Here is a 56113-nt window from a genome sequence, read left to right as displayed (position 1 = left end):
TCGCGCAGGAACAGCATCCGGAACTGTCCGAATCCGTCAGCCTGCTTCCCGGAGACGATCTGGGACACCTGTTCATTGGCGATGCGGAGCAGTTGGCCCCGCCAGTGCACAATCTGGACGGCCTGCGTCTGGCACAGACCGAGGCAACCTCGGCTGCCGCAGTGGAGGGCCAGGTTTCCGATCAAGCGGACGGTGACTGGGTCGAGATCGAGGAGGAAGTCTTCGAGCAGGTGCCGGTGCCCGATGCGCTGGCGGCAAACACCAGCTTCAATATCAACGCGGAGGGTATCGACGACGATATTCGCGAGATCTTCCTGGAAGAAATGCAGGAAGAGATCGACAACCTGCGCAGTTCGGAAAAAGTCTGGTTGGCCGATCCGGCGCAGACCCCTGCACTGGTCAGCATCCGCCGCTCGTTCCACACCTTGAAGGGTTCGGGTCGACTGGTGGGGGCCGGTGTGCTGGGCGAGTTTGCATGGAAAGTGGAGGACATGCTCAACCGCGTGCTCGACAACACCATCGAGCCGAATCAGAGCGTGCAGGCGCTGGTACGGCACGCCATCGACGCGTTGCCACCATTGCTCGGCGCCTTGAAGGGCGAAGGCGTGCCGAACGTGCCGCTCAGCGCGATCATGCATACCGCCGAACAGCTGTCGGCGGGGAACGAGGCGCGGCTGGAAGATCAGATGCCGCGCGCCATGGAAACGGTTCGCCGCGTCGTGACCCGGCGCGTCCCGCGCGAGAACATCGCGGCACAAGCGATACCGCAAGCTGGCGTGACCGATGCCGGCAGCGCGGCAGCCGCACAAGCGCCGGTCGAGCATGACCACGTGATCGCGATGCCGGTGATGCCGCCGGTGGATCCGGTGTTGCTGGAAATCCTGCGCAGCGAAGTCGCGCAATATCTGCAGACCATTCGCACGGCCATCCAGCGCAGCGACAACGAACTGCCGATCGGCGAGGAATTGCTGCGCGCCGTGCATACGTTGCACGGTGCCATTGCGATGGTCGACATTCCGTTGCTGACGCAACTGCTGTCGCCACTGGAAGGCTTGTTCAAGCGTCTGCGCGCGTCCAGCCTGCCGTTGTCATCCGCGGGCGTGGGCCTGCTCGGCGAATCGATCGATGTGGTCGACCATGTGATGCGCCAGTTCGATGTTGCCGAGCCGGAACTGCCGAATGTGGACGCACTCACCGCTCAGATCATCGAGATGCGCGATCACTACCCCGAGTCGCAGGTGGCGCATGTCGTGTATGAGCGGCAGGTCGGCGAACTGGAGTTGCAGGATACAGAGGACGCGCAGGGCGACGCCGATGACGCTGCTGCGGCGGCCTCGTCCGAAGCCGGTGGCTTCGAGGCGGCTGGCGCCGAGGCAGAAGAGTTTCCGTCTGACGCAGGTCGGACGCTCGACGTGCATCCAGACGATGCTCACCATGATCAGGTGGCGGCCGAGCTGGTCGCTGCGCTGGGTGCGTTTGACCTCGGGGACGCCGGTGCCGAGCAAGCGGCTGCAGAACAGGCAGCCGCAGAACAGGCGGCGCGGGATGCCGCGGCCGAGAAGATCGCCGCTGAGAAGTTGGCTGCAGAACAAGCTGCAGCCGAGCAAGCCGCAGCCGAGCAAGCTGCAGCCGAGCAAGCCGCAGCCGAGCAAGCCGCAGCCGAGCAAGCCGCAGCCGAGCAAGCCGCAATCGAGCAAGCCGCAATCGAGCAAGCCGCAGCCGAGCAAGCCGCGATCGAGCAGGCCGCGATCGAGCAGGCCGAGGCCGAACAGGCTGCCGCCGAGAAGGTTGCAGATGCCGAGGCCGAGGCCGAGGCGACGCCGAAGCCGGCCTATGCATTGGCTGGATCCGGCGAGATCGATGCCGATCTGCTGGAGGTGTTCATTGACGAGGCGCGCGAGATTCTTGATCACGCCGATGGCGTGCTGGCGCAGTGGCATGCCGAGCCGGCCGAGCTTAGCCATGTGGCCGAGTTGCAACGCGATCTGCATACCCTCAAGGGTGGTGCGCGAATCGCCGGGCTGGTTGCGGTGGGCGATCTGACCCACGCGATCGAGACCCTGCTCGAAAAGCCGATCCGGGATGCCGGCAAGACCGGTACCCTGATAGCGGCACTCGAAGCGAGCTTCGATCAGTTGCATGCCCTGGTGCAGCAGGTCTCGCAAGGACAGGCATCCGAGTATCCGAAGGGGATGATCGATCACCTTCTGGGCATGGCTGGCGAGACCGTTCTGACCGACGATGCGGAGCCGGCGGAGATGCCGATGCCGACGGCCATGCCGAAGGTTTCGCGGTCGCAGGCGCCGAAGGTAGTCAACGAACTCGACCTGCCCGAGTTGATGCCGGAGATGGAGGAGGAGGTGCATTCCTCCCAGGAGCAGATCCGCGTTCGTGCCGATCTGCTCGACAGCCTGGTCAATCATGCCGGCGAAGTCGCGATCTATCGTTCGCGACTGGAACAGCAGGTTGCCGGCTACCGCTTCAACCTGGTCGAGCTGGAACAGACCGTCGCGCGCCTGCGCAGCCAGCTGCGCATGCTCGAAATCGAGACCGAGGCGCAGATCATCGCGCGCTTCCAGCGCGAGCATCGCGAGGCCGGCCTGACCGTGTTCGATCCGCTCGAACTCGATCGCTACTCGCAGCTGCAGCAGTATTCCCGTGCGCTGGCCGAGTCGGTGTCCGATCTGGTCTCGATCCAGAACATGCTGGACGAGTTGACCCGCCAGGCCGAGACGTTGCTGATCCAGCAGTCGCGAGTCAGCACCGAGCTGCAGGACGGTTTGCTGCGCACGCGCATGCTGCCGTTCGACACGATGGTGCCGAATCTTCGCCGAACCCTGCGGCAGGCAGCGCAGGAACAGAACAAGAACGCCCAGCTTTACGTGGCCGGTGCGCACGGCGAAATGGATCGCAACCTGCTCGACCGCATCAAGGCGCCATTCGAGCACATGCTGCGCAACGCGATTGCTCACGGCATCGAGACCCCGGCCGAACGCCGCAAGGTGGGCAAGCCGGCCGAAGGCTCGGTGCATATCCAGGTGGCACGCGAAGCCACCGAGGTCGTGATCCGGGTCAGCGACGACGGTCGTGGCCTGAACCGCGAGGCGATCCGCAAGCGCGGCATCGAGCGCGGACTGTTGCGTGCCGACACCCGGCCCACCGACAACCAGCTGCTCTCGCTGATCACCCAGCCCGGCTTCTCCACCGCCAGCAAGATCACCCAGTTGGCGGGTCGCGGCGTCGGCATGGATGTGGTGGCGAATGAGATCAAGCAGCTCGGTGGTTCGCTGTCGATCGAATCGGACGAGGGCAAGGGCACCACCTTCATCCTGCGCCTGCCGTTCACGCTCGCCGTCACCCAGGCCATCCTGGTCCGCATTGGCGAGGCCACGTTCGCCATTCCGATGACCTCGGTCCAGGGTGTGGCCAGGGTCAACCCGGATGATCTCACCGAACTGCTGAAGGCGGACGAGCCGACATTCCAGTCCGGCAACGAGGGTTATGGCATTCATGACCTGGCCGAGTTGCTGGGGCTTCCACCCGGTCTGCCGGCCGAGGGCGAGCAGCAGCCGCTGCTGCTGACCCGCGCGGGCGATCTGCGTGCGGCGATCCGCATCGACGCAGTGCTCGGCTCACGCGAGATCGTGGTCAAGTCGGTCGGTCCACAGATCAGTTCGGTGCCGGGTCTGCTAGGCGCCACGATCATGGGCGATGGTTCGGTGCTGATCATTCTGGATCTGGCGCCGCTGGTTCGTCACGGCATCATCCGCCGCGAGCAGCGTCTGGCCGAAGGTCTCAGTGCCGTCCAGGCACCGATCATCGAGGAAGTGAAGGAGCGGCCGCTGGTGATGGTGGTGGACGACTCGATCACCATGCGCAAGGTCACCGGTCGCGTGCTGGAGCGCCACGAATACGAAGTCAGCACGGCGAAGGACGGTATCGATGCGATCGAGAAGCTGCATGAGCGGGTTCCCGATCTCATGTTGCTGGATATCGAAATGCCGCGCATGGACGGTTATGAGCTGGCGACCCACATGAAGGCCGACCCGCGCCTGCGGGATGTGCCGATCATCATGATCACCTCCCGCAGTGGCGACAAGCATCGCCAGCGCGCGTTCGATATCGGGGTGGATCGCTATCTCGGCAAGCCGTATCAGGAAGCCGACCTTCTGGTGCAGATCAGCGAGGTGCTGGAGCAGCGCGCGCTGGAGCGGGTCAATGACTGATCTGGCTCCGGCGGTTGCCCTGCTCTTCGACGATACCGAGCTGGGTGGCCACCTGCGCGACGCGTTGAGCGAGCGCGGTGCACGGATCGTTCACGAGGGCGAAGTGTCCAGCCTGAGTCGCGAGTTGCTGCAGGATGCTGGCGTCGATGTGCTGGTGGTCAACCTGGACGACAGTGCCGACGACGCACTCGATCACCTGTACGAGTTGATCGAAGGCGACCGCCCGCGACTGGTCTTCAACGATGCGCAGGCCAGCCGTACGCTGCTCGGCTGGGATCGCGCGCGTTGGGCGCGGCATCTGGCGGCCAAGGTCCTGGCGATCGCCGATGTCGATCCGCCACGACCCGAAGAGGCCCGTGTGGTCGAATTGCCTTCCACCCCACCGGTGCAGACCGCTGCGCCCAAGGCGGATGAGCCGGTTGCGGCATTCGCCGATCCCGACGTGGAACCGGCGCTCGCGGAAATGCCGCAGGACCCGGTTCCGGTAGCGGTACAAGAGCCGGAGCCGGACGCGGGGTCGGAATCGGATTTCCCGATGCCCGATGCCACCGACGGCCAGCACGAACAGGATGCGGCGGCCGAATCGGAAAACCTGGCGAGCGAACTGGAGGCCCTGCTGGCTTCCGGCGAACTGCAGATGGATGATGAAGACACGACCGGTCCCGGTCTGCGTTACCTCGACGAAGATGAGTTGCCGCCCCTGCATGACGGCAACTTTGGCGCGCCGGCGACATCGCCCGACCCGGAACAGTCATCGGATTCGACGGGCCAGCACCGCCCATTGCCGGACGAATCCAGCGAGACATCGTCAGGAGCGACACCGCCAGCGTTCCAGCTGGATCATCTGCAATTGTCGACGATGACCGATCCGTCGATCACCACGACGCCCGCCGCGGCAGCCGAGCCGGTCATTCCCGCGAACCCCCCGTCGGTGCGTGCGCCGGATGGCTGGGCGCTGCTGGATGACGAGGCACCTTCGGCTGCGTCCAACGCCACCGGAGAGCCCGACGCCACGGCGTTCGGCATCGTGAAAATGACGGCGGCCGATTTTCTTGCGCCGGATGTCGAGCCGAGCGCACCCGAGTTCGAGCCGAAGATGAGCCTCGAACTGATGTCGATAGAGGAAGCGATCGCGCCACAGCCCTATGTGCATGAACACGAGATGGTGCTCGACGAACTGGGTTCGGCGCTGAGCCGCGTCGTGCTGCTCGGTGCGGCGGTCGATGGCGTCGAATCGGTCTGTGCCTTCCTTGGCGCACTGCCATCGACCGCGAGATTGACCTTCCTGCACACCCAGCATCTGGGTCAGCAGTCGGATGTGGCGCTGGTGGAGCGGTTCGCCGCACACTGCGCCTTGCCGGTTCAGCTGGCTCGGCAAGGCAGTCGCGCCAGGGTTGGCGAGGTGCTGGTCGTTCCCGCAGGGCAGCAAGTGCGCTTGCGTCGCGATGGCATCGTCGAGCTGCAGCCCATCGGGCAGGAGGCGACGGGGGATCCCTCGATCGACACCAGCTTCACGATGGCGGCGAGTGCGTTCGGTCGTGACGCGTTGGCGATCGTGTTCGCCGGGCGCGGCAATGATGCGGTTGCCGGCGCGCAGGCGATCCATGATCGCGGCGGCGAGGTATGGGTAGAGTCGTCGTCCGGAGAACATTTTGCCGACATGGTCAGCGGAATATTTGCCGAACGACTGGTCAGTTTTTCCGGTACGCCGCCCGAACTGGTGGCGCACCTGCTCGAGGTGTTTCCATGAATGATCCGCTGCCGCGTGAAATCCGTTGCGTTCTGGTGCCCGTCGGCAACCTGCGTCTGCTGCTGCCCAATGCCACCATCGCCGAGGTGATCACCCAGAGCACACCCGAGCCGGTGGCCGGGGCGCCGGAGTGGCTGGTGGGTCGCATTGCCTGGCGTGGCTGGCGTGTGCCGCTGGTGTCGTTTACCCGCCTGACCGGGACCGAGGAAGGGGACGCCGAGCTGAGCGTTCGCGTGGCCGTGCTGAAGGCGCTCGGCGGCAACCCGAAACTGCCGTTCATCGCGGTGTTGACCCAGGGTTTTCCGCGACTGACCACGTTGAATGCCGAATTGATCATTCCGACCCACGACGGCAGCGCATTGCCGCCGGGCGTGCGTGCGCACGTGCTGGTGCGCGATGACGTGGCGATGATCCCGGACCTGGAATGGATCGAAGCCGAATTGCTGGATCTGCTCGACGATACCGAGCTGACCGCATCCGTGGAGTCCGACGCGTCGTCGGAGTTGCCCGAGTCTTCCGACGCGGCGGATTGAGGCAGGACGCCGCCGGTCTAACCGTCGCCGTGCAATGCCTGCAAAGCTGCCAGCGCGGCCAGCCCCGCCGTCTCGGTACGCAGGATGCGCGGCCCCAGTCGCAGGCCATCGAAGCCGGCGGCCGTCAAGGCGCCCACATCACGTTCACCCAGGCCACCTTCCGGGCCGACCACCAGCAGGCCGCCAGCGGCAGGGAATCGCAACTCGCGGGACGAGCGGGAGGCTTCGGGCAGCAGCGCCAGGCGCAGCGCACCGTCTTCGGCCAGGCTGCCCAGCCAGACCGGCAACGGCGTCGCCGGAGTGATCTCGGGCACGCACGCACGGCCACTCTGCTCGCAGGCACTGGCTGCCACGGCGCGCCAGTGCGCCAGGCGCTTTTCGGCGCGGGCGGCATCCAGTTTCACTTCCGAGCGCTCGGTCAGCAGCGGCACGATGCGGACGACACCCAGCTCGGTCGCCTTCTGCACGATCAGATCCATCTTTTCGCCGCGCGCCACGCCCTGGGCCAGGGTCAGCGGCAAGGGCGACTCGTTGTGCAGGAGCAGTCTGGATTCGACCCTCACCGTGACCTCGCGTTTGCCGGTCACGAGGATGCTGGACGGGTAATCGCAGCCATCGCCATTGAACAGGGTCAGCGGGTCGCCGGCGACCAGGCGGAGCACGCGCGTGGCGTGTTCGCTCGCCTGCGCCGGCAACGGCAATTCGGCACCGACGGCAAGTGGCAGGGCAACATGGAGGCGGATGGTTCGCATGCAACGGCTCACCGATAAACCTCAAGCATAGCGGAGCTTTCGCCAGCCGAAAGAACCCCTGAAGCCGGGCAAAACTGAATGCCGGTGAGATGACCGGGTGGCAAGGATTGCCTGACGCCTTCGATGGGAGCAGCATGGGACTGGCTCTTGGCAACTCAACGAGGTCTTCGTCATGTTCAGGTTATCCATTGTCGCGTGCACCCTGATCGCTGGTCTCGGCATCGGCACCATCGCCGTCGCCCGGGATACGCCGCCGACGGCCACGGATCAGGCCAGCCATGCCAGCCAGAAGCCGGCAGTGGCCGACCACCGCCTGGTCAAGCCCGGCGATCGCGATTGCCTGCGCCATACCGGCAGTCTGATTCCACCGAAAAAGGGTGAGTGTCTGCCCGTCCACGGCCGCAGCTACAGCGGAGACGAATTGCGTCGTACCGGTGCGATCAACAATGCCCGCGCGCTGCAGATGCTCGATCCCAGCATCAGCGGTGGACACTGAGTTTTCCCGCCGGATGCCGCGCGACCGCTTTCGCGGCATGGACCAGGCTCAGTCCGTCACTGCGCGCGCGATGCCGCTGATCGCGGTGTCGACCAGCAGGTCGAGTTCCTGTTCGGTGACCACGTACGGCGGCATGAAATAGATCACATTGCCGAGCGGGCGCAACAGGACGCCCTGCCGCAGTCCATGCAGGTAGACGCGCAACCCGCGTCGTTCGGATGACGGAAACGGGCGCCGCGTGGCCTTGTCGGCCACCAGTTCGATTGCCGCGATCATGCCGGTCTGGCGCACGTCGGCCACATGAGGATGCCCGCGCAGCGGCTCCAGTCGCCTGGCCAGATGTGCGGCGAGTTGGCGATTGCGTTCGAGTACCGGTTCGTCGCGGAAGATCGCCAGCGTCTCCAGCGCGACCCGACAGGCCAGCGGGTTGCCGGTATAGCTGTGCGAGTGCAGGAACGCCTTGCCGGCGCTGTATTCCGCGTAGAACGCCTCATAGATGCGGGTAGTCGTGAGTACCGCCGACAGCGGCAGGAAACCCGCCGTCAGCCCCTTCGACAGGCACATGAAGTCGGGTGTCACCAGCGCCTGTTCGCAGGCGAACAAGGAGCCGGTGCGCCCGAAGCCTACCGCGATCTCGTCGGCGATGAAGTGCACCGCGAACTCGTCGCACAGGGCGCGCAGGCCGGTCAGGTAATCAGGGTGATACATGCGCATGCCGCCGGCGCACTGCACCAGCGGTTCGACGATCACCGCGCAGGTTTCATGCGCGTGACGTTCCAGCAACACGCGCAGGTCCTGCAGGCGGCGTGCCGCGACCTGCGCGGGGCTTTCGCCGGGCTCGCCTTCGTAACTGTCCGGTGAGGGCGCCAGGAAGGGTGTCAGCAGCAGCGGCGCGTAGGTCTTGCGGTACAGCGCCACGTCGCTCACCGACAGTGCCCCCAGCGTCTCGCCGTGATAGCTGCCGCTGAGTGCGATGAAGCGGGTCTTCTCGCCGTGTCCCTGGTTGAGCCAGTAATGGAAGCTCATCTTCAGCGCCACTTCGATTGCCGACGAGCCGTTGTCGGCGTAGAACACCCGCTCCAGTCCCGGCGGTGCGACGCGGACCAGTTCCTCGGCCAGCTCGATCGCCGGCTCGTGGGTGAAGCCGGCGAAGATCACGTGCTCGAGCGTGCTCGCCTGCGCGGCCAGTGCGGCGGCGATGCGCGGGTTGGCATGGCCGAACAGATTGGTCCACCACGAACTGATGCCATCCAGGTAGCGGCGGCCATCGGCATCGATGAGCCAGGCGCCGTCGCCGCGCACGATCGGCACCATCGGTACGCTTTCATGATCGTGCATCTGTGTGCATGGGTGCCACAGGTGTTTCAGGTCGCGCGCGGCAAGGGCGGCATTGCTGTTTTCGGGATTGCTCATCCGGCTATCATCGGTGCTGCACGATGGACGCTCAAGTCCGCGTACGGACATTCCCGGGAATCGACGCTTGAAGTCTTCGCGAAAATGGCTGCTCGGTCTCTCTGCAGTGGTGTCGGTCGCGGCCTTGCTGCTGTGGTTCCTGCCGGCGCGCTGGGCCATGCCCTGGATCGAATCGCGATTGCATGGACTGCATCTGAAGCAGGTGCAGGGCACGGTGTGGGACGGCCGCGCGGGCGAACTCATGGCCATCGACGGGCATCCGCTGGGCGAGTTGCGCTGGCAGTTGTCGCGGCGTGCCCTGTTCGGCCAGCTGCGGCTGCAGCTGGCGTTCGACGGGCCACAACTGGGTTTTTCCGCTCGCGTGCAACGACTGCCGGATGGCCGTATCGAAGCGCATGGGTTGCAGCTGCACGCCGAGCTGGCCACGCTGGCACCCTACGCGGCCGGGTCGCTGGGTCAGCCACGGGGCGAACTGGAACTGACGGTCGAGCATGCCCTGTTGCAGGGTGGCTGGCCCCTGCAATTGCAGGCGCAGGCGCACTGGCGGCACGCCGTCATCCGCACGCCGGAGGGCGACATTGCGCTTGGCGCGCTGGAGGCGCAGGCACAGGCGCAGGACGGAGTGATCCGCGCGCAACTGCGCGATGAGGGCAACGGGCCCCTGCAGGCCGATGGACATTTGCAGCTCAGCCCGCTCGGCTGGCGACTGGACGCGACGCTGCGCGCGCGACAGACTGACCCGCGGCTGCGCCGTTGGCTGGCCCGGCTGGGGCCGGCATCCAGCGACGGCAGCGTGCATATCCGACACCACGGTGGCCTGGCCGGCGGCATGCCGGTGCCATCGCCAGACAAGGACGCAAGACAAAAATGAATCCCGATATCGCCGCAGCGGCGCTGGCGGCCGCACGCGAGGCCGCTGCCGCGGCTGCCGAAGTGATCAAGCACTACTGGCGGCGTGGCGTCGAGGTGGAGTTGAAGGCCGACGCCACCCCGGTGACCATTGCCGACCGTGAGGCCGAGCGCGCGATCCGGCAGATCCTGCAGGCGGCATTGCCGCAGGCGTCGATCTACGGTGAGGAGTTCGGCCTCGAAGGCGAGCGTGAACGTTTGCTTTGGCTGGTCGATCCGCTCGACGGCACCAAGAGCTTCGTGCGTCGTACGCCGTTCTTCTCGACCCAGATCGCGCTGATGGATGGCGATGAGCTGGTACTCGGCGTGTCGAGTGCGCCGGTGTATGGCGAGACGATGTGGGCGAGCGTCGGTGCCGGTGCCTGGCTCGACGGTGCGCGGGTCCAGGTGGCCGACACCCACACGATCGGCGAGACGTCGATCTCCATCGGCAACGTGAGGACGCTTACCGCCGATGGACGCTGGGATGCCCTGGGCGCGCTGATCCACGACAGCAACCGGATCCGTGGCTACGGCGATTTCTGCCATTACCACCTGCTGGCGCGAGGCAGCCTGGATCTGGTGATCGAGTCGGATGTGAACATTCTCGACATTGCCGCCCTGGCGGTGATCGTGCGCGAAGCCGGCGGCGTGTTCACCGATCTGGACGGTGTGCCATTGACGCTGGACACCCGCAGCGTGCTGGCCGCGACGCCGTCCATTCATGCGCAGGCGCTGCAACGACTGCGCCCCGGCGGCGGCACGCGCTAGAATCCCGTGATGCGCAAACCACCGATCATCCATGCCACGCGGGACGTCAGCGACAGCCGCTTCCTGAAAGTCGAACAGATCGACCTGGAGTTCTCCAACGGCGTGCGGCGCACCTATGAACGGCTGAAAGGCAGCGGTCTGGGCGCGGTGATCATGGTGCCCATGATCGATGACGACACCGTGCTGCTGGTGCGCGAATACGGTGGCGGGGTGGGGCGTTACGAACTGGGCCTGCCGAAGGGCCGGCTGGACCAGGACGAAACGGCCGAACAGGGTGCCAACCGCGAGCTGAAGGAAGAGATCGGCTATGGCGCGCGCAAGCTGAAGATATTGCACAACCTGTCGCTGTCGCCAGCGTACATGACCCATATGGCGCACGTGGTACTGGCGCAGGACCTTTACCCCGAGCGCCTGGCGGGCGACGAACCGGAGGAGCTTGAAGTGGTGCCGTGGAAAATGTCCGAACTGCATACCCTGATCGGTCGCGATGACGTGACCGAGGGACGCTCGATTGCCGCGTTGTTCATGGCCCGCGAATACCTCGCCGGGCGCTTCCAGCGCTCATGAGTACGCCACCGGAACTTGCCCGCCAGGTCGGCGAGATTGCCCGTGCCGCCGGTGCGGCCATCCTTGAGATCTATTACAGCGACTTCGCGGTGCAGACCAAGGCGGACGAGTCGCCGTTGACCGCTGCCGATCTGGCTGCCCAGCAGGTCATCATGACCGGACTGGCACAGCTCGAACCGCACCTGCCGGTGCTGTCGGAAGAGGCCAAGTTGCTGGCCTGGTCGGAGCGCCGGCAATGGTCGCGTTACTGGCTGGTCGACCCGCTCGACGGCACCCGCGAGTTCATCAAGCGCAATGGCGAGTTCACCGTCAACATCGCCCTGATCGATCAGCACCGATCCGTGCTGGGCGTGGTGCTGGCGCCGGTCACCGGTGAGCTGTACATCGGTGCGCACGGACACGGTGCCTGGCTGCAGACGCCGGTGGATGGCGAATGGCAGCGCATCCGCACGCGTCCGCTGGGGACGCCGGCGCAAGTGGCCGGCAGCCGTTCGCATGGCGGCACGCAGGGTACCCTTCTGCAGCAGCTGATCGGAAGCGACTACGAACTCCTGCCGCTCGGTTCGTCATTGAAGTTCTGTCTCATCGCACGCGGCGCGGCGGACCTCTATCTACGCCTGGGTCTGACCAGCGAGTGGGATACCGCCGCAGCCCAATGCGTGCTGGACGAGGCCGGCGGTGCGGTACTGGACATGGCCGGTCGGCCGTTCCGTTACAACCGTGGTGAGTCGCTGCTTAATCCCGAGTTCGTCGCGGTCGGCGACAGCACGATCGACTGGGCGGCGCGCCTGCAGGCGGCGGTTGAGAAATAAGGGCAGAGGAGTGAGAAATGGGTGGGGAATGGCGAAGATACGTGAGCGGAATATGCTCCTCTTGCCCGGTCGTTGCGCGTCCATGAGCAAGTTCGGGCGGGGTCAATCATCGATGACTCTCATTTCTCACTCCTCTGCACTCGTTGCTCGTCCCCTGTCATGACCCGCCACACCCTCGACGACCTGCTGGCCATCATGGCGCGCCTGCGCGATCCGGAGCGGGGCTGCCCGTGGGACGTGCAGCAGGACTTCGCCTCGATCGCGCCCTATACCATCGAAGAGGCCTACGAAGTCGCCGATGCGATCGACCGCGGCGATTTCGACGACCTGCGCGATGAACTGGGCGATCTGCTGCTGCAAGTGGTATTCCATGCGCGCATGGCGCAGGAAGCCGGGCGATTCGAATTCTCCGATGTGGTGCATGCGATCAGCGAGAAGATGCGGCGGCGCCACCCGCATGTCTTCGGCGACGTGCGCTACGCCGACGCCGCGGCACAGAATCAGGCGTGGGAGGACATCAAGACGGTCGAACGCGCGGGCCGGGGCGACCCGGTCGACCACAGCGTGCTGGCTGGAGTCTCGGGCGGATTGCCGGAATGGAAGCGTGCCATGAAGCTGCAGCAACGCGCTGCCAGCGCAGGATTCAGCTGGCCCGATCCGCAGCCGGTGCTGGCCAAGCTGGCCGAGGAAATCGAAGAGGTACGCGCCGAGTTCGCCAACGGTGCCGATCCGGCGCGGCTGGAAGACGAGATCGGCGACGTGCTGTTCGTGACGGTGAATCTGGCGCGTCATGCCGGCGTCGATTTCTCGCGGGCGTTGCGGCATGCGAATGCGAAGTTCGAGCGGCGTTTTCGCGAGATGGAGCGGCTCGCAGCGGCCGAAGGTGGGGCGTTCGGTGAACGCAGCCTGGGCGAGCAGGAACAGCTGTGGCAACGCGCCAAGGCGACGGAACGCGGGAAGTGAGTTCGCGCCCCGGCGATGGCCGGGGCGCGAACAGCTGGCCTTGTGTGCCCGGGCCAGGCAGGGCGGGCTTACTCGCCGGCTGAAGGTGTCGCCACGCTGTCGCGGTGCTGCTTCCACGCCTCGCGCATCTTCTCCCGTTCGGCCCGCATCTTCGCCTCGTTGGCCAGGCTCTCATCGAGCCCCTTGCGCATCGTGGCGATGGCCTGGTCCACATTCGCCGGGCGCGCCTGCAGCCGGGCCAGATGCCGGTAGGCGTAGTCGCGCACACGCGGATCCTGTGACTTGGCCAGCACCTCGTTGTATACCGCGGCCATGTCCTTGCCGCGACCGGACATCATGTACAGGCGCTCGAGCCCGCGCAGGTCGCCGATCACGCCGCCGTGCTCGTCGTCGCGGCCGTGGCCGCGCATGCCGTGATCATGGCGATCGCCGTGGTGCCCGGGCATGCCATGGTCGGCCATGGGGCGAGTGGCGGCCGGTGGCGGCGGGGCGTCCTGGGCGATGACCAGGGCAGTCGAGCCGGCCATCAGGACGGCCAGTGCAGAAGCGAGCAGGGTCTTGCGATGCATGATCACTCTCCTTGGGTGAGTACACGGCAAAACGCCTTCGCGCGATCCGCGTTGACATGGCCGGTTACCCGGGCGTCAGCTTGCAACCCTTTCCGGCTCGGCTGCATCTCAGGACGGTCAACCACCACGGGAGTCCATCCATGTACCGCTTTCCCCTCGCCGTCCTGTTGCTCGCCCCGTTCGCCGCGTTCGCCACCCCCTGCAAGTTCGAGGCGCCGCGTAACCTCCAGCTCGACCTGACTGGCGTGCGGGCGGTGCAGATCGAGGTGCACAGCCAGGACCTGCACCTGATCGGCAGCGACAGCAGCAAGGGCCTCAGCCTCAACGGCCGTGCCTGTGCCTCGGACAAGGCGGCGCTGGACAACCTGCAGGTCACCCAGCGACGCGAAGGCGACCAGTTGCTGCTCGATATCGGCGGTGGCAATCATTTTTCGTTCGGGCTGTTCGGCAGTTCCTACGCGAACCTCGAAGTCGCCGTGCAACTGCCGGCCAGCCTGCCGGTAACCCTGAGCGTGGGTTCCGGCGATGCCGATGTCCGTGGCGTGCAGCAACTGCAAAGCCAGGTCGGATCGGGCGACTTGCATGTGCGGCAGATCGCCGGCAAGTTCGGCGCCAGCGTGGGTTCCGGCGACGTGGACGCGACCGATGTCGGCAGTCTGGACCTGGGCTCGGTCGGCTCCGGCGATTTCAAGGTCGAGGGCGTCAAGGGCGATGCAAGGATCGGCAGCATCGGCTCGGGCGACGTGGTATTGCGCAAGGTCGGTGGCAGTGTGCAGGCCGATACGCTCGGCTCCGGCGACCTCACGGTGAGCGACGTGACCGGCGACTTCAGCCTCGGCGCCAAGGGCAGCGGCGACGTCAGCCATTCCGCCATCGGCGGCAAGGTCAGCGTGCCGCACGACGACGATTGACCGGGCCGCGTGGCGGTTGGTCAGCCCAGCCAGCGCCACGCCAGCCAGGCCAGCGGTGCGCATGCCAGCAGGAACGGTATCGACACCAGGTGCAGCAGCCGCAGACCCTGCGGCTGCTTCGCCAGGCGCAGGGCGATCAGGTTGGCCAGCGAGCCGATCGCCAGGCCGAAGCCGCCTACGTTCACCGCGACCGCCAGCGCGATCGGATCGGGTGCGCGATCGAGCAGCAACACCGTCGCCGGCACATTGCTGATCAGCTGCGAGGCGACGATGCCGCCGGCATACAGCGTCAGCGGCTGGCCGAAGTCGAATCGATCCAGTGCGTGACGGACCAGCGGCAGTTCGGCAAGGTGGCCCAGGCCGAGAAAGATCGCGGCAAACGTGAGCAGCAGCAGCCAGTCCAGATCCGCCAGCGTGCGCCAGCTGATCAGGGCGAACGGCAGCAGCAGCATCAGTGCGCCGAGTTCGGCATGGCCGTGTTCCATCATCAGCACCATCGTCGCCAGCGCGATGGCGGACAGCAGGGCCAGCGAAACCGAGTTCCCCCGGCGGTCGATCTGCGACACATCCAGATCGACCCGGTCCCGCGGCAACCACAGCCAGGTCAGCGCGATCACCAGCAGCAACATCACGCTCGCTGCCGGCAGCATCGCGGCGACAAAATCGAGAAACCGGATGCGGGCGACCTGCCACAGCAGCAGGTTCTGCGGATTGCCGATCGGACTGAGCGTGGAGCCGGCGTTCACCGCCAGCGCCTCCAGCACCACCATGCGCATCACCGGGAGATTCGACATGCCGCCGATCGCCACGGTCAGCGGCACGATCAGGAACAGGCTCACGTCGTTGGTCAGCACCATCGACAGCAGCGCCGTGGCGGTCACCAGCAGCAGGCCCAGCTTGCGCACCGAATGCGTGCGCGCTGCCAATACGGCAGCGGCATGCTGCACCAGCCCGCTGTCGCGGATGCCCTGGATCGCGATCAGCAGGCCGAGCAGGCCGCTCAGTGTCGGTAGTTGCAGCCAGCGCTGGTAGCTGGCCAGCGGTTGCGGGTCGAGCAGCGCCAGCGCGATCGCCACGGCGCCAAACAACAGCAACAGCCATTCGGCCTGCAGGCGCGCAGGCCAGCCAGTTGCAGCCGTCTCATCAGAGCTCACGAGGAAGCATCCATGCCGGGAGTGGCTTCTGTGGGAGCGGCTTCAGCCGCGATGCGATTTGCGTGGATCGCTGCAAGAGCATCGCGGCTGAAGCCGCTCCCACAGGCACCGGAGAGAGTGTGCCGTTCGACGACGATGGTTCTGTTCCGCCCATCAGCTCTCCCGCAGCAGGCGCATCGGTGGCGTGCGGGTGACCTTGCGGGTGCCGGCCAGCCCGAGCAGCATCACCACCAGCGCGGCCGCCAGCGCAGCGAGCCCGAGCGGCCACAGCGGCGGCAGGAAGCCCTCGATGTGGAACACCGCGTGGCCCAGCCACAGTCCGGCGCCGCCGGCGCCAAGCGCGGCGGTGAGGCCGGCGACCAGGCCGAGCAGGGCGAACTCGCAGGCCGCCGCCACGCGCAGCTGATTTCGACGCGCGCCCAGCGTGCGCAGCAGGGCCGCCTCGTGGCGCCGCTCGGCCGCGCTGGCGGCGAGCGCGGCAGCCAGCACCAGCGCACCGGCGAGCAGGCTGAAGCCGAGAATCCAGCGCACGGCGTTGCCGACGCGATCGACGATCTCGCGCACCCGGTCGAGCAGCGCGTCGACGTCGATCAGGCTGAGGTTGCTGTAGTCGCGCGACAGCTGCGCCAGCCCGCCGGCATGGTTCGCCGCCAGATGGAAACTGGCCAGCCAGGTGTGCGGCAGTTCGCCGGCATGGGCCGGATCGAGCAGCAGGAAGAAGTTCACCCGGAACGAGCTCCAGTCGACCTTGCGGATGCTGCTGACGGTCGCGTCGATGCGGCCTTCGCCGACGTTGAAGCTCAGCGTGTCGCCCAGCTTCAGCGCAAACATGTCGCGCCACATGGTGTCGATCGAGACCTCGGCCCGGGCCGGGTGGGCACCTTGCCAATGGCCGGCGATCACCTCGTTCGCCGGCGGAAGATCGCTGGACCATGACAGCCGCAACTGCCGATCCGCCCATTCCTTCGCGCGCGCGTCCTGGAAGTCGAGCTGGTCGATCGGCCGACCGTTGATCGCGGTGAGCTTGCCCACTGCCAGCGGCAGCATGTTGAGCTGGTCGCCGCCGATGCGGTGCAGTGCCTGCTCGAAGCCCGCGCGTTGATCGTCCTGCAGGTTCAGCGCGAACCAGTTCGGCGTATCGGCCGGCAATTCCTGCCGCCAGCCCTGCAGCAGCGCCGGCGCCACGATCGCCAGCAACAGCAGCGCGCACAAGCCCAGGCTGAGCGCGGTGGCCTGGATCAGGCTCAGCGTGCGTCGCCGCGCCAGCGCGGCGAGACCGAGGCGCAGCGCGGGATGCACGCCGGGGGCGATGCGCCGGGCAAGCGACAGCAGCAGGGCAGCCAGCAGGGCGGCCACCAGTGCCACGCCGAGCAGGCTGGCGGCAAGAATGCCGGCCAGGGTAAGCGAGCTGCTCTGGCTCCAGATCAGGCCCAGGGCCACCAGCACGGGGATCAGGTACAGCCCGTCGAAGCGCCGCACGCGCCGCGACATGCTCTGGCGAAACACGGCGACCGGCGGCACCTCGGCCAGCCGGGCCAGCGGCGGCAGGGCGAAGCCGAGCAGCACCGCGATACCCATCGCGGCGGCGGCGAAGGATGGCGCCAGCGGCAACACGGTGGGGACGCTGCTGAACAGCTGGCTGGCCAGCAGCCAGGCCAGTTGCGACAGTCCCAGCGCGAGCAGCAGGCCGAGTGTGGTCGCGGGCAGGGCGAGTGCAGCCAGGGTGCCGAGCAGCAGTCCCAGCACGCGCCGACGCGATGTTCCCAGCGCGCGCAGCAGCGCCACTTCGGCGGTCTTGCGTCGCGCATAGCGCTGCGCCGACAACGCGATGGCGATGCCGGCCAGCAGCGCGGACAGCAGGGCGGTCAGGCGCAGGAACGCCCCGGCGCGATCGAACGCCGAACGCATGCGCTGCTGGGTCTGTTCCGGCGTGATCAGCTGGGCGCCCTGCGGCAGGGTGACGGTCTGTGCCCAGTCGCGCCAATGCTGCACGGCTCCGGGTTCGCCGGCCAGCAGCAGGCGATGGCGGGCGCGGCTGCCGACGCCCAAGAGGCCGGCCTGTTCCGCATCGGTCAGGCTCATCAGCGCGCGCGGCGCCAGCGCCAGCAATTCGCCTCCGTCGGGTTGCCGCAGCAGTTCGGCGCCGATCGTCAGCTCACGGCCGCCCAGCTGCACCGGCTGGCCGACCTTCAGATTCAGCGCCACCAGGGCGCGATGATCGAGATAGACGCGACCCGCCGCGGGGGCATGGCCGTGATAGCTGCGACCTGCCGCGTCGCTCAACTCCAGCGTGCCGCGCAGGGGGTAGTGCGAATCGGCGGCTTCCACGTCCAGCAGCTGGGTCTGCTGGCGGGCGAACGCCACGCTGGGAAAGCCGGCCGTGCGCGTAACCTCGAGACCATCCCGCCGGGCGGCGGCGGCAAAGTCGTCCGGCAGCGCCTGCGGCGAGCTGATGCCGATGTCGCCACCGATCAGTTCGGCGGCACTGGCCAGCATGCCGCGCTCGATCCGGGTCGCCAGGGTGGCGACCACGCCCAGCGCGACCACGGCCAGCACCAGCGACGCCGCCAGGGTGCGCAGTTCCGGCAGATGCCATTCGCGGCGCAGGCTGCGCAAGGCGAGCAGCAGCATTTTCATGCGCGGACGCTCGCGTCGGAGGGGGAGGCCACCACGCGGCCTTCGTCCAGCTCGATCCCGCGGTCGCAACGGGCGGCCAGCGCGGCATCGTGGGTCACCAGTACCAGGGTGGTGCGATGGTCGCGATTCAGGGCGAACAGCAGATCGCAGATGTGGTGGCCGGTGCGCTGGTCGAGATTGCCGGTGGGCTCGTCGGCGAACAGGACCCGCGGGCGATGCACGAAGGCGCGCGCTATCGCCACGCGCTGCTGCTCGCCGCCGGAAAGCTGGGCCGGGTAATGCCGGCGTCGCGGGGTCAGTCCCACCGCCTCGAGCGCCTCCCGGGCACGCTGGCGTGCCGCGCTGTTGCCCTCGAGCTCCAGCGGCAGCATCACGTTTTCCTCGGCGGTCAGCGCGGGCAGCAGATGGAATGACTGGAACACGAAGCCGACCAGCTGCCGGCGCAGGTCGGCCCGTGCCTCCTCGTCCAGCCGATCCAACGCATGACCGTCCAGCTTGATGCTGCCGCTGTCCGGCACGTCCAGCCCGGCCAGCAGGCCGAGCAGGGTGGTCTTGCCGGAGCCGGAAGCGCCCACGATGGCGAAACTCTCGCCCGGCTGGATCTGCAGGCTGACCTTGCTCAGGATCTCCAGTTTCCCCTCGGGGCCGCTGACCGACTTGCTAACATCGCAGGCCTGAAGAAGAAGACGGGAAGAATCACTCATGCGTCGATATCCTGGCGGGTTGCTGCTGTGCGGGTTGCTGCTTTGCGGTTTCGGCAGCGCGCAGGCGGCCGCGCCGAAAACCGTGCTGGTGCTGGGTGACTCGCTCTCCGCGGCACACAACATACCGGTTGAGTCGGGCTGGGTGCATCTGCTCGATGTGCGTCTGGGCAAGATGGTGCCGAAGTGGACGGCGATCAATGCCAGCATCAGCGGCGAGACTTCGCTCAGTGGTCGCAACCGGCTCCCGGCGCTGCTGAAGAAATACCATCCGGCGGTGCTGGTGATCGAGCTGGGCGCCAACGACGGCCTGCGCGGCCTGCCGTTGCCGGCCCTGCGCGACAACCTGACGGCCATGATCGAGCTGGCCCGGCAGTCGAACGCACGGGTGTTGCTGCTTGGCATCGAGCTGCCGGTGAATTACGGCCCGCGTTACCGCGACGGCCTTCGCGCGATCTACACCGATCTGGCACGCACCCGCCACACGGCGCTGGTGCCGTTCCTGCTCGAGGGCGTCGCGCTGGATCCCGCGCAGATGCAGGAAGACGGCCTGCATCCGGTGGCCAGTGCCGAACCGAAGGTGCTCGAAACGGTGTGGAAAGCGCTGCAGCCGCTGTTGCATTGAGCGATCGGCGCCACCTGTCCCCGCCCGTGGGCGACGATTTCACATTCTCCTCACCCGCTGGACGATTAGATCTTCACATATGTGAAGCCCGGACGGTGAGGACGATAGACATGACAGTACATGACGAGCAAGCGGGACTGATTCTGCTGGTGGAGGACAATCGCCAGATCGCCGAGATGGTGGGTGAGTTCCTCGAACGGCGCGGCTATTCGGTCGACTATGCCGCCGATGGCGTCAGCGGTCTGCATCTGGCGGTATCCAACAGCTACGACGTGATCGTGCTGGACCTGATGCTGCCTGGCCTGGACGGGCTGGAAGTCTGCCGCAAGTTGCGCAAGGAGGCGAAGAAGTCCACTCCGGTGCTGATGCTCACCGCACGCGACACGCTGGAAGACAAGCTGGTCGGCCTGGAAGCGGGTGCCGACGACTACCTGGTGAAGCCGTTCGAGGTACGCGAGCTGGAGGCCCGCCTGCGCGCCCTGATCCGCCGCGATCGCCGCCAGGTCTCCACCGAAGTGCTCACCGTCGGCGACATGACCCTGGACACGGCGACGCTGCGGCTGACCCGTGAAGGCCAGGAACTGGTGGTCTCGCCGATCGGGCTCAAGTTGCTGGCGATCCTGATGCGCGAATCGCCGCGGGTGGTCAGCCGGCGCGATATCGAGCGAGAAATCTGGGGCGACACCCTGCCGGATTCGGACACCTTGCGCTCGCACCTGTACAACCTGCGTCGTGTCATCGACAAACCCTTCGCGCGGCCTCTGCTACACACCATCCATTCGGCCGGTTACCGCCTCGCGGATCTTGAATCAGAAGTAGCGTCGACGAGCCAGTCAGCCTGACATCGACACGGCGAAGGTTAATGAACAGCAGGGCTACGAGCGCCATCACATTTCGCGTGGGTGCCTTCAAGCGGCGTATCGCATGGGTGTTCGGCCTGCAGTTCGTGGCAGTAGTGATCACCTGTGCGATGGGCATCTACAACGTGGCGCCCTGGACAGCGGTGATCGCGCTGATCCTGATCACCAGCATCCTGGCCTGCCTTGCGATCCAGCGGGAATGGGGGCCGGTCAGGACGCTGGCTGACCTGATCAACCACTGGAGCGAAGAGCAGCCCGATCCCGAAGCGTTCCAGCCGACCCGGCTGGCGCGCCGCACCGACGCCGATGTGGCATCGCTGGCGCGGGGACTTCACGGCTTCGCCACGCGCATCGCCGGTTACAACCAGCGCGAGCGCAACTTCACCCGCGATGCCAGTCACGAGCTGCGCAGTCCGCTCACCGTGATCAAGATGTCGATCGACATGCTCTCCGAGGAGGATGGCCTCAGTGATTTTGGCGTCCGCTCGGTGCGTCGGATCAGCCGCGCCACGCGCGAGCTGGAAATGCTGGTCGAGGCGCTGCTGGTGCTTGCGCGCGAGGCCGACTCCGCCACCGATCACGAACGCTTCGTGGTCAATGAGGTACTGGAGCAGGAGTTGGAGGCCGTCCGCGAGCTGCTGGCCGGTCGGCCGATCGAGCTGCGCCTGGAGGAGCCCGCCCGCTTCGCCCTGGAAGGCTCGGCGCAGGCCTTTTCGGTGCTGTGCTGGCAGTTGATCCGCAACGCCTGCCAGCAGACCGAGCAGGGCAGCGTGGTGGTCAGCGTGATGCCCGGCGCGATCACCGTGAGCAATCATGCCGATCCGCATGTGCCTGGCGACGACTCCCGCCCGTTGCGGGTGCATGGCGCCGATCGGCACGGATTCGAACTGGCGATCGCCCAGCAGATCAGCGACCGGTTTGGCTGGCCGCTGGAATTGCAGACGCTTGCCGGTCAGGAAAACATCGCGCGCATCCGTTTCCCGCATGCGCTGCCGATCGGTACCGTGGGCGATCGCCGGGCGCGCTAGCGCCGATGGGGGCGACCCCATCCATATCGGGTCAGCCGGCCAGCGCAGGATCCACCGCAAACGAGCAGCCGGTCCGTGCCCTCACGTCATCCACGCTGACGCCTTCGTTGAGTTCGGTCAGCACCAGGCCCTCGACCTTGTGCACCTTGAACACGCACAGGTCGGTGATGATCAGGTCGACTACCTGCTTGCCGGTCAACGGCAGGTCGCACTGGTTCTTGATCTTCGGCGAACCGTCCTTCGCGTTGTGCTCCATCAGCACCACCACGCGGCGGACTCCGCTGACCAGGTCCATCGCGCCGCCCGGGCCCTTGACCATCTTGCCGGGCACCATCCAGTTCGCCAGGTCACCGTTGCAGGACACCTCCAGCCCGCCCAGGATCGACAGGTCGATGTGGCCACCGCGGATCATCGCGAACGAGTCGGCGCTGGAGAAGAAACTCGAACCGGGCAGGGTGGTGATGGTCTGCTTGCCGGCGTTGATCAGGTCGGGATCGACGTGGGCGTCGTCCGGGAACGGGCCGATGCCGAGCAGGCCGTTCTCCGACTGCAGGGTCACGTTGATGCCCTCAGGGATGTAGTTCGCCACCAGGGTCGGGATGCCGATACCCAGGTTGACGTAGTAGCCGTCGCGCAGTTCCTTCGCCGCGCGCATCGCCATCGCGGTACGTACCGGGTTCTCCTTGCCGGTATTGGCGCCGGCGATGGTACGGAACTCGATCCGCTTCTCGTAGCTCGCGCCCTGGACGATGCGGTCGACGTAGATGCCCGGCACATGCACCGCATCCGGGTCGATCGAGCCGACCGGCACCAGTTCCTCGACTTCGGCCACGCAGATATTGCCGCAGGTGGCGATCATCGGGTTGAAGTTGCGCGCGGTGGCGTGAAACACCAGGTTGCCGTGGGCGTCGCCCTTCCACGCCTTGACGATCGACAGGTCGGCGTGGATCGCCTCTTCCAGCACGTATTCCTTGCCGTTGAAGACCTTGGTCTCCTTGCCCTCGGCCAGCTTGGTGCCGAAGCCGGTGCGGGTGTAGAAGCCGGGGATGCCGGCACCGCCGGCACGCAGCTTCTCGGCCAGCGTGCCCTGCGGGGTCAGGTGCAGTTCCAGTTCGCCGGCCAGCACCTGGCGTTCGAACTCCTTGTTCTCGCCCACATAGGAGGCGTACACGCGCTTGACCTGGTGGGTCTTCAGCAGCGGGCCCATGCCGAAGTCGTCCACGCCGGCATTGTTGCCGACGATGGTCAGGCCCCGGGTGCCGGCTTCCAGCAGGGCCCCGATCAGGTTCTCGGGAATGCCGCACAGGCCGAAGCCGCCGGCGGCAATCGTCATGTTGTCGACCAGCAGCCCTTCGAGTGCCTTCGCGGCGCTTGGGTAAACCTTGTCCATCGGAAGCCTTCCTGCAGGAGAGTCAGCTGCCAAGGATACGACGGATTGAACGTGGCCCGCCTCGTACCAAGGTCGCAGGCGATGGACACCGGAGCCTGCCGCTGCATGGAGGGCAGAATCGGCAGGCGAGGCCAAGTCACGCGACGCGAGCTTGACGAGAGTATTTACACGTGTAAACATCACTTTACTTACATGTGTAAACGGTGCGTCATGGCGATCAGCGAAGCGGAAGCAGTGGTGATGGAGGTGCTGTGGAACAGGGCGCCACGCGCGGCCGAGGAGATTCTTGCCGAGGTGGGCCCGGCGCAGAACTGGCAGGAGGGCACGGTGAAGTCCCTGCTCAACCGCCTGCTCAGGAAGAAAGCCGTGCATGCCGAGCGTGATGGGCGACGTTACCTGTACAGCCCGTTGCTGACGCGCGAGGACTACGTGCAGCAGGAGAGCAAGGGACTGCTCGATCGCCTGTTCGGCGGGCGGGTGGCGCCGCTGGTGGCGCACTTCTCGGAACAGCGCAAGCTGTCGAAGAAGGACATCGCCGAACTGCGCAAGTTGCTCAGGGATCTTGACGATGAACAGTCCTGATCCCTTCGACATCGACTGGCTTGGACATGGCTGGCTGATGCTGCTTGCTTTCACCGTAGGGGTGCTGTTGGTGCTGGCGCTGCGCAGGTCCTGCCGGCGGCTGTTTGGTGCCGAACGCGCCTGCACGCTGTGGTTGCTGCCGCCGCTGGCGATGCTGGCCAGCCAGTTGCCACATGTTGCAGCGACCCAACTCGGCGCCATGCCGACGGTGGTGTATGCGGTGACCTCGGCCACGGCGGCGCTGCCGGTACCTGACGCCGCCGGAAGCAGTCCCGGCTGGCGCCTCGTCGTGCTGATGTGCTGGCTGGCTGGCGCCGCGATCTCCATGGCACTCGCCGCCTGGCTGCAATGGCGTTATCGCCGGCGCCTGCAGGGTGCCACGTTGATCAGCGATGTCGGCGCGCGCTGGCCAGTGTTGCGCGCAACGTCGCCGCAAGTGGGGCCTGCGCTGGTTGGTGCATGGCGTGCGCGAATCGTGCTGCCGTCGGATTTTGCGTTGCGTTACGACTCCACCGAGCAGGCCTTGATCCTCGCCCACGAAACCATGCATGCGTGTCGCCGTGATGGCTGGTGGTGTCTGCTCGGGCAGATCGTCGCGGGAATGTTCTGGTTCCATCCACTGGCGTGGTGGGCACTGGCCGCGCTGCGTCATGATCAGGAACTGGCCTGCGATGCCGCCGTGCTGCGTGAGCACGGTGCCCGGCGGCGCAGCTATGCGAATGCGATGTTGAAGACCCAGTCGGCTGCTTTCGCGTTGCCGGTGGGTTGCCTGTGGTCACCGCGTCATCCCATCACGGAGCGCATTGCGATGTTGAAACTGAGGCAGCCCACTCCCGCTCGCCAACGCAGCGGCGCAGCCTTCATGGCCCTGTCTGTCACACTCGTCGCAGGCGCAGTGTATGCCTCGACTCCATCGTCACCAGCACAAGGTGGAAAGGGCACATCCGGCCAGTACACCCTGAAGATCGACGTGACGATGGGTGGTCATCCGGACGCGATGCACTTTATCCGCTGCGTGAAGTCGGGCGAACCTGCGCGGGTGAGCGGCACCGATGGCGACAAGCTCTCGTGGCTGGGCAGTTTCTCGGTATCGCCGGTGGCTGACGGGCAGCTTGAAATCCGCACGCAGATCGGTACCCGCTTCGACCGGGGTGCCGGCAAGGTGCGCACGATGTCCGGCAAGCCGGTCGTGCGCACCTTGCCGGGGCTGCAAGCGGCCATCGTTTTTGGTCAGGTGATCGAAGGCAGTCGTCTCGACAACAGTCGTCTCGAAGACAACACAATCAAGCTCGGAATAACGCCGACGCCAGGTTGTGCCGGGATACCACTCGCCGATATCGGCGATGCCCCAGCCGCGGCTTCATCGCCGGTTGCGGTCGCCGCGCCGGCCACGCGGGAATACCAGCTCAACATGGCGATCGAACTGGCCACCGACGAGGGGCGCAGTACCAACGTGCGACGGGCGACGCTGACGTTGTGCACGACGGCTGGCAAGACCTCGTCATTCAAGATCAACGACTGGATGGTCGATGCGACCGCGGAGCCGGCGCCGGACCGTCGGATGCAGGTCGATCTGGCGATTTATGATGCCGGTCACGCACTGCTTGCCAGGAAGCGCCTGAGCGGCGCGTTCAGCAAAATCCTGCATGCTGACGGCGGGACTCTGGATGGAAGGTCCCGTTATGTGATGGACGTGACGCCATTGGAAGGCTGTCCAGCACGTGCGGCGGAAGCCGCAGGAAAGACCGGGCGCGCCTGAGTTCGGCACTTGCTGCGGCGATCGGCTGGAATATGCTGTTCTCACAGCGTCAGTCCTCCCGTGGATGTGACGGGTCCGGTGCTGGGCGGAGGCTGCCGCTAGCTATACTTTCCTGCAGCCATCGAGGGATCGCCGTGTGAAACCGCATTGTTTGCTCGTCGCCGTTGCCGCTCTTGGGATCGCCAGCATGAGCCAAGCCGCTACCCCGCCCGTACTGGTGATCCACGGCGGTGCCGGGGTGATCAGGCGCGAGATGACGCCCGTCAGGGAGAAGGCGATTCGCGCGGCGCTCACCCTGGCGCTGAAAAGCGGCTATGCCGAGCTCAAGGCGGGCAAGAGTTCACTGGATGCGGTGGCGGCGGCGCTTGTCGTGCTGGAGGACGATCCGAACTTCAATGCAGGCAAGGGTTCGGTGTTCACCCATGACGGGCGCAACGAGCTCGACGCGGCGATCATGGACGGCAACACGCTGAGCGCGGGAGCGGTGGCGGACGTGCAGCGGGTGAAGAATCCGATCCTGCTGGCTCGCGCCGTGATGGAAAAGTCGTCGCATGTGATGCTGGCCGGCGACGGTGCCGAGGAGTTCGCGAAAGAGATCGGCATGCCGCTGGTCGATGCCGCCTATTTCCGCACCGATGAGCGCTGGCAGCAACTGCAGAAGGCGTTGAAGGAGGACGCGGCGAAGAAGCCGCATGGGGACGTCGAGACGGCCAAACACTTCGGCACCGTGGGCGCGGTGGCGCTGGATGCGCAAGGGCACCTGGCCGCGGGGACGTCCACCGGCGGCATGACCGACAAACGCTGGGGTCGCATCGGCGATTCACCGATCATCGGCGCCGGCACCTATGCCAACAGCGGCTGCGCGGTCTCCGCCACCGGCTGGGGCGAGTTCTATATCCGCACCGTGGCGGCGCATGAGATCTGCATGAAAGTCACCCAGGTGCGGGTGCCGATCAAGCGCGCCGCAGCCGAGGTGATCAACCAGGAAATTCCGGCATTGGGCGGCAACGGCGGTGCGATCGCGCTGGACGCCGAAGGCCACATCTCGATCCCGTTCAATACCGACGGCATGTACCGTGGCTGGATTGGCGGTGACGGGGTGCCGCACGTGGCGATCTACGGCGACGAGGACGATGGCACCACCGAGCTGCCGGTGGAGAGCGGCGTCTCTCCGTAGCCGCACGCGCGCCCTGGCTGCTTTCAGTCGTCCCGTTCGGACCGCTCACGCACCGGGTGCTTGCTCAGCTTGCGCTGCAGGGTACGGCGGTGCATGCCCAGACGGCGCGCGGTTTCGGAGATGTTGCCGTCGCACTCGGTCAGCACGCGCTGGATGTGTTCCCATTCCAGCCGCCGCAGCGCCAGTGGCTGCTCGGGGGCGTCGGGCAGGTCGCTGTCCTCGGTGTCGCCGTCGCCATCGAGCAGGGCGCGCACCACCGCATCGGCGTCGACCGGCTTGGCCAGGTAGTCGTGGGCGCCGCGCTTGATCGCTTCCACCGCGGTGGCGATCGAGGCGTAGCCCGTCAGCAGCAATACGCGCAGGTCGGGGACCAGGGTATGCAGCTCGGGAATCAGACGCAGACCGTTTTCCTCGCCTAGCTTGAGGTCGAGCACGCAGTAGCGCGGACGGTGCCGGCGGGTCAGCGCGCGGGCCTCGTCGAAATTGCTGGCAGTGATGACCTCGAAGCCGCGCGAGCCGAGTGCGCGCGCCAGCACGCGCAGGAAGGTGGCGTCGTCGTCGACCAGCAGCAGGGGACGCGCCGCGGCGGCTTGAGGCAACTCGGTCATGTTGTGGCTTCCTGAAATGGATCAATCGTCATTCTTGCCGGAAGTGCTTTCGCTTGCACGTCCGCCGTGTTTTGGCGCCGGGGACCTATTTTTCCGCGACTACCGCCAGCGGCAGGCGCAGACAGACCTCGGCGCCATCTTCCGTATTGTGCGCGACCAGCTCACCGTTGAGTCGTTCGGCGGTGGCTTCGGCCAGGGCCAGGCCGATACCCAGTCCCGCGGGCTTCTGCGAGTAGCCGAGCAAGATGAATTCGCCGTTCGTGTCAAAGCCGGGGCCATGGTCGCGTACCCGCAGATGCAGCCAGCCCTCGTCACGGCAGACCAGCAGTGCCACGGCGTTGGAATGCCGGATGACCGAGGCGTCGGCGGCGTTGTTGAGCAGGTTGAGCAGGGCGTGGCGAAGGCCCGGCGGCGTGCGCAGCACGGTTCGCCCGGTCGCTTCGTCCAGGGTCAGGGCCAGCTCCGCCTCCGGCCGCAGCAGTTGAAAGCGTTCCAGGCAGCCATGGATGAATTGCGCCACGCTGAGCCGTTCCGGCTCCTGTGAAAGCTGCGCCTTGCCGAACGCCACCATCTCACGCAGGATCGTGCGGCAGCGATCGACCTGGCCCTCCAGCAGCGCCAGATCCTCGGCCAGCAAGGTGTCGCCGGCATGCTCGTGACGCAGTTCGGGCAACAGGGTGCGCATGGTCGACAGCGGTGTGTTGAGCTCGTGCGCCGCACCGGCAGCCTGGGTCGCAATGGCGAGGATGCCCTCGTCGCGCAGCGCCCGCTCGCGTATGCGTTGCACTTCCAGCTGCTGCAGGCGCAATGCATAAGCCAGCCGGTTGATGAAGAAGCCCAGCAGCACGGCGGTGATGATGAAGTTCACCGCCATCCCGATCACGTGCAGCGAGAAGTCGATGTTGTCGTGTACCGGTCTGGGCAGCGGCACGTACCAGCGCAGCAGCAGCAGATAGGCCAGCCCGGCCAGCACCGAGACCGCCAGCAGGGCCTCCACGGACAACGCCGCCGCGCAGAGTGCGATCGGCACCAGCAGCAGGGTGATGAACGGGTTGGTGGCACCGCCGCTGAAGTACAGCAGGTAGCCCAGTACCAGCGTGTCGACCGCGATGTGGCCGATGGTCTCCCATTCGCGCAAGGGCCAGGGCTGGCCCAGCCGCCAGGCGGCGAAAACGCCGAATACCGCGAGCAGGCCGATGCCGAGCAGCATGGGCAGCAGTGGTATCCCCAGGTGCATCCATTCGGAGCAGACCAGCACCGCCACGCTTTGCCCCGCGATGGCGCACAGCCGCAGCCAGGCCAGGGTGCGCGCCAGGGCGAACGGGCCAGTGCGTTGGACGTGCCGGTGTGGCATGGCGGCGGAGCGGGTTCCCGGTCAAATCGCCATGATCCGCGCGGGGCGGACCATGGCGATGATCAATATTCTACTGTTCCGAACCGATCGTCGGCAGCGGGCTGTCGGTGGCGATGTTGTGCGAATGATGCTCGGCGGACAGCTTTTTCATCAGCGGCAACACGGCCAGCGCGATCACGGTGCAGGCGATGCCGGCCCAACCCAGTTTGGCGAACAGTGCGGTGTAGATCGGCATGGTCTGCAGCGGGTCGGTGATGTTCTCCGGGATGCTGGCGAAATTGGCGACGATGCCACCCAGGTACTGGGAAATGCCCGATGCCACGAAGTAGGCTCCCATCATGAAGCCGCCCATGCGCTCCGGCACGTAGCGGGCAATCATGGCCAGGCCCAGGCCGCTGACCAGCAGTTCGCCCAGTGACGAGGCGCCGTAGCCCCATACCATCACCCACGAACTGGTCTTGCCGTCCACCGCGAAATGGTTGGCCCAGCTGTAGATGAAGAATCCCAGCGCGACGGCGGCGAAGCCGAGCGCAAACTTGGTCGCGATCGACATGTCCTTGCCGTTGCGCCCCGCGGCGCTGTACAGCAACGCCAGGATCGGGCTGAGGATGAAGATCCAGATCGGGTTGAACGACTGGAACTGCGCAGGCGACCAGTTCCACAGGTGGAAGCCGAAAACGTCGAAGCTCGGATTCACGTTGCGCAGGGCGAACAGGTTCAGCGACGTCGACATCTGCTGGTAGAACACGAAGAAGAAAACCGTCTGCACGGTGAGTACGAGCGCGGCGATCAGACCCGCGCGCTCCGAGCGCTCGCTGCTGCTGATCAGGTAGGCGAAGATCGCCAGCACCACGGCGCCGGCCACATAGACGAAGATCCGTGCGACGGACTCGTGGCCGAGCACGTATGCCGCGGCGAAGACGGCCAGCACACCGACACCCAGTACCGCGGTCAGCTTGCCGGAGTGCACGGGCTGCTCGTCGGGCGCCGAACCCACGTGCCTCAGGGTATGGCGCATCACCATGTAGTTGGTCAGGCCCACCAGCAACCCGAACGCACAAACGGCAAACGCAGCATGCCAGCCCAGTTCATGGCCGTAGCGCTGGTTCACGTAGTCCTTGATCCAGGGTGTGAGCAGCATCGAGATGGTCGAGCCGATGTTCACGGCCATGTAGTAGATGGTGAACGCGCTGTCGATCTTGGAGTCGTCGCCGTCGTAGATCTTGCGCACCAGGTTGCCGGCATTCGGCTTGAACAGGCCGTTGCCGACCACGATCACACCGAGCGAGCAATACAGGAACCACACGCTCTGGCCCGGTACCGCCATCAGGGCGTAGCCGAGGGAGAGGATGGTGGCGCCGATCAGCATCGTGCGTCGGGTGCCGAGGATCTTGTCGCCGACCCAGCCGCCGATCGCCGGTGCCACGTAGATCAGTGCCGCCGCCGCGCTCCAGACCAGATTGGCCTTGTCATCGGCAAAGCCAAGACGCTGCACCATGTAATACACGATGAGCGCCTGCATGCCGTAGTAGCCGAAACGCTCCCACATTTCGATCAGGAAGACGGTGCTGAAGGAGCGAGTCTGTGAGACGGGCGGATTCTGGGTTGCCATATCTTTTCCGTGCATTGTTCAAACCGTGGAGGCGTCGTGACGCCACCTGCGCCGTGCGCCCCAGAACGGGCCACATCCGACGAAGCGTAACCCATTCGCCATCACGATGTAGCTGCACTGCGACATGGCAAAAGATCCGGACAGCCGCCTGTCGAGGCCGGTGCGCTCATGCCGATGGCATCGGCCGGCCGATTGCCGGATGGGTGCTTGTGGCATCATGGTGCGCCTGCACCCGCCTGTTTGAAGAGAGTTTTTCGCTCATGCCGATCGCCGCGCCGCCATCATCGGCTCACCTCAGGGTGAGCTGCCTTCCTGCCGTCATGGCGATCGCCGGGTCGCCGTCACCGGCGGCTGGCTGAGCGGTCGCGTCAGCATGGCGGCCGAAGGTTTTCGTGGTCCCAGACAGCTCTGGAATGCATTCCAGTGGTCGATGAAGGGGTTTCGTGCAGCCTGGCGCCACGAGGCGTCGTTCCGGCTGGAGGCCTGCCTGGTGATCGTGCTGGTGCCGCTCGGCCTGTGGCTGGGTCACGGCGGGCTGGAGAAATTCGCCTTGATCCTGGCACCGTTGCTGGTGCTGTCGGCCGAGTTGCTCAACTCGGCGATCGAGGCGGTGGTCGACAAGGTCAGTCCGGACTTCCACGAGCTGGCCGGGCGCGCCAAGGACATGGGTTCGGCCGCGGTTTTCGTGCTGCTGGTGCTGGTGGCGCTGAGCTGGGGCCTGATCCTGTTGCCGCGCTGGCTGTGAATCAGCGCCACAACCGGTTTACTGGATGTCCTTGCGTCGGTCGGGCTGTTTGACCGGAACGCCCGAGGCGTCGACCTGCTTCATTGCTCCGACGCTGACCTTGCCGGTCCAAGCTCCATCACGCGCGGCGAAATACTGCTTGGGATCCCAGCGCCAACTGGCGTTGATGTTGCCGCAGCCGGTGATCGGTGCCCCGTCGATGGTATCGGCGCCGCACGGCGGCGCGGCACCAGTGCCATTGAATTGTTCCGGCGTGAGGCTGGATACCGAATCGGCGCCGAAGCCCAGGTGTGAGCCCGTCATCTGGCTGTGGTTCCAGCGCAGCACCAGGGTCATGCGTCGTTTGGCCGCGGTATCGCCGTACTCGGGGTAGAGCTCATCCACCTTGGCTCTGGCCTGCTCGCGCTGCAGCGCATCGAGCTGTGCCCATACGGCATCGCGGGTGGCAAGGAACTGCGGATACTTGCGTTCAGCGGCAATCGCGATCCAGGCGAATGCCGTGACTGGATCCTTCCGCACGCCCTCGCCGTTGAGGTACATCATGCCGATGCTCAACTGCGACAGCTTGTCGGCATAGCGGGCGCCGATCAGGAAATATTTCATCGCGGCCTTGTAGTTGCCGGCGGCGTAACGCTGCATGCCGGTGAACTCGCCGTATTCGTCGGGATGGCCCCAGGTGGAGCTGCGGCTCATCGCCGCCAGCACGTTTTGCGATTGCTGATCCTGCAACGGGGCCGCGGCTTTCTCGCCGGTCCTGGCGGTAGCCGTGAAGGCAAGCAGACTGCCGACGGTAGCGCAGATGATCTGCTGGCGAGCTGACTTCATGATGTGCTCCTCTTGAATTCCCTGAGAATCGGATCGCGCATGCGATGCCGAAAGGTCCCGCTCCCACCCGGCAATATAGTACCGATCGGTACATCGGTGTAGTCGCTGGCCGGCGCCCGGGCGCGACCGGTGGAGCGATTGCGCCACGGGGGGATGGATGATGGAATGGCACCTCCCCCTGGCCGGAGCGAACCCATGAAAATCCTGCGCACGCTGGTGCTGCTGCTGATCGCCGTCAGCCTCACCGGTTGCGGTTACAACGCCATCCAGCGCCAGGACGAGGCAGTCAAGGCAGCCTGGTCCGAAGTGCTGAACCAGTATCAGCGCCGCGCCGATCTGGTGCCGAATCTGGTCAACACGGTCAAGGGTTACGCCCAGCACGAGGAGAAGGTCTTCATCGAGGTGACCAACGCCCGCGCCAAGGTCGGCAGCATCCAGGTCAATGCCGATACGCTCAACGATCCGCAGAAGCTGCAGCAGTTCCAGGCGGCACAGGGCGAGCTGGGCAATGCGTTGTCGCGACTGATGGTGGTCAGTGAAAACTATCCGCAGCTCAAGGCCGATGGTCTGTTCCAGAACCTGCAGGCACAGCTGGAAGGCACCGAGAACCGGGTCACCGTGGCACGCAATCGCTACGTCCAGGCGGTGCAGGCATATAACGGCATGATCCGCACCTTCCCCAACAACCTGACCGCGAAGATGTTCGGTTACAAGGTGAAGCCGAATTTCAGCGTGGACAATGAGAAGACGATCTCCACCGCGCCGAAGGTGGATTTCGGCAACGGTACGCCGGCCCCCGCCAGCTCGGTGCACTGACGATGCCCTGGCGCCTTGCGCGCCTGTGGTTGATCCTGGCGATGGCCCTGCTGTCGCCGGGTCTTCTGCATGCGGCCGACAGCGTGCCGAAGCTGGCGAGGCATGTCACCGATCTCACCGGCACATTGACGGAGCAACAGGTCGACCAGCTGGATTCCCGGCTGACTTCACTGGAAAAAGCCAGGGGCGCACAGTTGGTGGTGCTGATGGTCGGCAGTACCGGCGGGCAGGATATCGAGAGCTATTCGCTGGCCGTTGCCGAAGCGAACAAGGTGGGTCGCAAGGGTACCGATGACGGCGTGCTCTTGCTGATTGCCAAGAATGACCGCCGTGTGCGCATCGAGGTCGGATACGGTCTGGAGGGGGCCATTCCCGATGCGGCCGCCGCGAGGATCATTCGCGAATACCTCGCCCCGAAATTTCGCGGGAACGATTATTTTGGCGGTATCAGCGACGCCGTGGGTGCGCTGACCCAGTTGATCAACGGGGAACCGTTGCCGCCGCCGGTGGAGGGGGCGCCGGAGCGTGCACGTTCCGGCCGAAGCTTGCAGAACATCCTGGTGCTCGGCGTGTTCGTGGCGCTGTTCCTGCGCGGCTTGCTGGGGCGGGCCAGGGTCTGGGTGCGCGCGCCGCTGGGTGCGGCGCTGGTCGGTGGCCTGCTGTGGCTGCTGGTGTCGATGGGGGCGGGCATCCTGGGGGCCGTGATCGGTGGTGTGCTGATGTTGCTTCCCGGTGGCGCCGGACGTTCGATCGGCGGTGGCGGCTGGGGCGGCTGGGGCGGCTTCGGCGGTGGTGGGGGATGGGGCGGAGGGGGCAGCGGTGGCGGTGGTTTCAGCGGAGGCGGCGGCAGTTTCGGCGGCGGCGGTTCGTCGGGGAGCTGGTGATGACGACCATGCAACGATTGCTGGCAAACCTTTTCAATGGCTGGTTCCAGTTGCGCCGCCGCTTTCCGGCCGTGCTGCTGGACGAGATGGCCGGCGCCATTGCCGCCGGCGAGTGCACCCATCGCGGCGAGATCCGCTTTGCCGTCGAATCCCGGTTGGCACCGCTGGCGGTACTGGATGGCCTCGATGCACCGGGTCGGGCACGGCAGGTATTCGCCCAGCTGGGGGTCTGGGACACCGAGTACAACAGCGGCGTGCTGTTCTATCTGTTGATGGCCGAGCGGCGCATCGAGATCGTCGCCGACCGCGGCGTCGCCGCACGGGTGGCACCGGACGAGTGGGACGCGATTTGCGCCGTCATGCGCGAGCAGTATGCCCGCGGGCAATGGCGCGACGGCAGTCTGCGCGGCATCGCTGCCGCGCATACCCTGCTGCTGAAGCACTTTCCCGGCAATGACAAGGCCGATCCGGATGAACTGCCGGATCGGCCGGTGCTGCTGTAGAGCCGCTGCGGGACGGTTCAGGCAGGCGAGGCAAAGTGCAACGAACGTGCGGCTCTGTCATCTGGAGCCGCAACGTTCCGGTCGGCGCGCGATGTCAGTGTCCGATGTACTTGCCGAGGAAATCCTGCATGTGCTGCAACAGGTCGGTGCGGTCCTTCTCGCTGTAGAAGCCGTGACCTTCCTTCGGCTTGCTCAGCCACACATAGGGCTTGCCCGCCTTGTCCAGCGCCGAGCGCAGTTCCGTGGCGTTGCGGAACGGCACGCGCGGGTCGGCTTCGCCGTGAGCGATCAGCACCGGCACGTTGAACCGGTCCAGCTGGTACAGCGGCGAGATGGCACGGGCGGCCGCCTTGTCGCCGATGGCGTCGGCGAAGTAGGTCTTGCCGGCGGAGAAGTGACTGGTGTCGCTGTAATCCATGCCGATCGACCAGTCGGACACGCCGGCGTAATCGATCGCGCACTTGAACAGCCCCGGCGCCACGATCGGCGTCATCAGCGCCGAATAGCCGCCGAAGCTGCCACCGTAGACGCAAATGCGGTTCCGGTCGGCATGACCCTGCTCGATCGCCCAGTGCACACCGTCGATCAGGTCATGCTGGATGCGATCGCCAAACTGCCTGTAGCCGGCGCGCATGAAATTCATGCCGCGACCGGAGGAGCCACGGTAGTTCACCTGCAAGACCGCATAGCCGCGGCTGGCCAGGAACTGGGCATCGGTGTCGTAGGCCCAGCCGTCGGCAACGCCAATCGGGCCACCATGCGGCAGCAGTACCATCGGATGCGCTTTGGTGCCGTCACCCGGGACGGTCAGATAGCCGTCCAGTTCCACGCCATCGCTGGCCTTGAAGCGGATCGGCTGGCGCGCGGCCATCTGCGCCGGCTTGATCCACGGCTCCACCTGGAACAGCGGCCGCAGGTTCATGTTGTGGCGGTCGAACAGGGCGAAGGTACCCGGGTCGCGGTCGCTGTAGGCGTGTATCAGCAGCACCATGCCGTCATCGCTGCGCCCGGCGAAGTCGATCACCTCATCGGGAAACTTGTCGCTGAGCGCCTTGTGCACCCGGGCCAGTGGGCTGTCGTCCAGGTAGAGGAAGCGGGGGCGACCCACGGCTGGGCTGGCGGCGTACGGAGCGCCATGATGCGGTGCCCACAGGATGTCGCCGATGGCGGAGAAGTTGTCGCTGGCTAGTACCTTGCGACCGCCGCCGTCCAGCTTGCTGGAAACCAGCATTTCGGGGCCACCGTCGGCGCTGTAGATCGACCACATCGTGCTGCCGTCGGCGCTGATCTGCTGGGGGATCAGCGCCTTGCCGGTGACGCTGGCAGGCAGCAGGTGCCAGGGCTGATCCTTGCCGTCGCGGGCATAGGTGTTGATGGTGGCACCGGCATCGGGCGAGCCGTAGGCGAAACGGGCGATGCCGGCGTGCATGACGAAGCTCATGTCGCCCTTGTCGATCTTGCCCATCAACTGGGCGCTGCCGTTGCTCGTGTCGACGTCGTAGACCATGCTGCTGTGGGCGTCGTACATGGTGTAACTGCCACTCGGGAACGGCCGCAGGTTGACGTAGATGTGGCCGTTGCGCGTTTCCGGTATGCCGGCGATGGATGCCGAGCCCTTCGGCATGTCCTGCGAGTGGATCGACTTGCCGCGTTCAGCCAGGCTGTACAAGGTGGTCTTGTGGCTGCCGTCGTAGTCCAGCGCGACCAGATCACCGGTCATCTGCGGCACGTCCAGCCACGCGGACTCATAGGCCAGCGCCACCACCAGGCGGGTGTTGCTGACCCACACGACCTGCCCGGGCACGTTGCGTCGGGCCATATCGAGTCGGCTCAGCGGCTTCAGATCGGGCAGGTGGAGCACCGCCAGCTGATAGTGGCTGTTGCCATCGGCATCGGTGCTGCGCACGGCCACAGCCAACAGCTGGCCATCCGGGGAGAGGCTGGGGTTGCTCAACTCGCCGTGGCGGGCGAAATCCTGGACGGGCAACAAGGCGGATGGTGCCGCGAAGGCGGGAAGCGAAACAAGCATGAAGGCAATTGCCAGCAGGCGGCGTAGTGCGATTGGCATGATGGGTCCTTGTGATTCGAAGCGGCGTGGCGGCGCGAACGCACCGCGGGCAGTGGCTTCAAGAGGCGGCATCGAAACGGTCCCGTGCGGTGACGGGCCGACTGCGGCTAGTGACAGGCTTGCGGCAAGGTCCTGCCGCTGACGAAAGAGGGGCGAACAGATTCGGCAAACGCTGGCGAGCGGTGCGGTCGATTGCCCTGATCCCCGGTCCCGCGGTCGCCTGCCGGATCGGCTGGCCAGCGCGGCAGCACGCCACAGCGCGCTGCACGGCGCGCGCAAAACGGTAGGACATGGATTTCCCCTGACACGCTCCGTGTGTTGAACCCGATCGCCTGGAGCGCGACGAACGGGCTGGATGCAAGCATCCCTGTCAGCAACGGTGACGACTGCCCGATCCCCCGACCAGGACAGTGTCAGCCTGCGATTCTAGCCTGTTGGCCGGCCTGATCGAAAGAGGGCGCTGACGCCGGGCCGCGCGCTCCCGTTACACTTGGCCTTTGCCAGCCAGTGTCGTGAGCATGTCCCAGCCTCTTGTCGTCGAGTTCGATCCGGTTGCCTTCCACCTCGGTCCGATCCAGGTGCACTGGTACGGTCTGATGTACCTGCTCGGCTTTTTCTTCGTCGCGGTACTGGGCGAGTACCGACGCCGGCGCGGGCGCCTGCCGGTGAGTCGCGACGCGCTGAGCGACCTGCTTTTCTACGGCATGCTGGGCGTGATCGTCGGCGGGCGGATCTGGTACATGCTGTTCTATTACGACGGCGGCATCCGCTGGATCTGGACCGATCCGCTGGCGCTGTTCCGCGTATGGGACGGCGGCATGAGCTTTCACGGCGGGCTGCTCGGCGTGCTGGCTGCCGGCTGGTGGTGGTCGCGCCGGCACGCGCTGCACTTCTTCGATACGGTCGACTTCGTGGCGCCGCTGGTGCCGATCGGGCTGGGTCTGGGGCGGCTCGGCAATTTCATCAACGGCGAACTGTGGGGCAAGCCCAGCGACGCGTCCTGGGCGATGATCTTTCCACATGCACCGGATCGCCAGCCACGACACCCCTCGCAGCTGTACGAGCTGCTGCTGGAGGGTGTGGTGCTGTTCGTGGTGCTGTGGCTGGTGTCGCTGAAACCGCGGCCGCGCTACCTGGTTTCCGGTCTGTTCGCGCTGCTCTACGGCTGCTTCCGCTTCGCGGTGGAGTTCGTGCGCGTACCCGACCCACAGCTTGGCTATCTCGCCTGGGGCTGGCTGACCATGGGGCAGATCCAGTCGCTGCCGTTGATCGTGGTCGGCCTGCTGCTGGTCGCGTGGTCGCGACGCGCGCCGACCTTGCCGCTGGCCTGAGCTGGCTTCCCGACACGCGGCCGGGGTACGGCGGCTGCATCCTCACCGGTTAGGACTTGCCGATGCATGCTTATCTGAATTTGCTCCGTCACGTGCTCGACCATGGCACCGACAAGACCGATCGCACCGGCACCGGCACACGCAGCGTGTTCGGCTGGCAGATGCGCTTCGATCTCGGCGAGGGTTTCCCGCTCGTCACCACCAAGAAACTGCACCTGAAATCGATCGTGCACGAGCTGATCTGGTTCCTGCGCGGCGACACCAACATCGCCTACCTGAAAGAGCACGGCGTGCGTATCTGGGACGAGTGGGCCGACTCGAACGGCGAACTCGGTCCGGTCTACGGCCAGCAATGGCGCGCGTGGCCAACCGCGGACGGTGACGTGGTCGACCAGATCAGCTGGGTGATCGACGAGATCCGGCGCAATCCGGATTCGCGCCGGCTCATCGTCAGCGCCTGGAACGTGGGCGAGTTGCCGAAGATGGCGCTGATGCCCTGCCATACGCTGTTCCAGTTCTATGTCGCCGACGGCAAGCTCAGCTGCCAGCTGTACCAGCGCTCGGGTGACATCTTCCTCGGTGTGCCGTTCAATATCGCCAGTTATGCGCTGCTTACCCACATGGTTGCCCAGGTTTGCGGGCTGGGCGTAGGCGACTTCGTGCATACCCTGGGCGATGCCCATCTGTACAACAACCACCTGGAGCAGGCGCGCCTGCAATTGACCCGGGACGTGCGGCCGCTGCCGCAGCTGAAGCTCAACCCCGCGGTGCGTTCGATCTTTGATTTCCGCTACGAGGACATCGCGATCGAGGGCTACCAGCCGCACCCGGCGATCAAGGCCCCGGTGGCCGTCTAGCAAGGGATTTCGCCGCACCGCCTGCCACCAGGGCAGTGCATGCCGGGTCATCGCGCCGCTGCCGCACCCTGCTAAGATTCCATGCAATCGGCGGCGCCAGCCCGAGGCGCCGCCCGTTCCATAGAGCATGCTTTTCAAGGACCCGTTATGGCCATCTCGCTGATTGCCGCACTCGACGAAAATTTCGCCATTGGCCGCAAGGGGCAGTTGCCCTGGCATCTGCCCGATGACCTGCGCTGGTTCAAGCAGCTGACCACCGGCAAGAACGTGCTGATGGGCTACAACACGGCCGTGTCGATAGGCCGGGCCTTGCCCGACCGGGTCAACCTGGTGTTGTCGCGTCGGCACGAGGCGCCGTTTCCGGGCCAGATCACCGTGCGCTCGATCGAGGAAGCGCAGGCGCGTTGCAGCAATACCGGATTGATGGTGATCGGCGGCGGCATGGTGTTTTCCGAAGCGTTGCCGCGGGCACGCCGGATGTACCTGACCTGGGTCAGCGCTGCGATCGACGGTGCCGATACCTTTTTCCCCGGCGTGCATTTCAGCGACTGGACCGAGGTTTCCCGCGTGCATCACAAGGCCGACGCCGAGCACGCCTACGACTTCGACATGGTCGAGTACCTGCGCAACAGCTGATGCCCGCGTCCGCCGCGCCGAAGCCGGTCATGCATGTGATGGCCGGCCTGCTGATCGACGCCGAAGGCCGCGTGTTGCTGGCACAGCGTCCGGCCGGCAAGCATCTGGCCGGCATGTGGGAGTTCCCCGGCGGCAAGCTCGAGTCGGGCGAAACGCCACTGGCGGCACTGGCGCGCGAACTGCAAGAGGAGCTCGGCATCCGCATGCGGCGCGCCGAGCCGCTGATCCGGGTGCCCTGGCAGTACGGCGAGCAGGAATTGTTGCTCGACGCCTGGCGGGTCGATCGGTGGGAGGGCGTGCCGCGTTCGCTGGAAGGGCAGGCGCTGCAGTGGCTGCCGCCAGCGCAAATCGATCCGTTGCTTCTGACTCCGGCCGACCAGCCCATCCTGCGGGCGTTGCTTCGCGCAAATCAACTCACTACCTGAGGCTCGCACGACCGCACTGATCCGGTCATGCAGGAACCTCATTTTTGTGGCGACAATTCATGTCCGGTTGTTCCTACGCAGGCTTGTCGGCCAAGGCCAGATAGCGCTGATGCAACTTGTCGACCGCGCGGTCGAGCGCGGATTCGTCGCCGCTGTTCTCGATCACGTCGTCAGCCAGTGCCAGCCGCTCGGCACGGCTGGCCTGCTGCGCCAGCATGCGACGCGCCAGTGTTTCTCCGATGCCGTCGCGCGCCATCAGCCGTTTTACCTGCACCGATTCGGGTGCGTCGACCAGCAATACGCGATTGACCCAGCGGTAGTGGTCGATGTTTTCGGCCAGCAGGGGAATCGCCAGCAGGCAGTACGGGGCGTGTTCGGTCAGGGCCCGTTCGAACAGCCACTGGCGCACGCGGGGATGGATGATCGCCTCCAGCGTCTTTCTTGCCTCGGGATCGGCAAATACGCGTTCCCGCATGCTCCGGCGGTCCAGTCGGCCCGATCCGTCCAGCACGTCGGCACCGAACGCGGCCACCACGGCAGCAAGGCCAGGTGTGCCCGGCTCGATCACCTCGCGTGCCGCCACGTCGGCATCATGCACGGGGACCCCCAGCGCGGTGAAGCGTCGGGCCACGGCCGTCTTGCCCGCAGCGACACCACCGGTCAGGGCGATGACCAGGGCTTGCGGCCGCTCGTTCATCGCAGGCCGGTGAGCTGCATGTAGCCCTGCAGCAGGCCGTGACCGGCAATGAACCAGACCCAGCCCGCGGCGGCGATGAATGGCCCGAACGGCATCGGGATCTCGCGCTCGTGCCTGCGCAGCAGGATCAGGACGCCGCCGACCAGTGCGCCGATCAGCGAGGACAGCAGGATCATCGGCAGCAGCGACACCGGTCCCATCCACGCGCCGAGTGCAGCCAGCAGCTTGAAATCGCCGTGGCCCATGCCTTCCTTGCCGGTCAGCAGCTTGAATCCCCAGTACACGCTCCACAGGCTCAGGTAACCGACGGCGGCACCGATGATCGCCGAGGGTGCGATCACGAACATCGGCAGCAACGAGAGCAGCAGGCCCAGCCAGAGCAGCGGAAAAGTCAGCTGGTCGGGCAGCAGTTGCGTGCGGAAGTCGATGCCGGACAGCGCGATCAGGGTCCAGGTGAGAATCAGTCCGGCGAGTGCCGCCCAGGACGGCCCGAACTTCCATACCACCACCGCACTCAGCAGGCCGCTGAGCAGTTCGATCAGTGGATATTGGATCGATATCTTCGTCTTGCAGTAGCGGCAACGCCCGCCCAGCAGCAGCCAGCCGAACAGCGGAATATTGTCCAGCGCCGACAGCGGGTGCTTGCACTGCGGACAATGCGAGGGCTCGCGCACGATGCCTGGCGGCAACGGCGTCGCATCGGCTTCCAGCTCCAGTACCTCGCGTGCTTCCCGCCGCCAGCCGGCCGCCATGCGCTCGGGCAGGCGCAGAATCACCACATTGAGGAAGCTGCCCACCAGCAGGCCGAGTACGCCGGCCAGGGCAATCCATGCAGCCAGTGGCATGTCGGGCATCACGAACTCCTGCGCAAAGAAAACGCCGCATTATCGCCGGATCGCGGCAACAACTGCGGCGTCTTCGGGTTGGGGCGGTCTAGAACGTGCCGGCGAGCTTGAAGATCGGCAGGTACAGGGCGATGACCATGCCGCCAACCAGCGTGCCCAGCACCACCATGATGATCGGTTCAAGCAGGGTGGACAGGGTGTCGACCGCGTTGCTGACCTCTTCCTCGTAGAACTCGGCGACCTTGAACAGCATGTTGTCCAGCGCGCCGGATTCCTCGCCGATAGCGGTCATCTGCACCACCATGTTGGGGAACAGGCCGGTCTGCTTCATCGCCAACTGCAGCTGATGGCCAACCGAGATGTCGTCACGCATCTGCTTCACGGCATCGCCGTAGACCACACTGCCGGTGGCACCGGCCACCGCGTCCAGCGCCTCGACCAGCGGTACGCCGGCGCGGAAGGTCACGCCCAGGGTGCGGGCGAAGCGGGCGATCGCGGAGTTGCGCACGATATTGCCCATCACCGGCATCTTCAACGCCATGCGGTCGAGGAAATGGGCAAATTTCACCGAGCGCTTCTTGGCGATGACCAGCGCGGCGATGCCGCCCACGATGATGCCGACCACGATGAACCAGTAGCTCTGCATGAACTCCGACGCGGTCACCAGCAGCTGGGTCGGCGCCGGCAGCTGGGCGCCGGCGTCCTGGAAGGTCTTGGCGAAAACCGGCACCACGAACAGCAGCATGATCAGGATGACCATGAACACCACCGCCAGCACCATCATCGGGTAGAACAGCGCCTTCTTGATCTTCTTCTTGATCGCTTCCGTGCGCTCCTTGTAGGTCGCCACGGTATCCAGCACGGTGTCCAGCACGCCCGACGTCTCGCCGGCATGCACCAGATTGCAGTAGAGCTCGTCGAACTGCACCGGGTAGCGGGCCAGCGCCTCGTGCAGCGCGGCACCGCCCTCGATGTTCTGTTTCACGTCGAGCAGGATGTTCTTGAAGCGGACGTTCTTCTGGCCATCGGCGATGATGTCGAACGACTGCACCATCGGCACGCCGGAGGCCATCATGGTGGCGATCTGGCGGCTGAATACCGCGACGTCGCCTGGCTTGACCGTGCTGCCGGTCGCGCCGAACAGCGGTTTGGAGCGCTCCCGCACGGTTTGCGGGTTCATGCCCTGGCGGCGCAGCTCCGCCTTGACCAGCGAGGCGTTCTTCGCCGGCATGTCGCCCTTCATGCGTTTGCCGCGTTTGTCCAGCGCCACCCACTCGTAGGTGGTCAGCTTGCTGACTTCGGCACGCTGGGCGCCAAGCGCGCGCGTCTTGTTTGCGTTTGCGGTAGCCGTGGCCATGCGCATCTTCCCCCAGTTGTTCGATCCCGAAGCCGCTCAGGTGGGCGGCTGGCAAGGTATTTGTACAGCTTATGTCATTTTCGAGGCGGCAAAACGTGGCGCTGGACGCAAGTTCGATGCCGCAGGTGTCCCGGATTCACCAATTACTCCTTGGTCACCCGATCGATTTCGGTCAGGCTGGTCAGTCCCTGCTTCACCTTGAGCAGGGCGGATGCGCGCAGGTCATTTATCCCGGCGGCCTTGGCCACCTCGGAGATCTGCATCGCATTGCCGCCCTGCAGGATGATCTTCTGGATTTCCTCCAGCATCGGCATCACCTGATAGATGCCCACGCGGCCCTTGTAGCCCTCGTTGCAGCCCTCGCAGTTGCCTGCCTCATAGACGGTCAACCCCGCATCGATGTCGGCCTGGGTGAAACCCGCTTTCAGCAGCACCTGCGGCGGCAGCTCCATCGGTTTTTTGCAGTCGTGCAGACGCCGGGCCAGGCGCTGGGCGATGATCAGGGTGACCGACGAGATGATGTTGTATGGCGCGATGCCCATGTTCATCAGGCGCGCGATGGTCTGCGCGGCATCGTTGGTATGCAAGGTGGACAACACCATGTGACCGGTCTGGGCGGCCTTGATCGCGATCTCGGCGGTTTCCAGGTCGCGGATCTCGCCGACCATGATCACGTCCGGATCCTGACGCAGGAACGAGCGCAACGCGCTGGCGAAGGTCATGCCCCGCTTCACGTTCTGCTGCACCTGGTTGATGCCCTCGACGCGGATCTCGACCGGGTCCTCCACCGTCGAGATGTTGCGCTCGGCGGTATTGAGTATGTTCAGGCCGGTATACAGCGACACCGTCTTGCCCGAGCCGGTCGGGCCGGTTACCAGCACCATGCCGTACGGTTTCTGGATAGCATCGAGGTAGAGTTTCTGCTGATCCGGCTCGTAGCCGAGCTTCTCGATGCCGATCTTGGCCGAGGACCCGTCCAGGATACGCAGCACGATCTTCTCGCCGAACAGGGTCGGCAGCGTGCTCACACGAAAGTCGATCGCGCGGGTCTTGGACAGGTTGAGCTTGATGCGCCCATCCTGGGGGACGCGCTTCTCGGCGATGTCCAGCTGCGCCATCACCTTGATGCGTGAGGAGATGCGGTTGGCCATCTTCATCGGGGGGCTGGCCACCGCCTTGAGCATGCCGTCCATGCGCAGGCGCACCCGGTACTGGGTCTCGAACGGTTCGAAGTGGATATCCGAGGCGCCACGACGGATCGCGTCGACCAGGATCTTGTTGACGAACTTCACCACCGGGGCGTCGTCCATGGCATTGGCATCGATGCCGGTGGACTCGGCCTCGTCATCGCCTACTTCAATATCCAGATCGTCCAGGTCGCCACCGCCCATGTCGGGCATGGTGTCGCGCATGTTGCTCAACAGGCTCTCGATCACCCGTTGCAGCGAGCCGCGTTCGACCAGGATGGGTTCCACCATGCAGTTGGAATGGAACTTGATCTCGTCAAGGGCATGCGACTGCATCGGGTCGGCGATGCCGACAAACAGCCGCTTGCCGCGACGGAACAACGGCAGCGCCTGATGCTTGGTGATCAGTGCCTCGCTGATCAGGTCCAGCGGCATAGTCGCGGGGTTCAGCGAAGCCACGTCCATCATCGGCATGCCGAATTCGACCGAGGCGATCCGGGTCAGTTGGGAACCCTCGACCAGGTTGTGATCAAGCAGCCATGCTCCCAGCGAGGCCTTCTGCTGGCCGCAATCGGTCATCGCCTTGCGTACGTCCGCTTCCGGCAGCACGCCCTCGGACACCAGGCGGCGCGCCATGCCCGACAAACCCGCGAGCGACGGTTGCATTTGAGATGACATAACCAACGTGACCCTTTCCCCGTATGTGGTTGAATCTACCGCAGTCTGGCGCTCAGGTCATCCATTCCCTGCAGCTACGACCGGTTCGTGGTGATGCGGCGCACAAACCGATCGTCCCGTGGCCTTCCCGGACGGGCGCGATCGACACTTTTGGCTGAGGCGTCCCGGGTCCCGGGGCTACGGATCCGGGGCCCCGGCCGGGTTCCTATCGCCCGTACCGACTCCTTGGCGGAAGGATCTGCGGCCGATCGGTCGTGCCTTGCCGGAAGCGACCGCTGCGGTGGACCAATCATGAAACTCCAACATCCGGCACAGCCGCCGGTTGGCCTTCACGCTATCATCGGCGCTTCATGGGGGAGCCAATTTTGAACCAGCTCAGCATCATTTTACCCGCCAAGAACGAAGCGCCCGCGCTGGCATCACTGTTGCCGAGCCTGCGCGCCGCGTATCCCGGCGCGGAGATCATCGTGGTCGACGACGGTTCCACCGACGATACCCGCAGCATCTGCCGGAGCCATGGCGTCGAATGCCTCTCCTCGCCGTATTCCATGGGCAACGGCGCGGCGATCAAGCGCGGCGCCCGTGCCGCCACCGGCGACATCCTGGTATTCATGGACGGCGACGGCCAGCATGACCCCGCCGACATCAAGCGCCTGCTCGACCAGTTGGGCCGTGGCTACGACATGGTGGTGGGCGCCCGCGACTGGGGCAGCCAGGCCGGCGTTGGCCGCGGGCTCGCCAACACCTTGTACAACTGGCTGGCCACCCGCATGACCGGTCACCCGGTACTCGATCTCACCTCGGGCTTCCGCGCCGTGCGCGCGGACAAGTTCCGCGAATTCCTGCACCTGCTGCCGAACGGCTTCAGCTACCCCACCACCAGCACCATGGCCTTCTTCCGCAGCGCCTATCCGGTGGCCTATATCCCGATCAAGGCCGCCCAGCGCGTCGGCAAGAGCCACATCAGGCCGCTGCGCGACGGCGTGCGCTTCCTGCTGATCATCTTCAAGATCGCCACGCTGTACTCGCCGTTGAAGCTGTTCGTGCCAGCCAGTGCGATGTTCTTCCTGCTCGGTTGCGCAAATTACGCCTGGACCTTCATGCATGAGGGAAGGCTTACCAACGGCAGCACGCTCATGTGGAGTGCGGCGGTGATTGTGTTTCTGATCGGACTGGTGTCTGAGCAGATTACCGGTTTGATGTATCGACGCGATGCCTGACAGCAAGCCCTCAACCCCTCTGGCGTTGCTGGTAACACGTAATTTTCCGCCGCTGCTTGGCGGCATGGAGAAGGTCAACCAGCATCTGCTTGCCGCCTTGCAACCGGCCTGGCGCATCGCGCTGTGCGGGCCGGCCGGGTGCGTCGCCCACGCGCCACTGAACACCGAGGTGAGCGAGAGCGGAGTCAAACCGTTGGCGGCATTCTTGGCTGCAACCCTCTGGCGGGCAATGCTGTTGGCGTTGCGGCGCAGGCCCGAATGGGTCATTGCGGGGAGTGGCCTGACCGCGCCGATCGCATGGCTAGCTGCACGTTGCAGCGGGGGCAGGGTGGCGGTCTATCTGCACGGACTCGACATCGTGGCACCGAGTCGGGTTTATCAGTCGTTTTGGTTGCCCTTCATTCGACGTTGTGACGTAGCCCTGGTGAACAGCGCCAGCACGGCGCGGTTGGCACAGGGGCATGGAGTGCGATCCGACAAGTTACACGTGTTGCATCCGGGAACTGATCTGCCCGTGCTGGATACGAATGCCAGGCATGATTTCCGCGAGCGGCATGATTTCGGGCAGCGGCCGCTGCTGATTTCGGTGGGACGGCTGACCCAGCGCAAGGGTCTGGTCGAGTTTGTGACCAGGACATTGCCGACCATCGTCGCCCGGCATCCGGACGCACTGTTGCTCGTCATCGGCGATGAAGCCAGTGATGCCCTGCACACGCGGACTGGTTCGGAGCGCGAACGCATTCTCACGGCTGCGCACCTTGCAGGTGTCGAGTCCAGCCTGCACTTTCTCGGTCGTTGTGACGAGGCAACCCTTGACGCCGCCTATCAGGCTGCCGATCTGCATATTTTCCCTGTGCTCGACTTACCCGGTGACGTGGAGGGTTTCGGCATGGTGGCGCTGGAGTCTGCGGCTCACGGTTTGGTCACCGTCGCCTTCGCGGTGGGTGGTGTGCCCGATGCGGTCCAGGATGGCCGGACTGGCACCCTGGTGGAGCCCGGCAACTATGATGGCTTGGGCGATGCTGTGATTAGACAATTGGCACAGGCCCGCGATGATGCGGCAGGTGCCTGCCTTGAATTCGCGGCAGGCAAAGCATGGTCAGTTTTCGGAGAACGCTTGCGCAAGATTCTGAGGTCTTCCGATGTCTGATGCCCGAGCCCGCAATCATCTTGGTGATGGGCACAGCATGTCGTCGGTGCGCCAGCCGCACGCCGTACTCGATCTTCCATCGCGCCGCCTGAAGGGTCTGAAGATCGAACGCCTGCTGGATCTTGCCAGTCGGCCGCAACCCATTCACATGCTCGAAGTCGGTACGGGTTCGGGCGGCATTGCACATTACTTCGGCACGCACGAGCATCTGCATTGCGAAGTCGATGCAGTGGACGTCCACGACAACCGATTGATCAGCGATGGGTATCGCTATCATCAGGTTCAGGGGACCCAACTACCGTTTGCGGACCAGTCATTCGATGTCGTGCTGACCAATCATGTGATCGAGCATGTCGGTGACCAAAAGGCACAAAGTGCGCACCTGGCGGAGCTGCGGCGGGTGATGCGCGAAGATGGCGTGGGCTACCTCGCTGTGCCGAACCGCTGGATGTTGGTGGAGCCGCACTACCGGCTGGCATTCCTGAGTTGGTTGCCCCATGCCTGGCGTACGCCGTATCTGCAGGCGATGCGCAAAGGTGAGATATATGACTGCGAGCCGTTGACGCAGCGGCGGGCGGAGGCGATGCTTCACGCAGCCTGCTTCCGGTTCGAAAGCAAGGCGGTCGAAGCCTTGCACTTGACGCTGGAATTGGAATATGCGCGCGAATCGATTTTTCGGCAAATCCTCGGACGCATTCCCGACGGTATGCTTCGCGCGGCCAGCGCATTGATCCCTACCTTGATCTACCGCTTCGAGCGCCGATGACGACAATGGTGGCTGGCTTCGGATGAGCGGCGCGCCGTTGCTTACTCAGTCGCATGCCGAAAACACCTCACGGTAACCATCGATCATCTGTTGCAAGGTGAAACCGGCAAGGATCCTTTCGCGGTTATAGGCGCCCATCTCCGCACGCAAAGTGGGGTCGTTAGTCAACTGAAGCAGGTATTTCAGCATCTGCTCGCGATCATCCATGTCGAACAGAAATCCTCCCTTGCCATGCTCCACCAGTTCCGGAATCGAAGAGCATCTGGTCGCCACGATCGGCAGGCCACAGGCCATCGCCTCGAGGACGGCGAGGCTCAGGCCTTCTCGCCGGGTTGGGAAGAACAGGATGTCGGCTTGTTGATAAAGGCCGGCCATTTGTTCATGCGTGCGGCGTGGAATCGCAATCAGCCTCGTCGTCGCCGATGGAACGTCCACGCCAGAGTCCCGCAGCCCGGTCGTGTATTGCATGAGCACACCACTAGGCAGGCGATCGGCCAGCGCCTCTAGATGGTGCGAACCTTTCAAGCGACGTGGATTGCCCGCAAAGAGGATGTGTACCGGATCGCGCCGGACTGGTGGAGCGGGCTTGAAGAGCGCGCTGTCCACTCCGTTCTTTATGACTACCAGACGCCTCCCGACCTGATGCTGCTGCACTACCAGCGACGCGGTGAAGTCGCTCACGGCGGTTACCCACCTGGCACGCTTCAACGATGCGTCTACCGCGGGTGCGATCACATATCGATGCAACAGGCGTTGCTGGCGAGTCATTGCACCGAGCAATTCGGGATCCAGGCTGTAGCTGTGAAATGTTGCGACCAGCGTCGAGTCCCTGTGCGCAACCCAGGGGCCAAGCTCTGGCTGGGCATGCGTAATGGCGCAGGGCTGACCTGGCCGCATGCGCAGTAGCGGTGGCAGCAACCCGGCCCATGGCGAAAGAGGGTCCGTCCGGTAGCCGGGGATGCCTTTTTCCAGTGAGCGATGCACGATCATCACTCCGCTGCCGGTAACCACTGGCGCGCTTATCAGGGTAGGGTCAAGGGCATGGCTCATGCCTGTCGTTGCGCGCTGTGGCGGCGGCGTGTCAGTTGATGTCATGCGTGGATGATATGCCAAGGATCTGCGAACCATTGCGTCAGGGCATAAGAAAACGCGATTGTCGGTGTCGGGCTGCCAGGATGGAAGATAAGCTAGTCTGCCAACCTCGCCGCAACCATCACAGCGCATGAATGAAGCGATTACCCCCCTGATCAGCACGATCATTCCGACCTACCGGAGGCCTGCGCTGTTGCAGCGTGCGATCGCCAGTGCGATAGAACAGCAAGGCGTCGACGTATGTGTTTCCGTGTTCGACAATTGTTCGGGTGACGATACGGCGGACGTTGTCAACCGCCTGGCGCGCAGCCATGGTCGGATCAAGTATCACTGCCACCCAAGCAATCTTGGTGCTGGAGCTAATTTCGACTTTGCCATGCGCAGCGTCGATACGCCGTTCTTCTCGATCCTGTCCGACGACGATTATCTGTTGCCGGGTTTCTACGAGCACGCAATTGCCAGCCTGGCGGAGCATCCCGAAGCGATGTTCTGGGCCGGCACGACGCTGAGTGTGGATGAGCACGGAGTCATCTGGGATGCCCGCGTCGATCGCTGGCCGAGGGAGGGGCTGTTCAATCCGCCACAAGGGCTGATGGCGATGATGCATGGCATGGCACCCGTGTGGACTGGCATCGTGTTCCGGCGGGAGGTACTCGAGCGCGTGGGCTTTATCGATCAGGCGACGCTGGGGCCATCCGATCTGGATTTCATGCTGAGGGTGGCGGCGTCCCATCCCTTTGTGCTCAGCAAGCATCCGTCGGCGGTATACATGCTCAACAACGATTCGTTCAGTGCCACGCAACCGCTTTCCGCGTTCTGGCCCGGCTGGCAGAAGATGTTTCTCAACATCGAGGCCAACGAGTCACTCGATGAGGAAAGCAGGAACGCAGCACTGGCTGCCTTGCACCATGATGCGCAGCGCATGTTGTTCCGGCGTGGCGCAAATGCGCTGGCGGCAGGACGCTACGATTTTGCACGCGAGGCGGCGCAGGCGTTGCAAGGTTACTACGGTAGAAAGAGATGGCCCTGGACGTTGAGGTTCCTCGCCTCGCTCTGCGAAAGCGTGCCCCGCTTGCAGCGGCTCTACGCGGGTGCCTACCGTGCGTGGGAGCGCCATCTGGTCGCATCGCGTGCTGATCTGGAGGCGCGTTACGGTCACCTGGTGCAAAGGCCGTCTTGAGGGATGGTGTCGCCCGAACGGGTTCAGCGGTGCGAGGCGAGCCATTCGCCCAGCTGTCGCCGCAGCATCTCACGCACCAGAGGAGCCGCCAGGGCCGCTGACAGCAACGTTGCGACACTCACCATGGCCAGCAGGAAGATCCCCTCATAGCTGCGTGACAATGCCGGAAGCAGCTTGCCGACTACCAACACACACGCGGCGGCGGCGATGGCCGGTGGCAGCATGTCCCGAACGTACCAGCGAGCCATTTCTCCTCGCAGCAGGCGCCGATGCATCAGCGGAATGCTGATCGTGACGAAAGCAAGATTGGTGGCAAACCAGAGCCAGGCGGCGCCTACGATGCCATGGTGCGCGACGGCCCAGATGCAGAAGGGGATGCCGAGGGCCAGTGCCACGAGGTTTGCGCCAACGGCAAGTCGGGTCCAGCCGTGAGCCAGCTGCAGCGCGTAGGGCAGGTTCATCAAACCATTGAGCGCCGTGCCGGCAACGAGAATCGACAGTGGCAGTGCGAGCTTCGCTGCCGTGGCGGGGTTGCCGGTCCACAGGTAGATCACATCGCGGCCAAACACTATCAGCACCGCGGCAACGGCGGCGGCGACGACCGCCAGGCATTGATTGCTCAGATGGTAGAGGTGAGTCAGAGACTCCTGCTGGCGCAACGACACAAGTCGGCTGTAGCGCGGGTACAGCGCGTTGAACATCGGCTGGATCATGCGGCCCATGCCGGCGGCGATACTCATCGCCAGGCTGAAGTAACCGAGTTCAGCCAGTGGCAGCATGGCTGATATCACGATGCGATCAAGCTGGGAGAGCATGACCGCCAAGGCCATGATGGCGACCAGGCCGCCGGCGAAGCGCCCGGCAGCACGGAGTTCTTCGGCGCGGAAGGCTGCCCTTCGTTGCGGGTTGGTCGGCAACATGCGCCACAGCGTCGCGGCAGAAACCAGAGACTGGCAGGCGCCCATCGCGGCGTACCACCACATGAAGGCGCTGATCGTGGGTGAGACCCAATACAGCACTGCCAGCACACCGGCACCGCGCAAGGTGGCGAATCCGGCATTGATCAGGTTGAGTGCTGGCTGCCGCTCGAGTCCGGACAGTCCATTGGCGTAGAAACTGCTGGGCCACTGCAAGGCTACCGCCAGCCCCATGATCGCGATGGCATGCGCGGTTGCCGCGCGGCTCAGCTGTTCGGGGTGCAGCCAGCGATTCGCCAGCGGGCTGCTGGCGAGCCAGACCGCGGTGACGATCATCAGCGCGATAGGCCACACCAGCCACTCGAACGTGCGCACCAGGTCGTCGAGCGTATGCGCGGCGCGGGAGTCGTGCGCGCGCCTCGCCAGTTCACGGTTCAGCACGCCGCCCATGCCCAGGTCGAATAGCATGGACAGCGCCTGGATGCTGAGCATCAGGCCGACCAGACCGAACGCTTCCATGCCGAGCACCTTGATGTACAGCGGTATAAACACGACCCCCATCAGGGCCATCCATACCTGCCCGGCATAGTTCGCCAGGATATTCGTGCGTAGTGTGGGCATGGGCGAGGCGCTAGACGCGGCGCAGGTAGCCGTTCGGTGCCACCGTGATGAGCAGTTTGCATTCCAGTGCGCTGTCGACTTCAAAGGCCAGCGGGGCATCATCGGCGGCCGAACGGTTTTCCTCCTTCAGCCGGCGCAGGTATTCCCACACGGCGGTCTTGGGGTTGTTGCCCTTGCCCCATGGACGATTCGGGAACATGGCGTCCGGCAAATCCTCCACCACGGTATCGAACACGATGCAGTAGCTGCCCGGGGAGGTCAGTGGCGCATAGGCCTCGAGCTCGGCAAGTACGTGATCGTGGGTATGGTTGGAGTCGAGGATCACCAGGATACGCTGGTGATCCTTGGCGAGGCGGTGGACCTGGGCAATCACGTCGGGAGCGATCGACGAGCCCTGGATCATGTCGATCCGGTGCGACATCGGATGCGCCTCGATGGCGGCACGGTTGTGCGCGCGAATGTCGATGTCGATGCCGAGCACGCGGCGGCGGGTGGCCTTGGGGTCGAGCGTCTGGCCGCTCTCGACTGCGTCGCAGTAGTCGAGCAATGCGAGCATCGACGCATTGAGGATCAGAGACCCGCCATGGGCGATTCCCGTCTCAATGATGAGGTCGGGCCTGACCTGCCAGACCAGTTCCTGCATCGCCACCATGTCCTGTGGATACTGGATGATCGGACGACCAAGCGACGAGAAATTGTAAGAATATTTATGCTGAAGGGAGTGCTGGAACCACTGGAATGCACGATCCTTCAACACTTGGTCCTGTCCCAGATTGGCAATATTTTTTCTGCGCTCGCGTTCGAATTCTTCTATGGCGTTCATCTGATCTTCCAGCGATTTGCGTTGCGGGATGTTACTTGGAGCAAGTCAGCGCCGAAGGCTTCTTGCGGGATTACCGGCCACGACTTCATCGGCCGCGACATCACGAATAACCACGGCGCCGGCTCCGACGATTGCGCTGCGACCTATCTTCAGTCCTGGCGACACGACTGCCCCGACACCAATGAATGCATAGTCCTCAACTCGTACTTCACCTGCCAGATTAGCGCCCGGGCCCACGTGGACACCCTCGCCGATTACGCAGTCGTGGTCGATCGAGGCAGACGTATTGACGATAACCCCGCGTCCAAGCTTCACGTTGGCGCAAATGGCCGACATCGCCAGAATTTGAGCACCATCGCCGATCTCCGCATCGGCCGCGACAAAAGCGCGCGGATGAATCACGGTCAGCGGCTGCATGCCCTGCTGCTGAAGCCATTCCTGAAGGAGCACGCGGTCGCTCCCCCGATGGCCCCCGATTGCCACGCAAGCACGAACCTCTATCGCCTCGGTCCGTGCAGCCAGCCATGAACGCAGCCCTTCCTCACCGAGATAGATCGGAACATCCGGGAAAGGTGAGGGGATGGGTCGGTTGTCGAATACAGCGAGTATGCGGAAATCGGCGCAGGGCAATGCTTCGCGCAAGACGCGCGCCTGCCCCGTACCGCCCCAGAGAATTACGTCTCTCATGACCCGGCCGCCACAAGTCTGCTTACGCAGGCGATAACTCGATCCTGTTCCTCTTCCGTCATGTCGTGATAGCTGGGCAGGTTCATCGCTCTGCCCGAGAGCGAATGACTCACGGCGTGCTCGGGGCAAGGCCGGAACGAGGGCAGCGATGACAGTGGCCAGAAGAATACCCGGCCGTCGATATTGTCCGTCTTGAAGGCCTCCAACAGTGCCGCACGGTCAAACGGCACGTCGTCATTGACGACAATGGTTGGCATCCAGTAGCCATTGGTTGTATCGGCTGGCTCAGGGTTCATCCGAAGAGGCAGTGCGCGCAAGGCGTTGCGGTAGTAATCGAAAACCCTGCGCTTGCCGGCGATCAGTTCATCGGCGCGCTCCATCTGACCACAGCCAACGGCGGCCTGCAGGTTTGACATCTTGTACTTGAAGCCGATGGTCTCGGGCCAGAACTGCTTTGTCTCGCCGCGCGCCCTTCCATGGTTGGACAAGGTCAGTGTCCGTTCGTACAACGCATCGTCGTCGGTGACGAAGACGCCGCCTTCGCCAGTGGTCACGGTCTTCGTGCCGTGGAAGGAGAACGCGCCGAAGATGCCCATGGAGCCCGCGCGATGTCCATGCCAGATCGAGCCGATCGCCTCTGCGGCGTCCTCGATCACCGGAATGCCGTGACGCTGACCGATTTCCCGCAACGCGTCCATGTCGCACAAGTTGCCGTACAGATGCACTGCGAGTATTGCCTTGGTTCTCGGCGTGATCGCAGCTTCCACCGCTGCTGGATTCAGGCACCAGCTGTCGGCCAGCACGTCGACCAGCACGGGAGTTGCACCAAGGTGGATGATGGGTGCCGCCGAGGCAATCCAGTTGATATCGCCGAGTACCACTTCGTCGCCCGCACCGATACCCATGGCCGCCATGCCCAGGTGCAGTGCGCCGGTGGCACTCGACGTGGCGATGGCATGCTTCACGCCCAGATGCTCACTAAACATCGCTTCGAAGCGGTGGATGTAGTCGTAGCAGCGCTCACCCCAGCCGTTGCTGGCAGCATCGGTGGCGTAGCCAATTTCCAGCGAGGTGATCGATGGCTTGGTGTAATGGATTCGCGACTTCAATTCGGTGTTCACAGGATGGCCAATTGCGGGACGGCGACAACAAACTGGCCACCCCATTCCCGAATGTAGCTGAGCTGGCTGGTGATTTCCTCGCGCAGGTTCCACGGCAGGATCAGCACGAAGTCAGGACGTTGTTCGCGCAGGTGGGATTCGGCGACGACGGGAATTCGCGAGCCGGGCAACCAGTGTCCCTGTTTGTGCGGCGAGGCGTCGACCACGTAAGGCAGCAGGTCTGGCCGCACCCCGGCATAGTTCAGCAGGGTATTGCCCTTGGCCGCCGCGCCGTAGCCGGCGACGGTGCGCCCGGCGCGTCGCTGTTCCAGCAGAAAGGCCAGGCAGTCGTTCTTGACTGCATCGGCCTGTGCCTGGAACCCTTGATAGTAGGCAATCCCCTGCATGCCTGCCGCGGCCTCGATGCGCAGCAGTGCCGACACGGCAGGCATCTCTGCATGTTGGCTGTTGACATGAGCGGCCCACAGGCGCAGCGACCCGCCATGGGTGGGTAGTTGTTCCACGTCCCACAGCTTTAGCCCGTGTGCCGCGAAGATCTGCTGCACGGTATGCAGGGAAAAATACGAGAAATGCTCGTGATAGACGGTGTCGAACTGGCGCTTCGCCACCAGTTCCAGTAGATGTGGAAACTCCACCGTGATCGTGCCTTCGTCCGCCAGTGCCAGCGCCAGACCGGCGACAAAGTCGTTGATGTCAGGCACATGGGCCAGCACATTGTTCGCCACGATCAGATCGGCCGCGCGGCGCTCGCGCACGAACTCGGCGGCAAACTCGCGGCCAAAGAAGCGCTCCAGCGTCTCGATCCCTTTCTCGCGCGCCACGTGGGCGGTGCCGTGGGTGGGTTCGATGCCGACGCAAGGAATGCCGCGGGCAGTGATGTATTGCAGCAGATAGCCGTCGTTGGATGCGATCTCCATCACCAGGCTGTCGCGGCCCAGCGCCAGTCGCGCGGTGGCGTGCTCGACGTAACGTTCGGCATGGGCGAGCCACGAGCGCGAAAACGAGGAGTGGTAAACGTAGTCGGCAGCAAACAGCGCGGCGTGTGACTGCACCTCGTCCACCTGCACCAGCAGGCAGTTCCGGCAGGTGAACAATTTCAGCGGAAACCAGGCCTCCGGTGCGCTGAGGGCATCCGCCGTCAGGAATGCATTGGAGGGTGGTGCGCTGCCGAGATCGAGGAAGACATCGTGCAGCGGTGTGGCGCAGTAACGGCATTTCATGGCTGGATTCCCGCGAACCCGGTGTCTTTCACCGATGGAAGTTGCTGATCCCTGCTGGAAACCTGCGTCACCGGCAAGGGCCAGGTAATGGCGATCGCTGGATCGTCGTGGTGCAGTCCGCCCTCCTTCTCACGATTCCATGCCGCGCTGTGCAGGTACAGCAATTGCGCGTCGTCGCTGAGCGCCTGAAAACCATGGGCGAAGCCTTCCGGGATGAAGAGCTGGGTCTTCCCATCCTCATCCAGTTCAACGCCGTGCCAGCGCAGGAAGGTCGGTGAGTCGGCGCGCAGGTCGACCGCGATATCGAATACGCGACCGCGCAGGCAGCGGATCAGCTTCGCTTCCGCGGCCGGTGGATACTGGAAATGCATGCCGCGGACGGTTCCCCGGTGATAGGTCCTGGAAACGTTGATCTGTGCCCAGTGCAGGCCGGGTCGCAGGGCGGCGCATTCGGCTTCGCAGAAAACCCGGGAGAACTGGCCGCGCTCGTCCTCGATGCGCGTCGTCTCGATCAGGGTGAGGCCGGCCAGGGGAGTGGTGAGGAACTTCATGCGGCCCATTCCAGTCCGGCCGCGTGAGCCGAGTCCACGTAGGCCTGCAGGTTCTCGCGGCTGAGCAAGTGGCTTTGTTCGTAGTACTCCCGATACCACTGGATGGTCGACTGCAGCGTGGTGTCCGCGTCCCACACCGGCTGCCAGCCAAGCTGCTGTTTCGCCCTGGAGGAATCCAGTTGCAGGATGTTGGCCTCGTGCGGGTGCGGTCCCGGTTGGTGCGCACTGCGCAGCGCCGGCCAGTGCGACTGCATCAACGAGACCAGCGCCTGTACCGGCAGCGTGGCGTCGGCGGAGGGCCCAAAGTTCCAGGGCCCCTCGACTGCCTCGCCTGCCAGCAGCAGCGCGCCCAGCCTGAGGTAGCCTGACAGCGGCTCAAGCACGTGCTGCCACGGGCGAACCGCGTCGGGATTCCGGATCTGCAGGGTCGAACCGGTGGACGCGGCACGCACCAGATCCGGCACCAGCCGATCCTCCGACCAGTCACCACCGCCGATGACATTGCCCGCGCGCGCCGTAGCGACACGAGGGCCGGCGTCGAGAAAGAAGCTCTTGCGATAGCACTCCGTCACCAGCTCGGCGCAGGCCTTGGACGTGCTGTAGGGGTCATGGCCACCCAGCGGGTGATCTTCCCTGTAGCCACCATCAGTGGTCTGTTCCAGATAGACCTTGTCGGTGGTGGCGTTGACCAGGGCGCGCACCGACGGGGTGGCGCGCACAGCTTCGAGCAGGTTGACCAGGCCGAGCACATTGGTGTCGAAGGTGACGACCGG

52 protein-coding genes and 1 pseudogene (2 of these 53 only partly in view) are annotated in these 56113 nt (G+C 64.9%); 28 read left to right on the top strand and 25 right to left on the bottom strand.

The annotated features are described in order from the left end of the window. The 3 genes in view from ACFPPA_RS13145 to ACFPPA_RS13135 are tightly spaced (each overlapping or abutting the next) and all read left to right on the top strand, a layout consistent with a single transcriptional unit that may run on beyond the window. Positions 1-4226, top strand: partial view of a FimL-related protein gene (locus tag ACFPPA_RS13145; RefSeq protein ID WP_377320552.1) — the 3' portion only. Its footprint begins 1783 nt before the window's first position; 4226 of the gene's 6009 nt are visible here — the last part of the coding sequence; the start codon falls outside the window, past its left edge; its stop codon occupies positions 4224-4226. After that, on the top strand, positions 4219-5976 hold the full coding sequence (locus tag ACFPPA_RS13140) for a chemotaxis protein CheB (RefSeq protein WP_377320550.1): 1758 nt from the start codon (positions 4219-4221) through the stop codon (positions 5974-5976). The genes ACFPPA_RS13145 and ACFPPA_RS13140 overlap by 8 nt, the downstream gene beginning before the upstream one ends. After that, complete coding sequence (locus tag ACFPPA_RS13135; protein WP_377320548.1) at positions 5973-6509, top strand: chemotaxis protein CheW; 537 nt, start codon at positions 5973-5975, stop codon at positions 6507-6509. The genes ACFPPA_RS13140 and ACFPPA_RS13135 overlap by 4 nt, the downstream gene beginning before the upstream one ends. A 17-nt stretch (positions 6510-6526) precedes the next feature. On the opposite strand, the gene ACFPPA_RS13130 is transcribed toward ACFPPA_RS13135, so the two are convergent. Beyond that, positions 6527-7261, bottom strand: a complete 735-nt coding sequence (locus ACFPPA_RS13130) for a 16S rRNA (uracil(1498)-N(3))-methyltransferase (protein ID WP_377320546.1) — start codon at positions 7259-7261, stop codon at positions 6527-6529. A gap of 172 nt (positions 7262-7433) precedes the next feature. Here ACFPPA_RS13130 and ACFPPA_RS13125 point away from each other — a divergent pair, with 172 nt between their 5' ends. Further along, positions 7434-7757: a hypothetical protein gene (locus ACFPPA_RS13125; protein ID WP_377320544.1), complete on the top strand. Its 324-nt coding sequence runs from the start codon at positions 7434-7436 to the stop codon at positions 7755-7757. Between the two features lie 48 nt (positions 7758-7805). Here the strand turns inward: ACFPPA_RS13125 and ACFPPA_RS13120 are convergent, their stop codons facing one another. Beyond that, positions 7806-9170, bottom strand: a complete 1365-nt coding sequence (locus ACFPPA_RS13120; protein WP_377320542.1) for an adenosylmethionine--8-amino-7-oxononanoate transaminase — start codon at positions 9168-9170, stop codon at positions 7806-7808. Between the two features lie 67 nt (positions 9171-9237). Here ACFPPA_RS13120 and ACFPPA_RS13115 point away from each other — a divergent pair, with 67 nt between their 5' ends. The 5 genes from ACFPPA_RS13115 to mazG all read left to right on the top strand — a co-directional run bounded on the left by ACFPPA_RS13115 (position 9238) and on the right by mazG (position 13171). After that, the gene (locus ACFPPA_RS13115) at positions 9238-10041 is read left to right on the top strand and encodes a type II secretion system protein N (RefSeq protein ID WP_377320540.1); all 804 of its coding nucleotides are present in this window, start codon (positions 9238-9240) and stop codon (positions 10039-10041) included. Next, positions 10038-10829 carry an inositol monophosphatase family protein gene (locus ACFPPA_RS13110; RefSeq protein ID WP_377320538.1) on the top strand — a complete coding sequence of 264 codons (792 nt, stop codon included), beginning with the start codon at positions 10038-10040 and terminating at the stop codon, positions 10827-10829. Before ACFPPA_RS13115 ends, ACFPPA_RS13110 begins: the two co-directional genes overlap by 4 nt. A 9-nt stretch (positions 10830-10838) precedes the next feature. Beyond that, positions 10839-11396 carry an ADP compounds hydrolase NudE gene (gene nudE, locus ACFPPA_RS13105; RefSeq protein ID WP_377320536.1) on the top strand — a complete coding sequence of 186 codons (558 nt, stop codon included), beginning with the start codon at positions 10839-10841 and terminating at the stop codon, positions 11394-11396. Next, complete coding sequence (cysQ, locus tag ACFPPA_RS13100; RefSeq protein WP_377320534.1) at positions 11393-12208, top strand: 3'(2'),5'-bisphosphate nucleotidase CysQ; 816 nt, start codon at positions 11393-11395, stop codon at positions 12206-12208. Before nudE ends, cysQ begins: the two co-directional genes overlap by 4 nt. 159 nt (positions 12209-12367) lie before the next feature. Next, positions 12368-13171 carry a nucleoside triphosphate pyrophosphohydrolase gene (gene mazG, locus ACFPPA_RS13095; RefSeq protein ID WP_377320532.1) on the top strand — a complete coding sequence of 268 codons (804 nt, stop codon included), beginning with the start codon at positions 12368-12370 and terminating at the stop codon, positions 13169-13171. A gap of 68 nt (positions 13172-13239) precedes the next feature. Here mazG and ACFPPA_RS13090 read toward each other — a convergent pair whose 3' ends face one another. Further along, complete coding sequence (locus ACFPPA_RS13090; protein WP_377320530.1) at positions 13240-13740, bottom strand: hypothetical protein; 501 nt, start codon at positions 13738-13740, stop codon at positions 13240-13242. Between the two features lie 140 nt (positions 13741-13880). Between ACFPPA_RS13090 and ACFPPA_RS13085 the strand changes: the two genes are divergently transcribed. Continuing rightward, positions 13881-14651 (top strand): DUF4097 family beta strand repeat-containing protein, encoded by a 771-nt coding sequence (locus ACFPPA_RS13085; protein ID WP_377320528.1) that lies wholly within the window; start codon positions 13881-13883, stop codon positions 14649-14651. Positions 14652-14671: 20 nt separating this feature from the next. On the opposite strand, the gene ACFPPA_RS13080 is transcribed toward ACFPPA_RS13085, so the two are convergent. The 3 genes from ACFPPA_RS13080 to ACFPPA_RS13070 all read right to left on the bottom strand — a co-directional run bounded on the left by ACFPPA_RS13080 (position 14672) and on the right by ACFPPA_RS13070 (position 19146). Then, positions 14672-15805 (bottom strand): SLC13 family permease, encoded by a 1134-nt coding sequence (locus ACFPPA_RS13080; protein ID WP_377320526.1) that lies wholly within the window; start codon positions 15803-15805, stop codon positions 14672-14674. A gap of 153 nt (positions 15806-15958) precedes the next feature. Then, on the bottom strand, positions 15959-18442 hold the full coding sequence (locus ACFPPA_RS13075) for an ABC transporter permease (RefSeq protein WP_377320524.1): 2484 nt from the start codon (positions 18440-18442) through the stop codon (positions 15959-15961). Then, positions 18439-19146 carry an ABC transporter ATP-binding protein gene (locus ACFPPA_RS13070; RefSeq protein ID WP_377320522.1) on the bottom strand — a complete coding sequence of 236 codons (708 nt, stop codon included), beginning with the start codon at positions 19144-19146 and terminating at the stop codon, positions 18439-18441. Before ACFPPA_RS13070 ends, ACFPPA_RS13075 begins: the two co-directional genes overlap by 4 nt. Here ACFPPA_RS13070 and ACFPPA_RS13065 point away from each other — a divergent pair. The 3 genes from ACFPPA_RS13065 (at position 19145) to ACFPPA_RS13055 (ending at position 21656) form a co-directional block, all read left to right on the top strand. Beyond that, entirely contained in the window at positions 19145-19768 is a 624-nt protein-coding gene (locus ACFPPA_RS13065; protein ID WP_377320520.1) for an arylesterase, read from the top strand. The two genes, ACFPPA_RS13070 and ACFPPA_RS13065, sit on opposite strands and share 2 nt — an antisense overlap. A 110-nt stretch (positions 19769-19878) precedes the next feature. Continuing rightward, positions 19879-20610 (top strand): response regulator transcription factor, encoded by a 732-nt coding sequence (locus tag ACFPPA_RS13060; RefSeq protein WP_377320518.1) that lies wholly within the window; start codon positions 19879-19881, stop codon positions 20608-20610. Positions 20611-20630: 20 nt separating this feature from the next. After that, positions 20631-21656, top strand: a complete 1026-nt coding sequence (locus ACFPPA_RS13055; protein ID WP_377320516.1) for a sensor histidine kinase — start codon at positions 20631-20633, stop codon at positions 21654-21656. A gap of 31 nt (positions 21657-21687) precedes the next feature. Here ACFPPA_RS13055 and ACFPPA_RS13050 read toward each other — a convergent pair whose 3' ends face one another. Then, the gene (locus tag ACFPPA_RS13050; RefSeq protein ID WP_377320719.1) at positions 21688-22317 is read right to left on the bottom strand and encodes a 3-oxoacid CoA-transferase subunit B; all 630 of its coding nucleotides are present in this window, start codon (positions 22315-22317) and stop codon (positions 21688-21690) included. Between the two features lie 93 nt (positions 22318-22410). Further along, positions 22411-23046, bottom strand: a pseudogene (locus ACFPPA_RS13045) (CoA transferase subunit A); the annotation flags it as partial. 210 nt (positions 23047-23256) lie between these two features. Between ACFPPA_RS13045 and ACFPPA_RS13040 the strand changes: the two are divergent. From ACFPPA_RS13040 to ACFPPA_RS13030, 3 genes are all read left to right on the top strand, one after another. Beyond that, positions 23257-23628 (top strand): BlaI/MecI/CopY family transcriptional regulator, encoded by a 372-nt coding sequence (locus ACFPPA_RS13040; RefSeq protein WP_377320514.1) that lies wholly within the window; start codon positions 23257-23259, stop codon positions 23626-23628. Further along, a complete protein-coding gene (locus ACFPPA_RS13035) occupies positions 23615-25387 on the top strand; it encodes a M56 family metallopeptidase (RefSeq protein ID WP_377320512.1) in 1773 nt (590 codons plus the stop codon). Before ACFPPA_RS13040 ends, ACFPPA_RS13035 begins: the two co-directional genes overlap by 14 nt. Before the next feature lie 187 nt (positions 25388-25574). Next, entirely contained in the window at positions 25575-26564 is a 990-nt protein-coding gene (locus tag ACFPPA_RS13030; RefSeq protein WP_377320510.1) for an isoaspartyl peptidase/L-asparaginase family protein, read from the top strand. Positions 26565-26587: 23 nt separating this feature from the next. Here the strand turns inward: ACFPPA_RS13030 and ACFPPA_RS13025 are convergent, their stop codons facing one another. The 3 genes from ACFPPA_RS13025 to ACFPPA_RS13015 all read right to left on the bottom strand — a co-directional run bounded on the left by ACFPPA_RS13025 (position 26588) and on the right by ACFPPA_RS13015 (position 30138). Then, positions 26588-27172: a response regulator transcription factor gene (locus tag ACFPPA_RS13025; RefSeq protein ID WP_377320508.1), complete on the bottom strand. Its 585-nt coding sequence runs from the start codon at positions 27170-27172 to the stop codon at positions 26588-26590. Positions 27173-27257: 85 nt separating this feature from the next. Continuing rightward, a complete protein-coding gene (locus ACFPPA_RS13020) occupies positions 27258-28526 on the bottom strand; it encodes a HAMP domain-containing histidine kinase (protein ID WP_377320506.1) in 1269 nt (422 codons plus the stop codon). 70 nt (positions 28527-28596) lie between these two features. Then, a complete protein-coding gene (locus ACFPPA_RS13015; RefSeq protein WP_377320504.1) occupies positions 28597-30138 on the bottom strand; it encodes a peptide MFS transporter in 1542 nt (513 codons plus the stop codon). A 373-nt stretch (positions 30139-30511) separates the two neighbouring features. On the opposite strand from ACFPPA_RS13015, the gene ACFPPA_RS13010 reads away from it, so the two are divergent. Beyond that, on the top strand, positions 30512-30883 hold the full coding sequence (locus tag ACFPPA_RS13010; RefSeq protein ID WP_377320502.1) for a diacylglycerol kinase: 372 nt from the start codon (positions 30512-30514) through the stop codon (positions 30881-30883). An 18-nt stretch (positions 30884-30901) separates the two neighbouring features. On the opposite strand, the gene ACFPPA_RS13005 is transcribed toward ACFPPA_RS13010, so the two are convergent. After that, positions 30902-31708, bottom strand: a complete 807-nt coding sequence (locus ACFPPA_RS13005; RefSeq protein ID WP_377320500.1) for an SEL1-like repeat protein — start codon at positions 31706-31708, stop codon at positions 30902-30904. A gap of 195 nt (positions 31709-31903) precedes the next feature. Here ACFPPA_RS13005 and ACFPPA_RS13000 point away from each other — a divergent pair, with 195 nt between their 5' ends. From ACFPPA_RS13000 to ACFPPA_RS12990, 3 genes are read left to right on the top strand one after another with little or no spacing between them, the layout of a single operon-like run. Beyond that, the gene (locus tag ACFPPA_RS13000) at positions 31904-32524 is read left to right on the top strand and encodes a LemA family protein (protein WP_377320498.1); all 621 of its coding nucleotides are present in this window, start codon (positions 31904-31906) and stop codon (positions 32522-32524) included. 2 nt (positions 32525-32526) lie between these two features. Beyond that, the gene (locus ACFPPA_RS12995) at positions 32527-33408 is read left to right on the top strand and encodes a TPM domain-containing protein (RefSeq protein ID WP_377320496.1); all 882 of its coding nucleotides are present in this window, start codon (positions 32527-32529) and stop codon (positions 33406-33408) included. After that, positions 33408-33911 (top strand): TPM domain-containing protein, encoded by a 504-nt coding sequence (locus tag ACFPPA_RS12990; protein WP_377320494.1) that lies wholly within the window; start codon positions 33408-33410, stop codon positions 33909-33911. The genes ACFPPA_RS12995 and ACFPPA_RS12990 overlap by 1 nt, the downstream gene beginning before the upstream one ends. A gap of 94 nt (positions 33912-34005) precedes the next feature. Here ACFPPA_RS12990 and ACFPPA_RS12985 read toward each other — a convergent pair whose 3' ends face one another. After that, positions 34006-35979 (bottom strand): alpha/beta hydrolase family protein, encoded by a 1974-nt coding sequence (locus tag ACFPPA_RS12985; protein ID WP_377320492.1) that lies wholly within the window; start codon positions 35977-35979, stop codon positions 34006-34008. A gap of 518 nt (positions 35980-36497) precedes the next feature. On the opposite strand from ACFPPA_RS12985, the gene lgt reads away from it, so the two are divergent. The 4 genes from lgt to ACFPPA_RS12965 all read left to right on the top strand — a co-directional run bounded on the left by lgt (position 36498) and on the right by ACFPPA_RS12965 (position 39228). Next, positions 36498-37310 (top strand): prolipoprotein diacylglyceryl transferase, encoded by an 813-nt coding sequence (lgt, locus tag ACFPPA_RS12980; protein WP_377320490.1) that lies wholly within the window; start codon positions 36498-36500, stop codon positions 37308-37310. Positions 37311-37372: 62 nt separating this feature from the next. Next, positions 37373-38167 carry a thymidylate synthase gene (locus ACFPPA_RS12975; RefSeq protein WP_377320488.1) on the top strand — a complete coding sequence of 265 codons (795 nt, stop codon included), beginning with the start codon at positions 37373-37375 and terminating at the stop codon, positions 38165-38167. Between the two features lie 147 nt (positions 38168-38314). Next, positions 38315-38803 carry a dihydrofolate reductase gene (locus tag ACFPPA_RS12970; protein ID WP_377320487.1) on the top strand — a complete coding sequence of 163 codons (489 nt, stop codon included), beginning with the start codon at positions 38315-38317 and terminating at the stop codon, positions 38801-38803. After that, positions 38803-39228, top strand: a complete 426-nt coding sequence (locus ACFPPA_RS12965; protein WP_377320485.1) for an NUDIX domain-containing protein — start codon at positions 38803-38805, stop codon at positions 39226-39228. The genes ACFPPA_RS12970 and ACFPPA_RS12965 overlap by 1 nt, the downstream gene beginning before the upstream one ends. A 73-nt stretch (positions 39229-39301) precedes the next feature. On the opposite strand, the gene coaE is transcribed toward ACFPPA_RS12965, so the two are convergent. The 4 genes from coaE to pilB all read right to left on the bottom strand — a co-directional run bounded on the left by coaE (position 39302) and on the right by pilB (position 43992). Then, entirely contained in the window at positions 39302-39925 is a 624-nt protein-coding gene (gene coaE / locus ACFPPA_RS12960) for a dephospho-CoA kinase (protein WP_377320483.1), read from the bottom strand. Continuing rightward, the gene (locus ACFPPA_RS12955) at positions 39922-40779 is read right to left on the bottom strand and encodes a prepilin peptidase (RefSeq protein WP_377320481.1); all 858 of its coding nucleotides are present in this window, start codon (positions 40777-40779) and stop codon (positions 39922-39924) included. Before ACFPPA_RS12955 ends, coaE begins: the two co-directional genes overlap by 4 nt. Before the next feature lie 79 nt (positions 40780-40858). Then, a complete protein-coding gene (locus tag ACFPPA_RS12950) occupies positions 40859-42127 on the bottom strand; it encodes a type II secretion system F family protein (RefSeq protein WP_377320479.1) in 1269 nt (422 codons plus the stop codon). Between the two features lie 143 nt (positions 42128-42270). Then, positions 42271-43992, bottom strand: coding sequence for a type IV-A pilus assembly ATPase PilB (gene pilB, locus ACFPPA_RS12945; RefSeq protein ID WP_377320477.1), 1722 nt, complete (start codon positions 43990-43992; stop codon positions 42271-42273). Positions 43993-44357: 365 nt separating this feature from the next. On the opposite strand from pilB, the gene ACFPPA_RS12940 reads away from it, so the two are divergent. From ACFPPA_RS12940 to ACFPPA_RS12930, 3 genes are read left to right on the top strand one after another with little or no spacing between them, the layout of a single operon-like run. Next, entirely contained in the window at positions 44358-45212 is an 855-nt protein-coding gene (locus ACFPPA_RS12940) for a glycosyltransferase family 2 protein (protein ID WP_377320476.1), read from the top strand. Further along, positions 45205-46362, top strand: coding sequence for a glycosyltransferase family 4 protein (locus ACFPPA_RS12935; RefSeq protein ID WP_377320474.1), 1158 nt, complete (start codon positions 45205-45207; stop codon positions 46360-46362). The genes ACFPPA_RS12940 and ACFPPA_RS12935 overlap by 8 nt, the downstream gene beginning before the upstream one ends. Positions 46363-46399: 37 nt before the next feature. Then, positions 46400-47128 (top strand): class I SAM-dependent methyltransferase, encoded by a 729-nt coding sequence (locus ACFPPA_RS12930; RefSeq protein ID WP_377320473.1) that lies wholly within the window; start codon positions 46400-46402, stop codon positions 47126-47128. A gap of 45 nt (positions 47129-47173) precedes the next feature. Here the strand turns inward: ACFPPA_RS12930 and ACFPPA_RS12925 are convergent, their stop codons facing one another. Then, positions 47174-48178 carry a glycosyltransferase family 4 protein gene (locus ACFPPA_RS12925; protein ID WP_377320471.1) on the bottom strand — a complete coding sequence of 335 codons (1005 nt, stop codon included), beginning with the start codon at positions 48176-48178 and terminating at the stop codon, positions 47174-47176. A 172-nt stretch (positions 48179-48350) separates the two neighbouring features. Between ACFPPA_RS12925 and ACFPPA_RS12920 the strand changes: the two genes are divergently transcribed. Further along, entirely contained in the window at positions 48351-49400 is a 1050-nt protein-coding gene (locus ACFPPA_RS12920) for a glycosyltransferase family 2 protein (RefSeq protein WP_377320469.1), read from the top strand. A 23-nt stretch (positions 49401-49423) separates the two neighbouring features. On the opposite strand, the gene ACFPPA_RS12915 is transcribed toward ACFPPA_RS12920, so the two are convergent. The 7 genes in view from ACFPPA_RS12915 to rfbG are tightly spaced (at most 45 nt apart) and all read right to left on the bottom strand, a layout consistent with a single transcriptional unit that may run on beyond the window. Beyond that, positions 49424-50938 carry a lipopolysaccharide biosynthesis protein gene (locus ACFPPA_RS12915; RefSeq protein WP_377320468.1) on the bottom strand — a complete coding sequence of 505 codons (1515 nt, stop codon included), beginning with the start codon at positions 50936-50938 and terminating at the stop codon, positions 49424-49426. A 10-nt stretch (positions 50939-50948) separates the two neighbouring features. Further along, entirely contained in the window at positions 50949-51761 is an 813-nt protein-coding gene (locus ACFPPA_RS12910; RefSeq protein ID WP_377320466.1) for a cephalosporin hydroxylase family protein, read from the bottom strand. A gap of 45 nt (positions 51762-51806) precedes the next feature. Then, positions 51807-52448: an acetyltransferase gene (locus ACFPPA_RS12905; RefSeq protein WP_377320464.1), complete on the bottom strand. Its 642-nt coding sequence runs from the start codon at positions 52446-52448 to the stop codon at positions 51807-51809. After that, complete coding sequence (locus ACFPPA_RS12900; RefSeq protein WP_377320462.1) at positions 52445-53569, bottom strand: DegT/DnrJ/EryC1/StrS family aminotransferase; 1125 nt, start codon at positions 53567-53569, stop codon at positions 52445-52447. The genes ACFPPA_RS12905 and ACFPPA_RS12900 overlap by 4 nt, the downstream gene beginning before the upstream one ends. After that, on the bottom strand, positions 53566-54789 hold the full coding sequence (locus ACFPPA_RS12895) for a methyltransferase domain-containing protein (protein WP_377320460.1): 1224 nt from the start codon (positions 54787-54789) through the stop codon (positions 53566-53568). Before ACFPPA_RS12895 ends, ACFPPA_RS12900 begins: the two co-directional genes overlap by 4 nt. Next, positions 54786-55340, bottom strand: coding sequence for a dTDP-4-dehydrorhamnose 3,5-epimerase (gene rfbC / locus ACFPPA_RS12890; RefSeq protein WP_377320459.1), 555 nt, complete (start codon positions 55338-55340; stop codon positions 54786-54788). The genes ACFPPA_RS12895 and rfbC overlap by 4 nt, the downstream gene beginning before the upstream one ends. Continuing rightward, a protein-coding gene (gene rfbG, locus ACFPPA_RS12885) for a CDP-glucose 4,6-dehydratase (protein ID WP_377320458.1) crosses the window boundary here: on the bottom strand, positions 55337-56113 show its 3' portion. It continues 300 nt past the right edge of the window; the window shows 777 of its 1077 coding nt (coding positions 301-1077); its start codon lies beyond the right edge, outside the window; the stop codon is at positions 55337-55339. Before rfbG ends, rfbC begins: the two co-directional genes overlap by 4 nt.

Origin of the sequence: Rhodanobacter ginsengisoli, from assembly GCF_042657065.1 — a bacterium.
In the GTDB taxonomy this organism is placed as follows: domain Bacteria; phylum Pseudomonadota; class Gammaproteobacteria; order Xanthomonadales; family Rhodanobacteraceae; genus Rhodanobacter; species Rhodanobacter ginsengisoli.
The sequence above is the reverse complement of the archived record's forward strand: the minus strand, read 5'-3'. Positions and strand labels throughout refer to the sequence as shown.

Coding starts and splice junctions, on each gene's coding strand:
- ACFPPA_RS13010 (WP_377320502.1), top strand. CDS start 30,512: ATGGCGGCCGAAGGTTTTCGTGGTCCCAGACAGCTCTGGAATGCATTC.
- ACFPPA_RS13070 (WP_377320522.1), bottom strand. CDS start 19,146: ATGAGTGATTCTTCCCGTCTTCTTCTTCAGGCCTGCGATGTTAGCAAG.
- ACFPPA_RS12970 (WP_377320487.1), top strand. CDS start 38,315: ATGGCCATCTCGCTGATTGCCGCACTCGACGAAAATTTCGCCATTGGC.
- ACFPPA_RS13085 (WP_377320528.1), top strand. CDS start 13,881: ATGTACCGCTTTCCCCTCGCCGTCCTGTTGCTCGCCCCGTTCGCCGCG.
- mazG (WP_377320532.1), top strand. CDS start 12,368: ATGACCCGCCACACCCTCGACGACCTGCTGGCCATCATGGCGCGCCTG.
- ACFPPA_RS12910 (WP_377320466.1), bottom strand. CDS start 51,761: ATGAACGCCATAGAAGAATTCGAACGCGAGCGCAGAAAAAATATTGCC.
- ACFPPA_RS13040 (WP_377320514.1), top strand. CDS start 23,257: ATGGCGATCAGCGAAGCGGAAGCAGTGGTGATGGAGGTGCTGTGGAAC.
- ACFPPA_RS12935 (WP_377320474.1), top strand. CDS start 45,205: ATGCCTGACAGCAAGCCCTCAACCCCTCTGGCGTTGCTGGTAACACGT.
- ACFPPA_RS12895 (WP_377320460.1), bottom strand. CDS start 54,789: ATGAAATGCCGTTACTGCGCCACACCGCTGCACGATGTCTTCCTCGAT.
- ACFPPA_RS12950 (WP_377320479.1), bottom strand. CDS start 42,127: ATGGCCACGGCTACCGCAAACGCAAACAAGACGCGCGCGCTTGGCGCC.
- ACFPPA_RS13050 (WP_377320719.1), bottom strand. CDS start 22,317: ATGGCGATGCGCGCGGCGAAGGAACTGCGCGACGGCTACTACGTCAAC.
- ACFPPA_RS12925 (WP_377320471.1), bottom strand. CDS start 48,178: ATGAGCCATGCCCTTGACCCTACCCTGATAAGCGCGCCAGTGGTTACC.
- ACFPPA_RS13020 (WP_377320506.1), bottom strand. CDS start 28,526: ATGCCACACCGGCACGTCCAACGCACTGGCCCGTTCGCCCTGGCGCGC.
- ACFPPA_RS12985 (WP_377320492.1), bottom strand. CDS start 35,979: ATGCCAATCGCACTACGCCGCCTGCTGGCAATTGCCTTCATGCTTGTT.
- ACFPPA_RS13120 (WP_377320542.1), bottom strand. CDS start 9,170: ATGAGCAATCCCGAAAACAGCAATGCCGCCCTTGCCGCGCGCGACCTG.
- ACFPPA_RS13025 (WP_377320508.1), bottom strand. CDS start 27,172: ATGACCGAGTTGCCTCAAGCCGCCGCGGCGCGTCCCCTGCTGCTGGTC.
- ACFPPA_RS13005 (WP_377320500.1), bottom strand. CDS start 31,708: ATGAAGTCAGCTCGCCAGCAGATCATCTGCGCTACCGTCGGCAGTCTG.
- ACFPPA_RS13015 (WP_377320504.1), bottom strand. CDS start 30,138: ATGGCAACCCAGAATCCGCCCGTCTCACAGACTCGCTCCTTCAGCACC.
- ACFPPA_RS13000 (WP_377320498.1), top strand. CDS start 31,904: ATGAAAATCCTGCGCACGCTGGTGCTGCTGCTGATCGCCGTCAGCCTC.
- ACFPPA_RS13065 (WP_377320520.1), top strand. CDS start 19,145: ATGCGTCGATATCCTGGCGGGTTGCTGCTGTGCGGGTTGCTGCTTTGC.
- ACFPPA_RS12920 (WP_377320469.1), top strand. CDS start 48,351: ATGAATGAAGCGATTACCCCCCTGATCAGCACGATCATTCCGACCTAC.
- ACFPPA_RS12915 (WP_377320468.1), bottom strand. CDS start 50,938: ATGCCCACACTACGCACGAATATCCTGGCGAACTATGCCGGGCAGGTA.
- ACFPPA_RS12975 (WP_377320488.1), top strand. CDS start 37,373: ATGCATGCTTATCTGAATTTGCTCCGTCACGTGCTCGACCATGGCACC.
- ACFPPA_RS12990 (WP_377320494.1), top strand. CDS start 33,408: ATGACGACCATGCAACGATTGCTGGCAAACCTTTTCAATGGCTGGTTC.
- ACFPPA_RS13130 (WP_377320546.1), bottom strand. CDS start 7,261: ATGCGAACCATCCGCCTCCATGTTGCCCTGCCACTTGCCGTCGGTGCC.
- ACFPPA_RS13035 (WP_377320512.1), top strand. CDS start 23,615: ATGAACAGTCCTGATCCCTTCGACATCGACTGGCTTGGACATGGCTGG.
- ACFPPA_RS13140 (WP_377320550.1), top strand. CDS start 4,219: ATGACTGATCTGGCTCCGGCGGTTGCCCTGCTCTTCGACGATACCGAG.
- ACFPPA_RS12965 (WP_377320485.1), top strand. CDS start 38,803: ATGCCCGCGTCCGCCGCGCCGAAGCCGGTCATGCATGTGATGGCCGGC.
- ACFPPA_RS12930 (WP_377320473.1), top strand. CDS start 46,400: ATGTCGTCGGTGCGCCAGCCGCACGCCGTACTCGATCTTCCATCGCGC.
- ACFPPA_RS13055 (WP_377320516.1), top strand. CDS start 20,631: ATGAACAGCAGGGCTACGAGCGCCATCACATTTCGCGTGGGTGCCTTC.
- nudE (WP_377320536.1), top strand. CDS start 10,839: ATGCGCAAACCACCGATCATCCATGCCACGCGGGACGTCAGCGACAGC.
- coaE (WP_377320483.1), bottom strand. CDS start 39,925: ATGAACGAGCGGCCGCAAGCCCTGGTCATCGCCCTGACCGGTGGTGTC.
- pilB (WP_377320477.1), bottom strand. CDS start 43,992: ATGTCATCTCAAATGCAACCGTCGCTCGCGGGTTTGTCGGGCATGGCG.
- ACFPPA_RS13030 (WP_377320510.1), top strand. CDS start 25,575: ATGAGCCAAGCCGCTACCCCGCCCGTACTGGTGATCCACGGCGGTGCC.
- ACFPPA_RS13125 (WP_377320544.1), top strand. CDS start 7,434: ATGTTCAGGTTATCCATTGTCGCGTGCACCCTGATCGCTGGTCTCGGC.
- cysQ (WP_377320534.1), top strand. CDS start 11,393: ATGAGTACGCCACCGGAACTTGCCCGCCAGGTCGGCGAGATTGCCCGT.
- ACFPPA_RS13060 (WP_377320518.1), top strand. CDS start 19,879: ATGACAGTACATGACGAGCAAGCGGGACTGATTCTGCTGGTGGAGGAC.
- lgt (WP_377320490.1), top strand. CDS start 36,498: ATGTCCCAGCCTCTTGTCGTCGAGTTCGATCCGGTTGCCTTCCACCTC.
- ACFPPA_RS13135 (WP_377320548.1), top strand. CDS start 5,973: ATGAATGATCCGCTGCCGCGTGAAATCCGTTGCGTTCTGGTGCCCGTC.
- ACFPPA_RS12995 (WP_377320496.1), top strand. CDS start 32,527: ATGCCCTGGCGCCTTGCGCGCCTGTGGTTGATCCTGGCGATGGCCCTG.
- ACFPPA_RS12955 (WP_377320481.1), bottom strand. CDS start 40,779: ATGCCCGACATGCCACTGGCTGCATGGATTGCCCTGGCCGGCGTACTC.
- ACFPPA_RS13090 (WP_377320530.1), bottom strand. CDS start 13,740: ATGCATCGCAAGACCCTGCTCGCTTCTGCACTGGCCGTCCTGATGGCC.
- ACFPPA_RS13110 (WP_377320538.1), top strand. CDS start 10,038: ATGAATCCCGATATCGCCGCAGCGGCGCTGGCGGCCGCACGCGAGGCC.
- rfbC (WP_377320459.1), bottom strand. CDS start 55,340: ATGAAGTTCCTCACCACTCCCCTGGCCGGCCTCACCCTGATCGAGACG.
- ACFPPA_RS13075 (WP_377320524.1), bottom strand. CDS start 18,442: ATGAAAATGCTGCTGCTCGCCTTGCGCAGCCTGCGCCGCGAATGGCAT.
- ACFPPA_RS12905 (WP_377320464.1), bottom strand. CDS start 52,448: ATGAGAGACGTAATTCTCTGGGGCGGTACGGGGCAGGCGCGCGTCTTG.